Below are 57,671 nucleotides of genomic sequence, written 5' to 3'. Positions count from 1 at the left end.
ACTTGTAGCTGAGGTGCTAGTTCAGGTTGACGAGCAGCTGATTCTAAGAATTTGCCACCTAGTAGACCGAAACCAATAGCAGTACCAAGAGCACCTAAGCCGATTAGTAGAGCAACAGCGATAAATAACATATGTATCTCCAGTTTTTAATGTTTAAAGTTTAAAGTTAAATGTAAAAATAAATTCTTTGCGGGCTTCCTGCCCTTAACCCTTCGGGTCCAGCTAATGCTGTTCTAATTTTATCCCGAAAAATTAGTGTTCTTCGTGCGCCAAGCTTAAATACACGATGGTTAACATCATGAAGATAAACGCCTGAAGAGGTATTACTAATAAATGGAACGCAGCCCAAATAAAGTGCGCAGGTAACTGCCACATGCCCATAAGGCCAGCAATTAGAATGAAGATTAATTCACCTGCGTATAAGTTACCGAACAAACGTAGCGCCAATGACATTGGCTTAGCTAGTAGTGAGATAACTTCAAGAATAAAGTTGAACCAATATAACCACGGCGTATTAAACGGGTGAGCATATAGTTCTTTCATGAATCCACCAAAACCTTTGATTTTGACAGAGTAATAAATCATTAGAACAAAAACACCAAGCGCTAACGCGGCTGTCATGTTTAAGTCAGTGGTAGGAACAACTTTCATGTAGATATGAGAGTTGCCTGAAGCGATAGTTTCCCAAGACTCGCCACCAATTAAGGCTGCTAGTGTAGGTAACCAGTCAACAGGAATAATATCCATAAAGTTCATTAAAAGAACCCATACGAATATAGTTAATGCTAGCGGTGCAATTAGTGGGTTTTTGCCGTGGAAAGTGTCTTTAACACTTTGACCAACAAATTCCACAATCATTTCAACAAAACATTGAAACTTACCAGGCACACCGACGGTTGCCTTTTTTGCTACGCTACGGAACGAAAGAATAAACACCAAGCCTAAGATGATCGACCATGCCAACGTATCAACGTGCCATGTCCAAAAACCTTCACCCACTGACGCATTGGTCAAGTGGTGCTTGATGTAACCCTGAGTAGTGAGTTCACCAGACATTGTTTATTTCCCAAAAGTTTAAAGTTTAAATAAAAACCGATTGTAAAAACTGACTTATTTTCATAGTTAAAAAGCCGATTAAAAGCGCCGGAAACACTACCGGTAGCAGCTTAATAACGCAGATGAATAACGCGCCAGTAATCATTATCTTTACGGTTTCGCCTCTGTACATGGATGCCGCTATATGTTGTAAGCGTTGTGCACCTGAAAATCGAAAGGCGTATATTGTAAAGACAAAAGAGGGAAGTACATCTAACATAGCGCCTATAAAAAAAGACTGCCCAGTTTGCACTTCCCAAAAAATTCCAATAAAAAAAGCAATGACGACAGCAAAACAAGCTTGAAACGCTAAAAACTTAAAGGCGTTATTTCTATGCTTGGTTGTAACATGTTGTACCAAAGCCTATTTCCTAATAATTCTGTCTATTTAAAAACCAGCTAATCGATTGTTAATCAATCATAGCGGCAGATTGCCAGTTAGCTAGGTTAAAATCAGGCGAAATTATACGTTTAAATAAAGGTTTTGCAAGTATGAGCGGCTTTTAAACACTTGATACCTAAATACGTTTTAGTGGGATAGTTTGGTAATAAATTTACAGTTACTTTTGTAAGTTACTAGGTAACTGAATTGAAAGGTTAAATTTAGAGGGGTGTTATGTATAAAAACTACTTATTACAGTTTGATAGTGACAAAAAAACGTTATTTTTTAATGATTTGTTTTTTTGCCACCGAATTTTATTTCAATTATTTATTCTTCAGTCGTTAAATGCGCAATAATTCCATCTAGCTCATCAAGTGATGAGTAAGAGATAACCATTTTACCTTTACCTTTGCGGTTGTAGGTAATATCCACTTTTGCACCTAAACGTTCTACTAGCTGTTGCTCAAGCAATTTCACGTCTGGGTCTTTTTCAGCCACCTTTTTTTCTGCTTGTTCTTGAGTCAGGCTATTTACTAGTTTTTCGGTATCACGGACAGTTAAATCTTTAGCAACTACTTTACGAGCAGCTAAAACTTGCTCATCTCCAGTAAGTGCTAATAAAACTTTTGCATGACCAAACTCTAGATCACCATGTTCCATTAACGTCTTAACATCACTTTCTAACTTATTCAGTCGTAAATAGTTTGTTACTGAAGTACGAGATTTACCAACGGCATCGGCAACTTCTTGATGAGTCAATTCAAACTCATCTTGTAAACGCTGTAATGCGATGGCTTCTTCCATGGCATTTAGATCTTCACGCTGAATATTCTCAATAAGTGCGATTGCAACAGCCGCTTCATCTGGCACATCTTTGATTATACAAGGAACGGTATCAAGCCCAGCTAACTGTGACGCTCTCCAGCGACGTTCACCCGCAATTATCTCAAACTGTTCGTCGTTAATAGGGCGAACCACTATTGGTTGAATAATGCCTTGATTGCGAATTGACGCAGCCAGTTCTTCTAAGGCTTCCGGAGACATGTCTTTACGTGGCTGATATTTACCAGGGACTAGTATCTCAATAGCCAAGTTAACTAAGTTTTTATTATCTGCAATTAATTCAGCTTCAGCTGACTCACCTTGATTCGGCTCTTGTTGCTGGCTTTGTGCTTGAGTTGCTAATAGGGCATCGAGGCCGCGACCTAATCCACGTTTACGGGGAGACATATCTTTCCTTTACACTACAAATTAATTTAATTTACGCCGCAGCGCTTTTATTTGAACGACGCAACATTTCACCAGCTAAAGCTAAATACGCTTTTGCGCCTGACGATGATTTATCGTAATACATAACTGGCGAGCCAAAGCTTGGCGCTTCAGCTAAACGAACGTTTCTTGGAATAACGGTACGATAAACTTTATCACCAAAGTGATGTTTTAACTGTTCGGAAACGTCATTGGCTAATCGATTACGAGGATCGTACATCGTTCGTAAAATCCCTTCTATTTTTAAATTAGGGTTTACGATACTGGCCAACTGGCTAATGGTATCCATTAATGCCGTTAAACCTTCAAGAGCATAATACTCACATTGCATTGGAACAATAACAGAGTCGGCTGCAGCCATAGCATTAACCGTTAGCATGTTTAGAGATGGTGGACAGTCGATAAAAATGAAATCATATTGGTCTTTGATCTTATCGAGGGCGTTCTTTAGACGGAGCTCTCGGCCATACATTTCCATCATTTTAACTTCGGCAGCTGTTACATCGCCATTCGCAGCAACAACATGATAACCACCGGAGGTTTCAGTTTCTACGACTTGATCAAAAGGTACGTCTTCAACAAGTAAGTCGTAAGCACTATATTCAACTTCATATTTGTCTATACCCGAGCCCATTGTCGCATTGCCCTGCGGATCGAGGTCAATAAGAAGTATTTTTCGTTTTGTCGCAGCCATTGATGCAGCAAGGTTTACTGCAGAAGTTGTTTTTCCAACTCCACCTTTTTGATTGGCTATTGCTATTATTTTTGCCACGTTCGTCTCAATCCCTTTTATCAATTGTTACGTTTACTCAACACAACTAAATGACGTTCACCTTCTAATTCAGGCACGGTTAATTGAATAATTTCTTCAACTTTAACAAATTCAGGTAAAGCTTCAATTTCTTCTTGATCAACTTGGCCTTTTAGAGCAAAAAATCGACCATCTTCAGCCACCAAATGATGACTCCAGTTAACCATATCAGATATTGATGCAAAAGCTCGACTCAAAACGCCAGCATATTGACCATGATGATCTTCAACACGACTTAACGTTGGGTTTACATTTTTTACACCAAGTTCATGATTAACTTGAGTAATAAACCTTATTCTTTTGCCTAATGAATCTAATAACGTAAATTCATTATCCGGGTTCGCGATAGCTAATGGCATGCCTGGTAGTCCCGGGCCAGTACCAACATCAATAAATTTACCATTTTTGTTTGGTGTAAGTTGTAAGTGAGGACTTACAACCAAGCTATCAACAATATGTTTAATTAACATTTGTTGAGGATCACGAACCGACGTTAAATTATAGGCCTTATTCCACTTATGCAGCATTTCCACATAACCAACAAGTTGATCAATTTGTTGTTCCGAATAAGACAACTCGGTCTTATCTAATAGTTTAATAAGCTTTGTTTTTAACATGGTATGACATTTTTCTAGAAAATATTAAAGAAAGTATAGCGAGCAATGCCCGCCATACCTAGGATTATTTGGATATTGTTACAGAGGAGATTTATGCAGATTTTTTAAGTGCGCTATGCTTTTTCAAGTAAACCAGAATCATAGAAATTGCTGCCGGTGTAATTCCTGAAATTCTTGCTGCCTGTCCTACCGTGTCTGGTCTAGCATCTTCAAGCTTAGCAATAACTTCATTTGACAGGCCACTGATTGACGCATAATCAAAATCTGACGGAATAGCTGTATCTTCATTTTTTTGCTGCTTGGCGATCTCTAGTAATTGGCGATCTATGTAACCTTGATATTTGATCTGGATCTCAACTTGTTCCGCAGCTTGTTTGTTGGTGTTTGCAGGGCCAACGCCTTCAATCTTCATCAAGTCTTCATAACGAACTTCAGGGCGGCGCACCAAATCTTCTAAACTTGCTTCTCTAGAAATTGGCGTTTTTAGTAAATCATTGATTTGATCTAACGCGGCATGATCTTTGTGGATCCAGTTCGATTTTAATCGTTCTTGTTCAATCGCAATCTGTTCAATTTTTTCGTTGAAGGTTTTCCAACGTTCGTCACAAACTAAACCAAGCTCGCGACCTTTTTCCGTTAGGCGTAAATCAGCGTTGTCTTCACGAAGTAATAATCGATATTCAGCACGGCTTGTGAACATACGATAAGGTTCTTTTGTGCCCAATGTCGCAAGATCGTCAATTAACACACCAATGTAAGCTTGATCTCTACCAGGTGACCATGCTTCTTTTTCTTGTGAGCTTAATGCTGCGTTCATACCAGCAATTAAACCTTGCGCACCAGCTTCTTCATAACCCGTTGTGCCGTTGATTTGGCCAGCAAAAAAGAGCCCATCAATAAATTTGGTTTCTAAAGACTGTTTTAAATCACGTGGATCAAAGTAATCATACTCAATAGCGTAACCAGGGCGAGTAATGTGAGCGTTTTCAAAGCCTGCAATTGAGTGAACAAGATCTACTTGAACGTCAAAAGGTAAACTTGTAGAGATACCGTTTGGATAAAGTTCATGAGTCGTTAGCCCTTCTGGCTCTACGAATATTTGGTGTTTGTCTTTATCGGCAAAACGAACAATTTTATCTTCGATTGAAGGGCAGTATCTTGGTCCGATACCTTCAATAACACCAGAGTACATTGGCGATCTATCTAATCCACCACGAATTACATCATGTGTTTTTTCGTTGGTATAAGTTATAAAACAAGGGATCTGTTCAGGGTGACAACCGTCTTTACTGATGTAAGAAAAGTTTGGTGTTGGTGTATCACCTGGTTGCGCTTGCATGACAGAGAAGTCTACTGTTCGGGCATCGATACGAGGTGGAGTACCTGTTTTTAGGCGATCAACTCGGAATGGCAATTCTCTTAAACGATCTGCTAATGCGATTGAAGGAGGATCGCCTGCGCGGCCTCCTGAGTGGTTTTCTAAGCCAATGTGTATCTTTCCACCCAAAAACGTTCCAACAGTCAGTACAACGCTTTTGGCTTTGAATTTGAGGCCCATTTGAGTCACAACACCAACGACACGATCTTGTTCAACAATAAGATCGTCACAAGATTGTTGAAATATTTTTAAATTAGGTTGGTTTTCTAAAATTGATCGAATGGCCGATTTATATAACTGACGATCCGCTTGTGCTCGAGTTGCTCTAACGGCAGGGCCTTTAGATGAATTTAGTGTTCTAAATTGAATACCACCAGCGTCTGCAGCTAATGCCATTGCACCACCTAAAGCATCGATCTCTTTTACAAGATGACCTTTACCAATCCCGCCAATGGCTGGATTACATGACATCTGACCTAATGTGTCTATGTTGTGAGTTAGCAACAGAGTGCTTTGGCCCATTCTAGCTGAAGCTAAAGCAGCCTCAGTACCAGCGTGACCACCACCAATTACGATGACATCAAAAGTTTCAGAAAAGATCATTATTACCTCAAAACAACAAAAAATTACGGATCCTCAAAAAGAGGGCGCATATTCTAGCTCGGTTTAATAGGCTTTGGAAAGCTTATTTTTTATTCATAACTTGCTTTGATTTATAAGTTTCTGATCGCTTTATTAATATAAGATCTATTTAAAGATCTTTTATTTTTATTACTATTAAGCAGGGCCTTTTCTGTGTGTAATCCATTTTTCTTTAATTAAAATAGGATCTTATAGCGATTAATAACTGTGATCTAACTTGGATCAAGTGTGTTTAAACCCTTGGATAACTAGCCCTTTTATCCACAGGCAAAATACCAGCAAAAGTTATAATCTGGATATCTCCAGTTAGATCAAACGATCTTAACGATCTTATGCACAGGGCAAGCAACGGAATAACATCTCTGTGTGCATATTGTTAGTAACTAGGTTTAACCCTGTGATCAGGTTAATGATCGGCTAATTAGAGCATGTTGATGTGCATAAGTAGATCTAATTAACCTATGTTAAAAAAGATCGTTATATTTTTTAGATCCAGCCAAATATATGAGATTAAGTTTAAAATTACATAAAAACTGAGGCGTAATCGTTTATGATCTCCGTCTCATTTGTTATTTGGACCATCGTTTTTATGCAATTAAACCTTTTTATCAAGTTACTTTGTCTTGTCTTTATTCTACTTATAGGCGCTTGTTCGGTATCAGAACCAGCGAATGAAAACGCGTCTCCAACCTTAACATTACGCATTATGGAGACCACAGACATCCATATGTACTTCGCCAATTATGACTATTTTAGAAAAACTAAGACTGAATCGATAGGCTTTGTTAATACGGCAACTTTGATCAAGGAAGCACGATCAGAGGTACAGAATTCTGTCTTAATTGATAATGGCGATTTACTACAGAATAGTCCACTTGGTGATTATGAAGCTCAAATTCGCAGAGATAAGATACTGGCCGGTGACATTCATGTTGCTTTTAAAGCGATGAATTTATTAGATTACGATGTAGCAAACATTGGTAATCATGAGTTTAACTTTGGTCTTGAGTTCTTAAAAGCCTCTATCAAAGGCGCCAACTTCCCATATATAAGCGCGAACGTTTATAAGAAGAATAAAAATGCTGAGGTAGTAAATGCTTTCTCGCCATACATTATAAAACCAAAAACATTGATAGATGTTAATGGTAATAGCTACGAGATTAACATTGGCTACATAGGCTTTGTTCCACCTCAAATAATGCAATGGGACAAAAGTCACCTAGAAGGAAAAGTGTTTGCTGAGGACATCATAGAGACAGCACATAAATTTGTTCCAGAAATGAAAGCGAAAGGTGCAGATATCATAATTGCGGTTCCTCACTCTGGTTTATCTATGCAAGATCATAAAGATGGGGCAGAGAATGTTGCCTTGATGTTATCTAAAGTGCCAAATATTGACGCTATTTTGTTTGGCCATCATCACCGATTGTTTCCGGGTGATCCTACTTTCGATGGTTTCGAGCATTTAGGTGTGAACAATAAAACCGGCAAACTTAATGGTGTTCCGGCAGTGATGCCAGGCTTTTTTGGAAACCATTTGGGGTTAATTGATTTAGAACTAAAGCAAAGCCAAAACGGTCATTGGTCAATTGAAAAGTCTACTGTTTCTGTCAGAGCAATCGCTAGTGGCTCAAAGCGGAACAATACATTTGTTGATCTTGCTAAAGCGGATAAAGCGGTTTCTGAAGCTATAAAGCCGCAGCACGAGGCAACCATAAAGTGGATATCGGAATCCTTTGCTGAATTATCACATCCAATTAATAGTTTTTTCTCGTTGGTACAAGATGATCCTTCAATACAAATTGTTGCTAACGCCCAAATTGATTGGGGAAAACGTTTTATATTAGGAACTGAACTTGATGGTCTGCCTGTTTTATCTGCGGCTGCACCGTTTAGAGCCGGTAGGAATGGCTTTGAAGACTTTACTTATATTAAAGCGGGTAAGGTGTCGTTATTAGATGTTGTTAGCTTATATGTGTTTCCAAATACAATTAGAGTGGTCAAACTCACAGGACATGATGTAAAGGAATGGCTCGAGCGCTCAGCCGGTCAGTTTAATCAAATAGATCCTACTTCGCCAAAAACTCAGTATTTGTTAAATGAAGCGTTTCCAAGTTTTGATTTTGATGTCATTGATGGCGTTACCTATGAAATTGATGTGACACAGGCTTCTCGTTATAACACAGAAGGGCATCTTCAAAATGATTCCGCTCATCGTATTGTGAATCTCAAATACAAAGGATTGCCTATTAATTTAGAAGGTGATTTTCTTGTGGTGACTAATAATTACAGAGCATCTGGTGGAGGCAAGTTTCCAAATATAGATGGAGTTTCAAGAGAAACATTTGAAGGACCAGACGAAAACAGAACTGTATTAAGAAGTTATATTCAGGCCCAATCAAACAAGAGTAAGGGAATGGGTATTAAGGCAAAACCAGATAATAATTGGCAATTTAAGGGGATTAAAACTTCGGTCAAACTTGACGTTATATTTAAGTCTTCACCTTCATTAAATGCTCAAAACGTTTCTGAAAAAATTAATGCTATTTCTATTACTAATCCAGTGCGTGTTGATAATGATGGACTTGCGCTATACCAAATAGATTTAACAACAAACTAGCAAAATAGATGAAAACAATGAGCAGTGTTTTACTTTATGTATCACTGCTCATATGTTTAAACAAACTTATCTAACTGGGCTTTTAATAAAAGAAGAACTATATCTTCTGGAAGTTCATCGGACATGGCGTCCGCAAAAATTGGTGTAAACATACGGTTTGCGTTTGCGTTTGATAATAATTCATCAAGTGATTTTGCGGCTTGGCAGAATGTATCGTAACTCGAATCACCTAAGCCAATAACAGCAAACTTTTTGTTTTCTAAGTTTGGCGACGTTTGTAACCATTGTTCAAACTTCTTTAGGTTATTTGGAACTTCACCCGCGCCATGTGTTGATGTGCAAATAACGAGTGTTTCGGTATCGTCTAATGACAACTCAGATATTTGATCAATCACTTCTGCATTTAAATCATGCTCACCTAGCAGATCTAAGACTTCATCTGCCACATATTCTGCGGTACCGGTTTCCGTTCCAACAATTATCTTAATCATGGTTATTCTTCTTTTTTTATTTGTCTTAACTTATTTACCAATACAGAACGAACTAAATATTCTGCCTAATAAATCGTCTGAACTGAATTCACCGGTAATTTCATTGAGGTGTTGTTGAGCGATTCTTAATTCTTCTGCCAAAATTTCACCGGCAATAAATGAATGAAGTTGTTCCTTACCTTGAAGTAAGTGCGAATATGCTTTGTTTAATGCATCAAGGTGACGTCTACGAGCCATAAAGGTGCCTTCTGTACTTCCTTGAAAACCCATGGCTGACTTTAAGTGCTGTTTTAGCTCTTCGATACCAAGCTGCTGCTGAGCTGAAATTGAAATAACCGGAATATTGTTAACCTCTGTCACTAGAGATTTACTTTCACCAATTAGGTCAATTTTATTTCTGATAATACTAAGAGGCATATTTTCTGGAAGTTTATTCATAAACTCAGGCCAAATATCATTTGGGTCTATATTTTCACCACTTGTTGCATCAACCATCAGTAATACTTTGTCAGCATCATTAATTTCTTGCCATGCTCGCTCAATACCAATTTGTTCAACGGTATCTGGGCTTTCTCTAAGGCCTGCAGTATCGATAATATGTAACGGCATACCATCGATGTGGATATGTTCTTTTAATACGTCTCTGGTGGTTCCTGCTATGTCTGTGACAATCGCACTGTCTTTACCTGATAGCGCATTAAGTAATGAAGATTTACCGGCATTTGGCCTGCCCGCAATAACGACTTTCATCCCTTCACGAATAATTGCCCCTTGTTGTGCTTGGTGTTTTACCGAGTCCAAATAATCGATAATGCCATCAAGATCATTTGCTACCTTTCCATCAGATAAAAAATCAATTTCTTCATCAGGGAAATCAATGGCCGCTTCTACATAAATACGCAGGCTTATCATTTTTTCAACAAGGCTGTTAATTTTGTTAGAGAACTCGCCTTGCAGAGACTGAAGTGCTGACTTGGCTGCTTGTACAGAGTTACTTTCAATTAAGTCGGCAATGGCTTCCGCTTGTGTTAAGTCTATTTTGTCATTTAAGAAAGCACGCTCACTAAATTCACCCGCTCTGGCTAACCTTAATCCGTCTATCTTTGTGATTTCTTGTAAAATAAGATCAATTACAATTGGACCGCCGTGACCTTGAAACTCAACAACGTCTTCGCCTGTAAACGAGTTTGGTCCTTTAAAAAATAACACGATACCTTGATCAAGCGTTGTGCCGTCTGAAGACTTAAAAGACATATATTCAGCTTGACGAGGTTCAGGACAACGACCAACGATATGAGCTGCAATGTCTTTTGCTTTTGGTCCAGATACGCGAATGATACCTACACCTCCTTTTCCAGGAGCGGTTGCTTGGGCTGCAATTGTGTCATTGTTTTCAAATGGACTGGTCATATCTGGTCTCTGTTGCGTTTAAATTGAAAAAGGCGACCCGAAGGCCGCCTTTAATTGTACTTTATTTTTCAGGTTAAAGGGTTAGCCTTTTTTAGCTGCCGCTTTTTTATCAATATTTTTGTAAATAACTAACATCTGAATAATTGAGATTAAGTTAGAAACAAACCAGTATAAAACCAGACCTGATGGGAACCATAAGAAGAATACTGAGAATAGTACCGGCATCCACATCATCATTTTTTGCTGCATTGGATCAGCTGATGGTGTTGGAGACAGTTTTTGCATCAAGAACATTGATGCACCAAATAAAATTGGTAATACAAAGTATGGGTCTTTTGCTGATAAATCAGTAATCCAAAGTCCAAACGGTGCATGACGCAGCTCAACACTTTCTAGGAATACCCAGTACAAGGCCAACAGAATAGGCATTTGTAGTATAAGCGGTAAACAACCACCCATTGGGTTTACTTTTTCTTTCTTGTAAAGCTCCATGGTTGCTTGACCAAACTTCTGACGGTCATCGCCATAGCGTTGTTTTAACTGTTCCATTTTTGGCTGTAGAGCACGCATTTTAGCCATCGACTCATACTGTTTTTTAGTCAATGGATATAAGAACATCTTAACAACAATAGTTATTAAGATAATCGCGATACCCCAGTTTCCAACTACACCATAGATAAATGCTAATCCTGAGAATAAGATTTGACTGATAAACCAAAGGAAACCGTAATCAACCGTTAAATCTAACGTATTGTGGATTTGCGATAATTCTTCTTGGTTTTTAGGGCCAGCAAATAATGTAGAGCCAACTTCAACCGTTTGACCTGGCTGAACGGCTACAGAAGGCGATTTAACACCTATAATTGCTGCGCCACCGTTGTTGATAACACGAGAGTAAATGCTGTTTTGCTCTGTTTGACTCGGTACCCAAGCACTTACAAAGTAGTGTTGAATCATACCAACCCAGCCGCCAAGGGTGTTTTTATTTAAACGCTCGTCAGCCATGTCGTCAAAGTCATACTTGTCGTAAGCTTCGTCGGCAGTAGAGTAAACACCACCACGGTAAGTTGGCATCATCATGCTGCTTTCATGTTCAACTAAGTCTTGCTTTAATTGATAAAAAGGCTGGATAGTAGCAGCAGTCGCATTGTTGTTAGTTACTTTAAAAGCAACGTCTATTGAATGTTTTTCACGTTTAAAGGTAAACGTTTTAACAACGGTTAAGCCCTGTTCAGATTGAAACGTCAATGGAACCACTAAACTGTTGTCTTCAAGTGTCCAATCTTGCTGTGTCACTGAATAAACAGGTCGACCGTTAGAATTACCATCTGGACCTTGTGCGCCTACTAAACCAGACATAGCAACATAAGCTGGTGACTGTTGAAGTAAAACAAACTTTTCTTCAGATAAGTGAGTTCGGTCATGCTCTAATAAAATAGCTGAAACAACATCACCACCGCGTGGGTCAATAAGAATTTCAAGAGCGTCAGTTGTTACTTTAATTAATTGTGATGAAGCTACTTTTTTAACTTCTGCAATTGGCGCTGAGTCTGATTCTGGTAAATCAGCAGAACGGTTTTTTACAATTGCATTAGACTGACCATTGTCAGTAACGACTTGTGTATTCTCAGCCGATACTTGCTGAGGTGCTGGCGTGTTGTAATCGACTTGCCACTGTTGGAATAGCAAAAAGCTAACCAAGGCTAAACCAATAACTAAGAACGAACGTTGCGATTCCATAGCGCTTACTTCTCTTTATTTTCTGTGTTAATTGATGTTGGTTTTGGTACTGGATCAAATCCGCCATCACTAAAAGGATGGCATTTTAGAATACGTTTCACACTTAACCAAGAACCTTTTGCAGATCCATGGGTATCTAGTGCTTCAATTGTATATTCTGAACAACTTGGATAAAAACGACATTTAGCTGGAAACCAAGGACTAATAAGTATTTGGTAACCCCGAACTATTTTTTTAAGGATTGTTCGCAACGGAGCGCGATTTTTTTCCATAATTTATTCAGCTGCTTGTTAAGTTTTTCATTATCTACTTTGCCAATACCATCTCGAGCGATGACTACTATATCAATATTTGGCAATTGGTGTTGATTTAAACGAAAACTTTCTCGCGAAACACGTTTTATTCTGTTTCTGCCTACTGCAGTTTTTTCTTTCTTTTTCGCGACAACAAGTCCAACACGTGGATGTGGTAAATCATTGTATTTAGCAAGAAGAGTAAAATGGTCTGAAACAGCTTTAACCGGGCGGTCAAAAATGCGGGAAAAATGCGAGGGAGTTACTAAACGTAACTCCCTTGGAAAAGTGAAGTTATCCACTTTATTACTTAGAAAGAACTTTACGTCCCTTCGCACGACGACGAGCTAGAACAGCACGGCCGTTTTTAGTTGCCATACGAGCACGGAAGCCGTGAGTACGTTTACGTTTTAGTACGCTAGGTTGAAATGTACGTTTCATATTTAATCCATCCGATCGGTTATTACTACAAAATTACCCGCAGGTCGCGACCCCTGCAGGGCCCCAAAAAAGGACGCCGAATAATATAGATTGATCCACTTTTAGTCAATCAAAATGATCCAATAAATTTAAAGTTTATATTTTATACACAAGCTGGGCCCCAAAAACACCACAAATTGTGGATAAAAACTCAGTTATTCTTTTGTGTTTTACCGCTAAAAGTATCGGTTTGATTGGTTTGTAGAGGATAATAAAAGTCTTTAGTTGGCGCTACGTTTAGCACACACAAATTAAGTAAATTTAATCGTGTTTTTATGCGTATTCTTAGTTGAGTTTGTGGATAAAATTAAGGCATAATAACCGATGCGATTTTTCATAAACGCAATAATTATAACCGGACATCATAATAGGATATTCAGTGTATCAGTCTTTATGGCAACATTGCCTTCAGGTTTTAGAACAAGAGTTGTCTCAACAACAATTCAATATGTGGATTAGGCCGTTGCAAATTCACAGTTCTGACCAATTAATTACCCTGTATGCGCCAAATCGTTTTGTTTTGGACTGGGTAAGAGATAAATACATGAATCGAATTAACGAGTTGTTAGTGCAATTTAGTGATTCAAATCCAGCACCGCGATTAAACTTTGATGTTGGTTCAAAAGTAAATATTCAGCCTGCACCTATTTCTCATGCTGCTGCTACAAGCAATTCCAGTCCTTCAGTTTCTCAAGGCAATATAAATAGTGGCCAATCAACATCTAGTCCAGCAAGAGAGCCTGCAAGACCAAAGGCTGTTTTCAGATCAAATATAAATGACTCATATACTTTCGATAGCTTCGTTGAAGGTAATAGTAACCAATTGGCAAGAGCAGCAGCGATGCAAGTAGCTGACAATCCTGGTGGAGCATATAACCCTCTGTTTTTATATGGCGGCACGGGTCTAGGTAAAACTCACTTACTTCACGCGGTTGGAAACGGAATCATCCAGAATAAGAAAGACGCTAAAGTAGTGTATATGCACTCAGAGCGTTTTGTGCAAGACATGGTTAAAGCATTACAAAATAATGCGATTGAAGAATTTAAACGTTATTACCGTGGTTTAGATGCGTTATTAATAGATGATATTCAATTCTTCGCTAAAAAAGATCGTTCACAAGAAGAGTTCTTTCATACCTTTAACGCCTTGTTAGAAGGTAATAAACAAATTATTTTAACTTCAGACCGTTATCCAAAAGAGATTGACGGTGTTGAAGATCGATTAAAGAGTCGATTTGGTTGGGGACTTAATGTTCCTATTGAACCACCAGAATTAGAAACTCGAGTCGCTATTTTGATGAAAAAAGCGCATCAAAGTAAAGTGAAGTTACCAGAAGAGGTGGCTTTCTTTATAGCAAAACGTTTACGTTCAAATGTTCGTGAATTAGAAGGCGCTTTAAATCGAGTTATCGCAAACGCCAATTTTACAGGTCGTCCAATTACCATAGACTTTGTTAAAGAAGCATTAAGAGACCTACTTGCGTTACAAGACAAGTTGGTTACGATAGACAATATTCAAAAAACAGTGGCTGAGTATTTTAAAATACGAGTCGCTGATATTCTTTCTAAGCGCCGCAGTCGCTCTGTAGCAAGACCAAGACAAATTGCGATGTCCTTGGCTAAAGAATTAACAAACCATAGCTTACCTGAAATTGGTGATGCCTTTGGTGGGCGTGACCATACAACCGTGTTGCACGCTTGTAGAAAAATAAAAGAATTAAAAGAAGAAAGTCACGAGATAAAAGAAGACGTGCAAAACTTAATGCGAATTTTGTCGTCATAGTGGGGAATGGATAAATGCATTTTATTATAAGTAAAGATTCATTATTAAAGCCTTTAACTATGGTTTCAGGTGCAATTGAACGGAAGCATACGCTACCAATCCTTTCTAATGTATTAATAGAAGTATCGTTAGACTCTGTGAAGTTTACTGGTACCGATATGGAAGTTGAGCTCGTAGCCTCAACAACACCAGACAATGTTATTCAAGCGGGTGCAATTACTATCCCAGCTAAAAAGCTGTTTGATATTTGCCGCTCTTTACCTGGTGATGCTGAAATAGAATTAAAAGTTGATGGCCACTCAGCGGTGGTTAAATCAGGTAAGAGTCGATTTAGTCTTTCTACATTACCTGCTAGTGACTATCCAAACCTTGAAGAGTGGCAGTCTGACGATCAAATTGAAATAGCCAGACATACACTGCGTGCTTTAATTGAAAGAATAAACTTTTCAATGGCGAACCAAGATGTGCGTTATTACTTAAACGGAATGTCGTTTGAGTTAGAGACGGACATTATTAGAACGGTCGCGACAGACGGTCACCGTTTAGCATTAGCACAGCAACCGGTAGTTAATGGTGTAAAGCAACAAAAGCAAGTCATTGTCCCTCGTAAAGCGGTCTTAGAAATTTTACGTTTAGTAGAAGATGATAATGAACCTTTGCAAATACACTTGGGCAATAATCACATTCGTATTATTGATAAGCAGTTTGTGTTTACAAGTAAGTTAGTAGACGGTCGTTTTCCAGATTACAGACGTGTTTTACCGCAAGGTGGTGACAAAACCATTGTTGCAGATAAAAATATGCTTAAAGACGTTTTCCAACGTGTATCTATATTGTCCAACGAAAAATTCAAAGGTGTTCGACTTAACCTTAGTCAAGGTGAGCTATTAGTAAGTGCTAATAACCCTGAGCAAGAACAAGCTGAAGAAACGGCGATGGTTGATTACAACGGTGGTGACTTGGAGATCGGTTTTAACGTCTCTTATATCATTGATGTTTTAAACAACATAAACACAGATACAGTAAAAATAATGCTGGCAGACGCAAATAGCAGTGCATTGATTGAAGGTTATGATGACCCTTCAAGTTTGTACGTTGTTATGCCTATGAAGCTTTAGGTCATAAATTAATTAATGCTTGTTGAAAAAGTAAATATTGTTGGGTTTCGTAACTTGAAACTCGTAGCTATTGAAACTAAAGCAAGCGTTAATTGTTTTTATGGAAAAAATGGAAGCGGAAAAACGAGCCTTTTAGAAGCTTTATATTTTTTGAGTAGAGCTCGCTCTTTTCGAAGTAACAAGCGTAACCATTTAATAAATTCAGATGAAAGCTACTTAGCGGTAGCTGCATCATTAGAACAGTCAGGCTCTCATAAGTTAGGTTTAGACCTGGACGAAAAGGGAAATAGTAGATTAAAGCTCGACGGTGAAATACTTAACCGTTTGTCAGAGGGCACCGCTATTTTTCCTGTTCAGCTAATTACACCAGAAAGTTTTGATGTGTTTTTTAGTAGTCCAAAAGCCAGAAGAGGCTTTTTAGATTTTGGCTTGTTCCACGTGGAACATGATTATCAAAAGTGTTGGTCTGACTACCATAAGCAACAAAAACAAATAAACGCGTTATTAAAATTAGGTAACGCGGACACAAAAGAATTAACTTTTTGGTATCGCGGTTTAGTTGAAAGTGCAAATTTAGTTGAAGAGTTTAGAAATGGTTTTATCGAAAACCTACTTCAACCAATATTAGATGAACTAACCGAAAACTTAAAAAATAAAGAAACAGTTGAACTGCTGAAAGCCATTAAGGTGAAATATAAGTCGAAGTTGTTTGATGCGACAGAAGATTTAGATAAAGCAATTCAGCACCAGATATTTAAAGACCAGAGATACAAGCAAGTAGGCTTTGGTCCGAGTAAAGCAGACATATTGTTTACTCAAAACGGAGAAGATATAACAAACAAGCTATCCAGAGGCCAAAGTAAAATGTTGTTTTATTTACTAGAGGTTGGGATGGTGCGTTTAGTTAAAAAAGTCAGTAACAAGAATATGTTGTTATTGATAGACGATTTACCATCAGAAGTTGATGAGTTTACTCGCGAAACAATGCTTGAAATGTTGCTTAATTCCGAAGCCCAAGTATTTGTAACAGGGATAGAAAGTAAAATAGCAATGGAATTTAAAAAATATACTAATTCTGTGAATGTGTTCCACGTGGAACATGGAACAATTAAACCAGAGAATATGGAGCAGTTATGTCCGTAGAAAATGAATATGGTTCGTCTAGTATTAAAGTCTTAAAAGGCCTTGATGCAGTTCGAAAACGTCCTGGAATGTACATTGGTGATACTGATGATGGTTCTGGCCTACACCACATGGTGTTTGAAATACTAGATAACTCTATTGATGAAGCCTTAGCTGGCCACTGTAGTGATATAGTTGTAAAAATCCACTTAGATGGCTCAGTCTCTGTAAGAGACAATGGTCGTGGTATACCAACGGAAATCCATCCTGAAGAGGGTGTTTCTGCTGCAGAAGTTATCATGACTGTACTGCATGCCGGTGGTAAATTTGGTGGTGAGGACTCAGGTTATAAAGTATCTGGTGGTCTTCACGGTGTTGGTGTTTCAGTAGTAAACGCATTGAGTGATAAGCTTGTTCTTACAGTTCGACGTGATGGCAAAGTCCATGAGCAAGAGTATCATTTAGGCGTTCCTGTTGCGCCTTTAGCTGTTGTAGGTGAAGCTTCTGAAAATGGTACAGAAGTAAGATTCTGGCCAAGTGCAACTATCTTCTCTGACGTGACATACCACTTCGACATATTAGTTAAACGTATCCGTGAACTGTCTTTCCTTAACTCTGGCGTATCTATTCGCATTATGGATGAGCGTGAAGAAGATAAAAGTGAACACTTTTTCTTTGAAGGTGGTATCCGAGCGTTTGTTGATTATCTAAACCAAAACAAAAGTGCAGTAAACGAAGAGATCTTCTATTTCTCACTAGAGAAAGACGACGGCATTATTGTTGAAGTTGCGATGCAATGGAATGACTCATATAAAGAGCATATTCTTTGTTTCACCAACAATATTCCTCAGCGTGATGGTGGTACTCACTTAAGTGGATTCCGTGGCGCCTTAACTCGAACGCTAAATAACTACATGACGTCTGAAGGCTTGAATAAAGGCAAAGGAAAGAGTGCAGTTGATGTTTCAGCAAGTGGTGATGATGCTCGTGAAGGACTTACAGCTGTAATATCTGTAAAAGTACCAGATCCTAAATTCTCTTCTCAAACTAAAGACAAACTTGTTTCTTCGGAAGTTAAATCTGCAGTAGAACAAGCAATGGGTGAAAAGTTAGGTGAATACCTAATCGAAAATCCTTCGGTTGCTAAGAACATCATAATGAAGATTGTTGATGCGGCTAGAGCTCGTGAAGCAGCTCGTAAAGCAAGAGAGATGACCCGACGTAAAGGCGCTCTAGATATTGCCGGTCTTCCAGGAAAATTGGCCGATTGCCAAGAGAAAGATCCTGCAAAATCTGAACTATACATAGTGGAGGGTGACTCAGCTGGCGGATCTGCTAAGCAGGGTCGTAACCGTAAAAACCAAGCTATATTGCCTCTAAAAGGTAAGATATTAAACGTTGAGAAAGCACGTTTCGACAAAATGATATCTTCTCAAGAAGTAGGCACTTTGATTACAGCACTAGGCTGTGGTATTGGTCGAGACGAATATAATCCAGAAAAACTTCGTTATCATAATATCATCATCATGACCGATGCCGATGTCGATGGTTCTCACATTCGTACGCTTCTACTTACGTTTTTCTATCGCCAAATGCCTGAGTTAGTTGAGCGTGGTTACATCTATATTGCGCAGCCACCACTTTATAAAGTGAAAAAAGGCAAGCAAGAGCGTTATATTAAAGATGACGAAGTACTGACTGAGTACTTAACAAGTCTTGCTCTTGAAAGCGCTACTCTACATGTTAATCAGGATGCTCCTGCAATTAACGGTTTAGAATTAGAGAAACTAATCAATCAATATCATAAAGCTGAACATGGAATATTAAGACTTAAGAAAAAATCAATATTGAAATATTGAGAAACCTTATGTTCTTCCGTCCATTAACTGATGACCAGTTAAATGAAGAAGCTACTATTACAGATTGGTTAGAGTCTTTTGTTAAACATCTTAATGATAAAGAAACTGAGTCTGTTGTTTATAATGCAATTATAAAACGTGATGAAGAGCGAAATATTTGGGTTCCAACTATTCGTGTGCGTCAGCATGGTGTAGACAGAGACTATACGTTGACTAAAGATTTCATCAATTCTAGAGAGTTTAAAGAGATCAGTTCAGTTGGTGAAATCAACATTGATTTACTTGAGGAAGGCGCTTACGTAAGTCGTGGTGAAAAACGTTTCCCAATAGACGATTTCGGAATGGCTGTTGAATGGCTAATGAAAGAGTCTAAGCGTGGCTTATACATTCAGCGATACAAAGGTTTGGGCGAAATGAACCCAGAGCAACTTTGGGAAACAACAATGGATCCAGAATCAAGACGTATGCTTCAAGTAACTATTGAAGATGCTATTGGTTGTGACCAACTATTCACTACATTGATGGGTGATCATGTTGAGCCAAGAAGGGCATTTATCGATCAGAATGCACTTAAGGTTGCAAACCTAGACGTATAATTTAGGTTCCAACTAAAAAAGCCTAGTCGTTTTTAACTGCTAGGCTTTATTTATTTAAGAGTTAAAATTTTTACGAAAGCAAATTGGTAAACACAAATCATGAGCAAATATAATATTAATACCTTTCAAGGTTTAATCCTTGCACTACAAGAGTATTGGGCAAAACAAGGTTGTGTCATTATCCAGCCTTTAGATATGGCTGTTGGCGCAGGTACTTTCCATCCAATGACTTTTTTAAGATCATTAGGGCCAGAGCCAATTAGTTCTGCATACGTTCAACCTTGTCGCAGACCTACAGATGGCCGTTATGGTGAAAATCCAAACCGTCTTCAACACTATTACCAGTTTCAAGTAATGCTAAAGCCATCTCCAGATAACATTCAGGAGCTTTACCTTGGCTCTTTAGAAGAGCTTGGCATAGATACGCTAGTTCATGATATTAGATTTGTAGAAGACAACTGGGAGTCGCCTACGTTAGGTGCCTGGGGTCTTGGTTGGGAAGTTTGGCTAAATGGTATGGAAGTAACTCAGTTTACCTACTTCCAGCAAGTTGGTGGCCTTGAGTGTAAGCCTGTGACAGGTGAAATCACTTATGGTCTAGAGCGTTTAGCTATGTACCTTCAAGGCGTTGATAGCATTTACGACTTAGTTTGGACAGACGGTCCAATGGGTAAAGTGACTTACGGTGACGTATTCCACCAAAACGAAGTAGAGCAATCAACTTATAACTTTGAGTATGCCGACGTAGACACTTTGTTCCGAGAGTTTGATGACGCGGAAAAGGCTAGCCAATTGTTGATTGAAAAAAGCTTACCGTTACCAGCATACGAGCAAGTTATGAAAGCGTCTCATGCATTTAATATGCTAGATGCAAGACATGCTATTTCCGTTACTGAACGCCAACGCTATATTTTAAGAGTTAGAGCGTTATCTAAAGCAGTTGCTCAAGCTTATTATGATGCTAGGGAAGCTTTAGGCTTTCCAATGTGCAATGTACAAGACTCGAAATAGTAGGGCATGACGATGAAAGAAAATTTTATATTTGAACTAGGTACTGAAGAGTTACCACCAAAAGCCCTGAAAAAACTAGCACAAAGTTTAATGTCTGGCTTTGAAACTCAGCTTAAGAACGCTGAACTAGAATTTGATGCAATTAATTGGTTAGCAGCACCTAGAAGGCTAGCTGTGAAAGTTACTAACCTTCAATTTAACCAAGCTGACAAAGCCGTTGAAAAAAGAGGCCCGGCAGTTTCTTCTGCATTCGATGCAGATGGTAACGCTACAAAAGCAGCGTTAGGTTGGGCTAGAGGTTGCGGCATTGATATCTCTGAAGCGACAAGACTAAAAAATGACAAAGGCGAGTGGTTACTCCATAAAGCGACGGTGCCTGGTAAAACACTAAATGAGTTATTAGAAGGTTTTGTAAAAGCCTCTCTAAAACAGTTACCTATTCCAAAGCCTATGCGTTGGGGCGCGAATGACGCTGAATTTATTCGTCCTGTGCATACGTTAATCACTATGTTTGGTGACAAGGTGATTCCAGTAGAAGTATTAGGTTTAAGTTCAGGTAATTTATCTCAAGGACACCGTTTTCATCATAGAGGAAAAGTAGCTATCTCACACGCAGATAGCTACGAAGCTGAATTAAAAGAAGCTCACGTACTTGTAAACTTCGATGAAAGACAATCTTCAATCAAGTCACAAATGACATCAATTTGCACAGCTAATAACGCCGTTGTTAAAGACGACCAAGACTTATTAGACGAAGTAACTTCTTTAGTAGAATGGCCTGTTGCACTAGTAGGAACTTTTGAAGAGAAGTTCTTAGAGGTGCCTCAAGAAGCGCTTATCTATACGATGAAGGATGATCAAAAATACTTCCCAATGCTAGACGAAAACGGAAATCTTCTTCCTAAGTTTCTATTCATAAGTAACATAGAAAGCAAACAGCCTAGTGCCGTAATTGAAGGTAACGAAAAGGTTATTCGCCCTCGTTTAGCGGATGCTGAGTTTTTCTATAATACAGATAAGAAAACGTCTTTGGAGTCGAGACTGTCTAGCCTAGAAAGCGTTTTGTTCCAAAAACAACTAGGTACGTTAAAAGAAAAGTCAGAACGAATTTCTTCACTAGCGGGCTTTATTGCTGGCAAAGTAGACGCAAATGAAGAGCACGCTAAAAGAGCAGGCCTACTGTCAAAAACAGATTTGATGACAGAAGTTGTTATGGAGTTTACCGATATCCAAGGGATCATGGGTAAATACTATGCGTTAAATGACGGTGAAGATGCGGTTGTAGCTGATGCACTTTATCAACAGTATTTGCCGAAGTTTGCAGGTGATGAGTTACCAACTTCCAAAGAAGCATGTGCAGTTGCGTTAGCTGACAAGTTTGACACTTTGGTGGGGATTTTTGGTATTGGCCAATTCCCGAAAGGTGACAAAGACCCATTTGCACTGCGCCGTGCTGCAATTGGTATTATTAGAATAATGATTGAAAAAGAGCTTGAGCTAGACTTTAAAGAGTTAGCAGAGCAGGCTGCTTCATTATTCGGTGATAAGTTAACAAACGACAACGTTGTAAATGATGTTTTTGACTTTATGTTAGGGCGTTTTGAAGCGCACTATAGAGATCACGGTGTGTCTGTTGAAGTTATTCGTGCCGTTGAAATTAAAAAACCAACGTCAGCGTTAGACTTTAATAAGCGTTTAGCGGCAGTTGTTGAGTTTGCTAAATTGCCAGAGTCTTCAGCGTTAGCTGCAGCAAATAAACGTGTTAACAATATTCTAAGCAAAAACTCACAAAGCAGCTTTTCCGATATCGATAAGACACTTTTATCGGAAGCCGCTGAAATTAGCTTAGTTAATAAAATTGAAGACGTTGCGCCTGGCGTAGAAACAAGCTTTTCAAATGGTAAGTACAGCGAAGGGTTAACCTCTTTAGCTGCATTACAGACTGAAATAGACTTGTTTTTTGACGGCGTTATGGTTAATGATGAGAATGAAGCTATCAGAAGCAATCGCTATGCTATTCTGGGTCGTTTACAGTCATTATTCATGCATACAGCTGATATTTCAGTTTTATAGTCTTAAAATGATTTACAGAAGCCCAGTTTCTAAAATGACTGGGCTTTTTTTTGACTTAAATTTGGCACTACTTATGGTCTTAGAATTGCAGGTGCATTTGAAGCCTTTTTCATATGGCGCGACTTTAACAGAGCTTTAATCGTCCACTGGAACAGCTTTAGAATAACTTTGGAATAATAAGCCGGTAAACTGCCAGATTTTTTTATTACTAGTGCGTAATATGAATTCTGCTTTACAAAATTCGAGGAGTACGTGTAAATGAAAAAAATATTAGCTCTAATGACGGCTTCTCTGCTGATTTCAGCTTGTGTTTCGCATCAACAGAAAGACGCTACAGGCTTCTTTTTAAGATCTGAGTTTTCTTGGTGGGAAGCTAAACGAGAGTATGAATTTAAAACGAGTTCAGAGAATCAAGCCGTAATTTACGTGGACCTTCAAAATGACGGACAGCCGTATCATCTCAAAATTGCTGATAAGGCTTGGTCTAGTGGTAAAAACTGCGGCGTATATAACGGTAAAAGTAACACAATAAAATTGGGTGAAACAGTAAAACTAACGTGCCCTAAATTAACTAAGGAAGAGATGTTAATGCCTTTGGCTGGCGCGATAAAATTTACGCCAACCATAAACACTAAATATAAATTTGTTATCAATACGCAAAACAATAAACCCGTGTCGTTGAATATTGAATTGGCTAAACCAAACTAAGTTTATTCTAAAACTAGCGCCATAGTTAGCCAGTATCTTTATGGCTTATCTTACTATTTAAGCCGCCACTACTCTGTTTCGGCCTTTTTCTTTTGCCGCATATAATCGTTCATCTGCCAATTTTATTGCACTATTAAATTCGTCAGAGGACACTATTTCAGATACACCGAAGCTACTTCTAATGGTTAATAATTTACCATCTTCTAAAACCATCGGTGTATCTTGTAAAGAGACACGAATTTTTTCAGCAATTTTTTCAGCCTTTTTAATGCCCATTTGAGGTATGCACACTAAAAACTCTTCACCACCGACTCTACAAAGTACATCGGTATTACGTAGCGCTTTTTTTATAACATTTACACAGTGGACTATAGCTTTATCACCAACATCATGACCATAAGTATCATTGATAACTTTAAAGTGATCGATGTCTGTCATAATAAGAGAGGCTGGCAATAATAAGTTTGCGTTTGCCTTTAAATATGGGAAGTACGAGGCTTCTAAGAAGCGACGGTTTGGAATATCCGTTAGTGCATCTGTGTTTGCATCTCGTTTATGATCAATTGAAACCGACTCGATTTTAGTGCGGCTTTGCTCCCTGTAAAATTCGTTTATGAAAGAAAACAAAATGATCACAAGGCTAGATAAAAGAAAACGACTTCGCTCTGCCATTGCATAATTTGCTGTGATAGCGCCGTCGGTATAGAGAAGAAAAAACGCTATAACGATAAAACAAAGAGAAAAGAACGATCCCCACTTAGGGCCTGTTACGGAATAAGACATGAGAGGATAATAAAACAACCAATAGAGCGCTGTACTCTCAGTGCCTCCAGAATAGATGAGCATGCCATTAAATACGAGTAAACCTGAGCATAAAACGATACGCCCAACTTGCTGAAACGGTGTTAAGTAAAAAATACAAGCACTGATGATTACAAAACATAGCCCGCCAAAAATTGATGCATTGAGTATTGCACTGTACTCTTGGTGATTAACGATCAACAAACCTGCAAGTACTACAATTGCTAAGGTAATCATTGCTAAAAGTGATATGTTTTGACGTTTTACTTCAACGTTGTCAACGTTGTCAGTATTTATATAACGGTGCCACTTTTCATACTTTTCTTGCATATACATCCGTCCCAAATATGGTTACAAGATTATGTTCCCTTTTTTATTAGAAAAACAAAAGGTATTTCTTTACTATTTTGTTCTAGTAATTCATGCCCCATAAACCTACAAAATGAAGGGATGTCTCTAACTGTAGCAGGGTCATCGGCTTTTACTAACAGGGTTTCCCCTACATTCATTCCGCGAACTTCTTTTCTAATTATCATCACAGGCTCAGGGCATCTAAGCCCCATAGCATCTAATGTTCTGTTTGGTGAAGTCATATTAGGCTCTTAGCAATAGAAGTTTTATGTTACTGAAATTATGTAACAAAACATGAATAAGATTTTAAACAGATAAAAAAAAAGTGCAATGGCTTCAAACCACTGCACTTTTATTGATTGGTTTAACGGTTATGGACGTTCAAAAATAGTCGCAATACCTTGGCCAAAACCAATACACATAGTTGCTAAACCATATTTCGCGTCTGCACGCTCCATATTGTTGATTAGCGTTGTAGATATTCTCGAGCCTGAACAGCCTAGTGGGTGACCAAGCGCAATTGCACCACCGTTTGGATTAATGTCGTCCATACGATTTTCAATGCCTAAGCCTTTAACTACTGATAATGCTTGAGCTGCGAATGCTTCATTTAATTCAAATTGACCAATATCTTGAATACCAATGTTGGCACGTTTAAGTGCTTTTTCAGTTGCAGGTACTGGACCCCAACCCATTGTTGATGGCTCACAACCAGATACACCCATAGCTTTAACTCTAGCGCGGAATTTAAGGCCCAGCTCATTGGCTTTTTCTTCGCTCATCACTAACATGCCTGAGGCACCATTAGAAAGCGCAGAAGACGTCGCTGCTGTTACTGTACCATTTACCGGGTTAAACACTGGACGTAGTGGTGAAACTGTTTCCATTGTTGTCTGTGGACGAATTACTTCGTCGTAGTCACACATGGTTAATGCGCCATTCTCGTCATGGCCTTCAACAGCAATGATTTCATTTGCGAATCGACCTTCTACAGAAGCTTCATAAGCTAATCTGTGTGAACGAACACCAAACTCATCTTGCTGCTCACGGCTAATGCCATGTTTACGAGCTAGCGCTTCAGCAGTTAAACCCATTGAACCAGCAGCTTGAGCTGTGTTTAAGTTTAATCCTGGGTGGAAATCTAAGCCATGTGTCATTGGAACGTGAGTCATATGCTCAACACCACCAATAATAAACATGTCGCCTTGATCAGCCATTATCTTGTTGGCTGCATCATGAAGTGCTTGCATAGAAGAGCCACATAAGCGGTTTACCGTTACAGCAGGAACTGACGTTGGAATGCCTGCCAATAAAGCAGCTTGACGGCCTACGTTGAAACCTTGTTCTAGAGTTTGCATTACACAACCCCAGATAACATCATCAAGTTCAGCGGCATCAACCTTTGGATTACGCTCAAGTAAAGACTTCATTACTGCTGCTGATAAATCTTCAGCACGTACATTTTCGAACATGCCATTTCTGGCTTTGCCCATTGCAGTACGAACGCAATCTATAATCACTACATTTTTCATTTTATTCGCTCCTACTTACCTGTGTATGTGCCGTAAAAAGTCTGGCCAGCTTCAGCCATTTGACGTGTTTTATCGGTTACATGATAAATCTCACCTAAGTCTTTGTACTTATCAGCTTTTGCAACAAAGTTAGCAAGACCTACTGTATCAACGTAACGGAATACACCGCCGCGGAATGGAGGGAAACCAATACCATATAACAACGCCATATCAGCTTCTGAAGGAGAGGCAACAATACCTTCTTCTAGACAACGAATAGTTTCGTTAATCATAGGGATCATTAAGCGGTCAATGATGTCTGCTTTGTCGAACTCTTTGTCCATCGCAGCAACATCACCTAATAAAGATAGTGTTTCATCTTTAATTTGTTTTTGAGGGCGACCGCGTTTGTCTTTAGAATGCTCGTAGAAACCTTTGCCATTTTTCTGACCAAACATTTTGCTGCCGTAAAGAACAGAAATAGGGTCGTTTTCTAGCTTTTTCATTCTTGTTGGGAAAGCATCGGCCATTACGTCCGTACAATGATCAGCAGTATCGATACCAACAACGTCTAACAACATTGCAGGTCCCATTGGCCAGCCAAACTCACGTTCCATCACTTTATCAACTTGCGCAAAGTGTGCGCCGTCGTTAAGTAATAAGCTGAAACCAGCGAAGTAAGGGAACAATACGCGGTTTACGAAGAATCCAGCACAGTCGTTAACAACAATTGCCGTCTTACCCATTTTAGTTGCGTAGGCAACCGTCGCTGCGATAGTTGCATCAGATGTGTTTTCGCCGCGGATAACTTCCACTAACTGCATTAATGGCACTGGATTGAAGAAGTGCATACCACAGAAGTTTTCTGGACGTTTTAGGCTTTTAGCCAAACGGTTGATAGAGATGGTTGATGTGTTCGAAGTAATGATGGCATTGTCTTCAACTAAACCTTCTACTTCAGCAAGAACTGACGCTTTTACATTCGGGTTTTCAACCACAGCTTCAATAATAAAGTCTGCAGACTTCAACGATTCATTGCTTAAAGAAGGCTGAATGTTGTTTAACGTTGTTGCCAACTTAACACCGTCGATACGACCTTTTTTAAGTTTCTTATTAAGAATCTTAGAAGCTTCAGCCATGCCCTGATCAAGCGCACCCTGTGCAATGTCTTTCATTACGATAGGTGTACCTTTAGATGCAGATTGGTAGGCAATACCGCCACCCATGATACCTGCGCCTAATACAGCGGCTTGTTTAATTTCGTGAGTATTAACTTTACCCGCTTTTTTCGCTAAACCTTTAACGTACTGGTCATTCATGAAGTTACCAATCATGGCCGTTGCAGCATCTGTTTTAGCTAATTTCGCGAAGTAACGGTTTTCAACACGCACAGCGTCGTCGCGGCTCATGCCAGCTGACTCATATACGCTATCTACTGCAGCAACCGGCGCAGGGTAATGTTTACCTGCTTTCGCCATTACCATTGTTTTGGCAACAGTCACTGCGTTTTCTAATTCTGTTGGGCTAAATTGAATAGGTGCTAGTTTTTGAGCTCGACGAGCTTGCCAATCTAGTTTGCCTTCAATTGCCTGTTGTAACATAGACGTTGCAACATCAATTATCTTGTCGTTGCTAGTAAATGCATCTACCGCACCCATTTTAAGGGCATCTTTAGGCTTCTTAGGGCGAGCTGATGTAATCCACTCAAGTGCATTATCAGGACCAATAACTCGTGGTAAACGAACCGTACCACCAAAACCTGGAATTAAGCCTAAGTTGTTTTCTGGTAGGCCAACTTGCGCTGTTTCATCTACAACACGGAAGTCAGTTGCTAAACAAAGCTCAAAACCACCACCTAACGCAAATCCTGAGATAGCCGTTAGCGTTGGTACTTTAATGTCTTCGATGCCATCAAACATGTCAGAGCTAGACTTTACCCAATCAACAAGAATATCTTCGTCTTGCTTAAAGGTTTCTAAAAACTCAGTGATGTCAGCACCTACAATAAAGGCAGATTTAGCAGAACGGAATAATACGGCTTTAATCGAACTGTCTTCATTAATCGCTTTAGTAGCGTCTTTGCAGTCTTGAATAGTTTGTTGATCAAACTTGTTGACTGAACCAGGGGCATCGAATGTAAAGTGGGCAATTCCATGTTCACCCATGGTTACATTGACGGTTTGGCCTTTAAAAATCATTGTTATACTCCCAAAATTAAATGGTACGACCAGTTGATATTGTTCTACGAGTGTCGCCTTAAATACACTAAAAATCAATGTTTTTCCTTAGATACGACCACAAGTAGTACGTACTATTTAAAGATTTGGTTAAAGAATCTAAAAAATAAGGTCAAACACTCAGCGATTTTTGTTAAGTTAGTTTAGACTAAAATATCCGGTGTATAAGTGGTGAAGACTCATGGCAGTAAAAAAGGTTCAAATTAGTATGAGCAAATTCGTAAAGTTAAGCGCAATTTGTTTGGTTACCTTGCCGCTGCAGTTATTGTCTGCACCATTAAGTTCATCCTCCATAAATACCAGTAAAACCCAAATATCTTTTACGGAATTTGAAGAGATTGCCCAAGCAGGCGATACCAACGACTATTTAAGGTTAGTTAATACTTTTTCAAATTACCCATTATTTCCCTACGCAAAAGCTAACTATCTGTCAGCCACGTTAGATATAGATAAAAAAGCGGTCATTAATGAGTTTATTAATGAATTTGACGGTGCGCCATTTATCCCTTCCTTAAAGCTAAAATGGGTGCACTATTTAGCAAATAATAATTACCGAGACGCATTTTTTGATGTTTATCAGTTTGGTGCGGACAGGGTACTAGATTGCCGTTATTTAGATTGGCGGTTAGAACTCAGCTCGCTAGAGCAATTAAGTGACCAAATAGCCGATGTTTGGGTCACCAACAAGTCATTGCCAAAAGAATGTGATGGCTTGTTTTCTGCGTGGTACAACAGTGATCTACTCAAACCTGAAGACGCATTACAAAGAGTAAAGATTGCGGCACTTTCTCGTAATTTTAAACTCGCACAGTATTTAAAGCGATACTTACCTACCGATCATCAATACCTAGTGGATTTATGGGTCAAAGCGAGTAAGCGCCCTAAAACAATTTATCGTGATGGTTTTTTTCCGTTCCACAATAAAAACGAGTTAGATATATTGAAGGTATTTTCTGGTAAGTTAGCGTTTGCAAACCCAGAGGTTTTTTATCAATGGTGGGAAGGTAAAAAGTCGATACACAGCTTTGAAGACAAAACCAAAGTCTATATTGATAAAAAATCAGCAATTGCTCTTGCGGTAAATAAATCACCGATGGCGCTGGAATTACTTAATGCTTTGCCAAGTGATGTTGTTGACGAGAGCGTAAAACAGTGGAAGCTGGCAAGAGCGTTGGCGACCAATAATTGGCAAGTGGTTTTGGATACGCTTGATTCTTTACCTGAGTTATATCAAGTCGACCCATCGGTTGTATTTTGGCGAGCAAAGGCTGAACTAGAGGTTGGCGATAAAGATTATGCTCATCGATTGCTCTCAGAACTTGCAGAGCGTCGTGATTACTATGGTTTTATGGCCGCCTCATCGTTAGATATAAAATTAAATATTCGACATGAGCCAATAACCGCTGATTTAGTGATGCAAGCTAAGATAAAAAGCAATGATACGTTTAAAAGAGCGCTCGCTCTGTACCACTCAAACTCGTTGTTGCAAGCCAGAAAAGAATGGAATTACCTGGTCAGTAAAGTTTCTGAAGAAGAGTTGTTAGTTGCCTCTCAAATGGCGGCAGAACATGGCTGGGTTGATAGACCAATCTTCGCTTTATCTAAAGTGGATTACTTAAATGATGTTGAGTTACGTTTTCCACTTGCCTTCAATAAGATTATCCAACAGCAGGCAAAACGTACTGGCTTACCGGCAAGTTTGATTTTCGCTATTATTCGTAGAGAAAGTTCTTTTATTGAAGATGCCTTTTCTTCAGCAGGCGCCGCAGGCCTTATGCAGATTAAGCCTGCTACTGCATCATTGGTCGCTCGAAAAAGAGTGTCAAAACACGACTTGTTTGAACCCGAAACTAACTTAAAGTACGCCTCGTCATATTTAGAAAATTTATTGGATAAAACCGATCAGCACTTGGTGTTGGCTGCTGCGTCTTATAATGCGGGTTACCACAGAGTTAAAAAGTGGTTACCAGAAGAAGCCGTAAATGCCGATGCATGGATTGAGTCTATCCCGTATAAAGAAACAAGAAACTATGTAAAAGCCGTGCTTGCTTACAAACAAGTCTATCAAAACCTTCTACAAGAAGAGTCAAATTTGACGGCTGATATCACAACGCTACAGGTTAAGCCGGAAATTTAACGGCTTAGCTTAATGTTATAAAATATAGGTGTTACACTCCTTGAATATATAAATAGGAGTATAGAAAATGACACTAATGAATAACTTAGCGGATACTTATCCAGCTCATATTGAACGTTTACAAGCGTTAACCAAAGAAATTGTTCAAACTGAACGTTTAGACGGCATTGTTATCCATAGTGGTCAGCCTATGCGTCAATTCTTAGACGACATGTACTATCCTTTTAAACCTAATCCTCAGTTTAAAGCTTGGGTTCCTGTTATTGATAACCCTCATTGTTGGTTAGTGGTTAATGGTACAGATAAGCCTAAACTAATTTTTTATCGCCCTGTAGATTTCTGGCATAAAGTTCCTGACGAACCAACAGAATACTGGACTGAAAGCTTTGATATTGAATACCTTAAAAACCCTTCACAGGTTGAAAAGTTATTACCTTATGATAAAGCTAATTTCGCATATTTAGGTGAGCAAGTAGACGTCGCCAAAGCTCTTAACTTTGGTCATATCAATCCTGAGTCTGTGGTTAACTTTATTCACTATCACCGTGCGTATAAATCACAGTATGAAATGCATAGCCTTCGTGAAGCAAACAGACTCGCTGTTTTGTCGCACACCGCGGCAAAAAACACATTTTTTGCGGGTGGTTCAGAGTACGACATTCAGCAAGCTTATTTAGCCGCTAGCCATCAAATGGAAAATGACACGCCGTATGGCAACATTGTAGCGCTAAATGAAAATGCTGCGATTTTGCATTACACCCATTTTGATCGCACGCCTCCAGCTGAACATAGAAGCTTTCTTATCGATGCTGGTGCTCAGTGCAATGGTTATGCAGCGGATATTACTCGTACGTATGCCAAACAACAAAACCAATTTGCAGAGCTTATTAAAGCCGTAGACGACATTACTGTAAAAATGGGTAATGGTTTAAAGCCTGGCGCGAGTTATGTAGACCTTCATATTCAAACGCATCAATTGATTGGTGAAACGTTAAAAGAATTTGGGATTACTAATGTAAGTGGTGATGTTGCCGTAGAAAGTGGATTAACAAGCACCTTCTTCCCGCACGGATTAGGCCATCACTTAGGATTACAAGTTCATGATATCGGTGGCTTTATGGCTGATACTCGAGGAACACATATTCCTTCGCCTAAACAGCACCCGTTTTTAAGAACAACTCGCCCAATTGAAGCAGACATGGTCTTTACGGTAGAACCAGGACTGTACTTTATTGATTCTTTACTTGGCGATTTAGTCGGTACAGAGCGTCACGCAATGGTTAATTGGGATAAAGTAAAAGAGCTTAAACCATTTGGTGGAATTCGAATTGAAGATAATATTATTGTTCATCGTGAGAAAAATGAGAACATGACAAGAGATCTTGGTTTAGAATAGTTCTACTTTAACGAACAATAAGAAAAACAATGCAATATCGCGCCATTATTCGAATATTAGGCTTACTGGTTTGTATTTTCAGTTTAGCCATGTTGCCACCGTCAATCGTATCGGTGATATATCGTGATGGTGGTGCGTTACCATTTGTATTAGCGTTTTTCTTTGCTTTATTTGCTGGTGGTTTAATTTATTATCCAAACCGCCATCAAAAATCAGATTTGAGAGCCAGGGAAGGGTTCTTAATCGTCGTCTTCTTCTGGCTAGTACTGGGCTCATTTGGTGCACTGCCATTTATCTTTTCTGTCACACCTGAAATAAAAATAGCCGATGCCTTTTTTGAATCCTTTTCTGGGTTAACGACTACAGGAGCCACGGTTCTAACCGGTTTAGATGAACTCCCTAAGTCATTTCAATTTTACCGTCAGCAACTGCAATGGCTAGGTGGCATGGGTATTATTGTATTAGCTGTGGCTATCCTTCCTTTACTAGGTGTAGGTGGTATGCAGCTTTACAGAGCTGAAACACCAGGGCCAATGAAAGACAGTAAGATGACCCCGCGTATCGCCGATACGGCTAAGCACTTATGGTATATCTATGTGATTTTAACCTTAGCGTGTGGAGTGAGTTATTGGCTCGCAGGGATGTCTACATTTGATGCCATTTGCCATGCCTTTTCAACAATCGCAATTGGTGGTTTTTCTACCCATGATGCCAGTTTAGCGTACTTTAACAGCCCAGCCATTAATATGATTTGCGTGGTGTTTTTGTTAATTGCTGCGGCCAACTTTTCGTTGCACTTTGCTGCGTTTAGAAACAAATCTGTTATGCATTACATTCGAGATCCTGAGTATAAGGCGTTCTTGGTGATTCAATTAGTTTTGGCAGTGATCTGCTTCTACATTCTTATTGAATATGAAGTGTTTGGGGATAAATTTGAAGCATTAGACCAAGCGTTACTTCAGTCTGTTTCAATGTCTACTACCGCTGGGTTTGCGACAACTAACTTTGCTGCTTGGCCAGTGTTTTTACCTATATTACTAATCTTCAGTTCATTTATTGGAGGTTGCGCGAGTTCAACGGGTGGCGGTTTAAAAGTAGTAAGAGTGGTATTACTCTTCAAACAGGGAATGCGAGAGATGAACCGTTTAGTGCACCCTAAAGCAATATACTCAATTAAACTCGGTAAAAAAGCTTTACCAGATCGTGTTGTTGAGGCTGTTTGGGGATTCTTTTCTGCATATACGTTAGTGTTTGTATTAATTATGCTGGCATTAGTGGGTACAGGTTTAGATAACTTAACCGCATTTACGGCGACGGCAGCAAGCTTAAATAACCTTGGTCCTGGACTAGGTGAAGTTGCTCAAAACTATTCAAGCGTGACCGATACCGGCAAGTGGGTGTTAATGCTTGCAATGGTATTCGGTCGCTTAGAAGTCTTTACTTTACTCGTGTTATTTACACCTGCGTTCTGGCGAAGCTAAAGCCAGGACTTTTCGCTTCTTTCTATTTGGTAGGCGCATAAGTTTAAGAACGCACGAGCTTTGCGCTTTGGCACAAAAGGCAAACTCTCTTTACCATAAGGTAACTGCAAAACAATATTAGCTAAGTTGTTTCTGCGTAACATTGGGGTTTGTACTTGAGATATGTTTTGCACTTTATAAAGCGGTAAAACGGTAATTTTTTGTCCTACAAAGCCCGTTCTAATGGCTACAAAGTTATCGTTAAACCAAAGCCCATAACGTCGCCACTTCAAATAAACTAAGCCAGCACCAATGGGTGTAATAGCCAAAAGCCAAATCCAATTTGAATCAATCTGGATTAAAATCAACGTTAATACCGAAAGCGGAAATAACCAATAAACAGCAATGACGTGTGAAATATAACGAGCACTAATTCCCATAAAATTTAACTCGCTAATGTTTAAATCATTGAACGTTTTGTCAACGATATTAGGCCATAACTCTGGGTATAAAGTGGGAATGGATAGGTTGTTCTTATTTTTTGCATTCTGACCATGAGCAATAGCCAGCTGATGGAACTGCACTGTCACGCGCTTAAGTAACTTAAATACCCAGTTCTGTTTTATGCTGATAGCTTGCACTCTATGTTTCGCAATTGAAATTTGATGTTTCTCAAATAAGCCCGCAGTGCGCTTAAATTGCTTGCCTTGGTCATATAACTCATAGTTGTAGAACTGCACGATAGACGAGAGTACAGATAGCATTAGCGCCGTCAAAATAACTAGAACACTGAATAACACAACGGCAACAACATTTAACAATGGCGATTGTGGTAATACGGTAGCCAATACGGAAACGATGTTAGGAACAATAGAGTCCTTTGAGAAATCAATAATGGTTTCCATGAAAGGGGCTAACACCGCTAATAAAATGAATGTCATATTAGAAGACAATCCAAATCGTGCTATTTCAGCCAGCGACAAACGTATCATTGGTTTATCATTAACCATTGAGTTAGTGCTGTCTGCGTCACTACCTTCCTGTGCTGCGTCTGCTTCAATACCATTGGCTTTCAGTTGACTCTTATAGTCAAAAATATCGGTACGAACTTGTTCTGCGTATTCATTTGAAATGCCTGGTAAGCTGATTTCCTTTTGGGCTGAGCCGGCAGAATCGAAAATACAGTTAACAAGATTAAGAGGCGCGAAGTAAAAAGGGGTTGCAAGGTTCACATTTTGGACCTTTTCAAACTTTAACGTGGTTCGCTCTTTACTTAAAATCCCTCGTCGTAAAATGATTTGCCCGTCAGAAACTCGATAGCGGAAATTACGATAATAGAGAATTGAGAAGATGACTAAGCCAACCACAAAAGCAGCACCGGCGATGCCTAACCAAAATAGCTTATCATCAACCTGAGTAATGAAAATGGCTAACGCTGGCGCTAAGTTGATAATACCTTCGCGTATAAAGCGTATTGTGAAATTTATAATAAAAAAGACAATGGAAAAAGGAGACAGTTGATGCCACTCAGATTCACTTTGTTTGCTCGTGGTAATCTCAGTCATTTTTTAACTGTTCCGAATTTGTCTTGTCTAAAATTATCTGGCGTAACTGCGATGCTCTAAGTACGCTCAATCCGCTAATTACTAAATCCGATGACAGTCCGCCTGCACTAAATATTTTTACCGTAGCTAATCCAAGTTTTCTCTCAAATAAGCCTCTTTGCGTTTCTATGTGCTGTATTCGATTAAATGGAACTATGGTTGTGGTTCGCCAAATTAAGCCACGTTTATAAAGAATGTCTTGCTCTCTAAGTGCAATACCTCGTTGTTTGTGACTAGCAAAAATGTAGTAAACTATCCAAGCCATAACGGCTAACAATCCTAAACCAATATACAAAGCGACGTCATTTGGAATGTTAAGTACCAACCAAGCAATGATTAAAACCGTATATACAATGGCAAAAGTAATTCCCCATCCTATTAACTGCTCAAAAGGCGCGTTTTTATCCATTTTTTTATAATCAACTTGGGTGAAATCAGGTAGAACGTCAATATCGATTTGTTCGTTGCTAAACATCTTTAATCCTTTAAATAGGGTTATATTTCGCTGTCAAAACGCGCTTGGAAGGAAAGGGCGATCATTTGTTTTAATACGTCTACATCGATATCTGATAGTTTATTGATATAGAGGCAGGACTTGCCGGTTTTGTGTTTGCCAAGCCTTTCTAATAGATGCTGGTATTGGCTAAAGCCATTCATGATGTAGAGGGTGATGTTTTGTTTGCGAGGCGAAAAGCCTACTCTAAACCATTCACCTTTTCTGCCACTGGCGTATTGATATTTGTATTGCCCAAAACCAATGAGGCTGTCGCCCCACATGGTTGGTTTTTGTTGAGTAATGTCAGACATGATAGTGAGCAACGCGTCTGCGTCATTACGCTTCTTTTCATCGGACAAACCATCAATAAAGGTTTTGGGCTCCATTAATGTTGGCTTGGTTTTCAATTCTGACATTACTAAATTCCCTTTTAAGTATTGATTAGTCCCAGTTTAAGATTACTTTTCCTGATTGGCCTGAACCCATAGTATCAAAGCCTTTTTGGAAGTCATCAATATGGAATTGATGCGTAATCATAGGTGAAATGTCTAATCCGGATTGAATTAAGCTGGCCATTTTATACCAGGTTTCAAACATCTCACGACCATAAATACCTTTGATGACTAAGCCTTTAAAGATAACTTGGTTCCAATCTACTGCCATGCTTGATGGAGGAATACCTAACATGGCAATTTTGCCACCGTGATTCATGTTATTGAGCATAGAGCTGAATGCGCTTGGTACACCAGACATTTCTAGCCCTACATCAAATCCTTCCGTCATGCCTAAATCATTCATGACTTCTTTAAGATCAGTGTTTGCAACATTTACAGCGCGAGTGGCGCCCATTTTTTCTGCAAGCTCTAATCGATAAGGGTTCACATCGGTGATCACAACATGTCTTGCACCTACATGCTTGGCTACTGCTGCGGCCATAATTCCTATCGGTCCGGCACCAGTTATAAGTACATCTTCACCCACTAAATCAAAAGATAACGCCGTATGCACAGCATTGCCAAATGGGTCAAAAATAGAGGCTAAGTCATCTGAAATGTTATCTGGCATTTTAAAAGCGTTAAAAGCAGGGATAACTAAGTATTCTGCAAATGAGCCTTCACGATTAACACCAACGCCAGTGGTATTACGACATAGGTGTACACGACCAGCACGACAGTTACGGCAATGACCACAGGTAATATGACCTTCGCCTGAAACACGGTCGCCAACGCTGAAACCACGAACTTCTTGTCCCATATCTACAACTTCACCAACGTACTCATGACCAACAACCATAGGAACTGGTATCGTGTTTTGTGCCCATTCGTCCCAGTTGTAGATGTGCATGTCGGTGCCACAAATAGCCGTTTTACGGATCTTAATTAAAAGATCGTTGTGGCCCATTGTTGGTTTTTCAGCATCTGTCATCCAGATGCCTTTTTCTGATTTTAATTTAGCGAGTGCTTTCATGATTAAATAACCTTTAGCTCTTTGCCAACTTCAATAAATGCATTAATGGCTTTATCTAATTGCTCTTGCGTATGCGCTGCAGAAATTTGAGTTCTAATTCTTGCTTGGCCTTTTGGCACCACAGGGAAGCTAAAACCAACAACATAAATACCGCGTTCAAGCATTTTGTCGGCAAAACTAGAGGCTAATTTTGCATCGCCCAACATTACAGGAATAATAGCGTGGTCTTTACCGGCTAGTGTAAAACCAGCAGCTGACATTTTGTCACGGAAATAAGCAACGTTAGACCATAAAGTGTCACGAAGTGCCGAGCCTTGCTCTAACATGTCCAATACTTTTAACGACGCCGTTACAATAGATGGCGCAAGTGAGTTAGAGAACAAATATGGGCGTGAGCGTTGACGTAACCATTCAATCACCTCTTTTTTACCCGACGTATAACCACCTGAAGCGCCGCCTAAAGCTTTACCAAGCGTACCGGTAATAATATCAACACGGTCTAGCACGTCACAGTATTCATGTGTTCCACGGCCATTTTCGCCAACAAAACCCACAGCATGAGAGTCATCAACCATTACCAATGCGTCGTATTTGTCCGCTAAGTCGCAAACGGTTTTAAGGTCACAAATTACACCGTCCATTGAGAATACGCCATCAGTGGCAATTAACTTGAAACGAGCGCCATCAGCATCAGCTTGTTGAAGTTGCTTTTCTAGGTCGGCCATGTCGTTATTTGCATAGCGGTAGCGTTTACATTTAGACAAACGAAACGCCATCTATAATCGAAGCATGATTTAAAGAATCAGAAATGATGGCATCTTCAGCGCTTAAAATGGTTTCGAATAAACCGCCATTGGCGTCAAAACAAGAGCTGTAAAGAATCGTGTCTTCTGTTTTCAGGAAGTCACTCACTTTAGCTTCAAGTTGTTTATGGATGTCTTGTGTACCACAGATAAAACGAACAGAAGCAACACCAAAACCATGATTATTTAAACCGTCATGTGCAGCATCAATTAACTCTTTGCTATTTGCTAAGCCTAAGTAGTTGTTTGCACAAAAGTTTAAAACTTGTTGATTGCCAACATCAATACTCGACTTTTGTTGAGAAGTAATAATACGCTCAGACTTATATAGTCCGTCTTGTTTTACTTGTTCAATTTGCTCATTTAGGTTTTTAAAAAATCCAGCTGCACGCATGTAAAATTGCTCCAATATGAGTTTGGGTGGCACGATTTTAGTTGCCACTAAGTGTGGCTGATTGTACTGTTTTTATTTCTGCTCGTCAGCACTTAGCATAGACATCCGAGCAGGGAATGGTAAAAATAAGATTAAAAAACACAATAGGTTGTAAACGAGATGAAACATCTAGAAATGAACCAACAAGCATGGAACCGTCGAACTGAAATTCATAGGGAGTCGGAGTTTTACGATCTTGCGGGCTTTTTATCAGGAAAAAGCTCTCTGAACCCTTTAGAACTGGAGCTGTTAGGCGATGTTACTGATAAGTCGTTGTTGCATCTGCAATGTCACTTTGGGCTAGACTCACTGTCATTGGCACGTTTAGGTGCATCAGTAACTGGCGTAGATTTGTCTGATACTGCTATTAAACAGGCAACTCACATTGCGAAGGAAACGGGTTTAGATAGCAAGTTTATTTGCTCAGACGTGCTGCAACTACGACAGGTTGATGATTCAAAGTATGATGTGGTTTATACCTCTTATGGCGTTTTATGTTGGTTGCCGGACCTTACTCAATGGGCTAATGTTATCGCTGAGTCTCTAAAAGAAGGCGGAGAGTTTCATCTTATAGAGTTCCACCCGTTTCATGATGTGATGGCGGGTTATCCATATTTTAATACACATGAAGCGTATGTTGAAAGTGAGTCTACTTATACTGAAAACAGCGGCGATGAAGAGCAAGAAATTGCAACCTGGGCACATTCTCTAAGTGAAGTCATTTCTGCTTTAATAGCTGCAGGGCTTTCTATCAAAGCATTTAGAGAACACGACTATAGTCCATATAACTGCTTTGATGGATTAGAGGAAACGTCGCCTGGCCATTTTCAAAAACTCGTTGAAAACGAACCCGTGCCTATGATGTATTCAGTTACTGCGGTTAAACCAGTATTGAGTAAGCGCTGATAAGTCTGAAAAAACGGCATCAGCTGACTGTGCTTGCTGATCCGAAAATGTCTGTCCGCTTTCTACTAAATACTTAAACTGGACGTTTGCGGAACTGGCCGCTTTCATATCAGACTCTTTATCACCCACAAAGATAGATTGAGCTGGGTCGATATTTAACTCTGAAATAGCGTCCAATATCATTCCAGGTGCAGGCTTTCTGCAATCACAGTCCATTAAGTATTCAGGCTGTGCATTTTTAGGGTGATGCGGGCAAAATTTAACGGTAGAAATAGTAATGCCACGGCTTTTAAACTCGTTCATCATCCATTGTGTTAAGTGATCAAACTGAGATTCGCTATAGTAACCTCGGCCAATTCCAGATTGATTAGTAATAACGACAATTAAAAAACCATCATCAGAGAACGCTTTAACAGCGCTGAATACATCAGCTATAAACTCAAATTCTTCAGGTTTATATACGTAACCATGGTCAACATTGATAACACCGTCGCGATCTAAAAATAGCGCTTTGTTTTTATTGTTAAACGTTAGGCTCATAACGAAAAGTCCTTTACCAGGCGATCAAAGTTAGTAATAGCACTTTCAACCGTTATTGATTCCATAAGGTTTTTACCTTTTGCTCTAACGCCCCACTTTAATTGCTTAGCAGGTTTACCTAATTGCTTTTCAATGTGTTCATCATAAGCACTGCAAACATAATCTTGGTACAAGTAAGGACCAGTTCGTTTAGGGTTTGAGTGTGCATACAAACCTAAAACTGGCGTTTTTTGTGTAACGGCCATGTGAGCAGGACCAGTGTCGGGGGCAATAACTAAACTGGCATTGTTCAACAAAGCTAACATTTGCTTTAGTGACGTTTTGCCAATCAGGTCTTGAATAGGGCATTTAGCACTGGCAATGATTTTATCAGCTATGTCTCTATCTAACGGACCTGGTCCGCCACAAAGGCTTATTTTAAAACCTTGCTCATGGGCATAATCAGCAAGTTGTGCGTATCGTTCTGGTAACCAATTTCGCTCGGCCTTACTAGCTGCCGGCGCTATTACAATGTGTTTGCTGTTCGCCACTATTAAAGAGTCTGCAAATTCTTTGTCTTGCTGAGAAACAGGAATATCCCATGACAAACTATCTAGAGTATTAGCGTGTACGTCAACCTTTTCAGCAAAAGCAAAAAAGCCTTCTAATACATGAGGCTCTGTTTGAGGCTTGATTCTGCTATTGGTAAATAATGCGTGTAACTCTTTTGCTCGGCTCCAATCAAAGCCAATTTTCTTTTTAGCACGAATTAAACGAGCAGCCCAATTGGCTCTAAAAGCGACTTGCATATGAAGTAGTACGTCAAAAACTTCGTCGTTTAAGTCTTCCTTTAGCTTTCTGAAAGCTTGCTTGCCTAAGTTTTTTTCAAAAATAATGAAGTTTACGCCAGGCAATTCTTTTAAAAGTTGGTATTCCACTTTACCTACAATCCACGTGAGTTTTGCCTGTGGGTGCTGCTTTTGGATTGCTTGCACTGCAGCCACCGCGTGACATACATCACCAATAGCTGAAAGTCTTAAAATACAAATAGATTGCAGAGGTGTGTTCAAAAATAACTCCAAAAAACGAATTGGCATAAATAGGTTAAGCTAAGGTATGATCTTAGCTAAATTAAGGCTTAAAAGAAACGTGCAAAAAGTGCTAAATAAACGACCTACTCTAAAATCTACCGAAATAACAGATGGCTCTATTCAGTTTAAGTTTTTATCTGAATTTGAAGGGCTCTTAAACAATGATTGGTTTGATGCTGAGTATTGGCTATCCCTGAAAAAAGTAACAGGCACGTCAAAAGGTCGTTTTACTACGTACTTTATTGAAACCGACAATAATAATGATGAATCGGTAGAAATGGTTTTACGCCACTATTACCGTGGTGGCCTGGTTCGGCATTTTAACAAAGATAAGTTTATTTTTAAGAATGTAACTCATTCTCGCGCATACCTAGAGTTTGAGTTATTAGCAAAAATGTGGGAAATCGGTTTACCAGTGCCAAGGCCTTTAGCATGTAAGGTGAAACACCACTCATTGAGCTTTTATAGCAACGATATTTTAATAGAGCGTATTGCTGGCGCAAAAGATGCTTATAACTTATTGCTTAAAAAAGAATTAACGCCTAATGTATGGAATGAAATTGGTAAAACGATAAGGCTTTTCCATGATAACAATGTTTTTCATGCAGATTTGAATATCCATAATATACTTATTTCAAATCAAACAGATATTACATTGATAGACTTTGATAGGTGCGAGTTTAGGTTAAGCTCAGACGATTGGAAACAATCAAATCTGGAACGCTTAAAAAGGTCTTTATTGAAAGAGAAAGGTTTGAATTCGAACTTTCATTTTAACGAACAAAATTGGCACGAATTGCTAGCAGGATATAAAGAATGAAGCAATTGATGGCGTTATTTCCATATAACGTTTTACTTATAATCGTTGGTGCCGTTGAACTGGCAAAATGGTTATTGTATCTACTTCATAAGTCAACAATTCAGGTGTTTAATCACAGGGCTCGAGCTAACGTTAAAATGGACCTTGATTGGGGACAGAAATTCGGTTTAATGCCGAGGCGATTACCTAAAAAAATTAGACATAAATCTGTGTTGTTTCACTGTGCGTCAATGGGTGAAGTGACCGCCACTATCGGTCTTATCAGAGAAATCCTCAAGCAGCACCCAGAACACTATGTGGTAGTCACCACAAATACATTAACCGGCAAGCATCAACTGCAAAGGCGTTTATCCGACGAAATGGGTAAACGTGTGTTTCATACCTATTTACCAATCGATTTACCTTGGATGATGTCGGCTCTGTTAAGGCAAGTGAAGCCTGTTGTTACTTTGATAATGGAAGTGGAGCTTTGGCCTAATCTTATTAGGAAGTGTCGAGCTAAAAAAGTACCTGTGGTTGTGGTTAATGCCAGAATGACCGACAAAACTAAACGAGGCTATCAGCGCTTTAGTTGGCTTTCAGGGCAAATGATCAAGTCCTTATCTAAAGTACTGGCCCGTAACCAAGATGACTTTGATCGCTACGTAGAATTGGGCCTTCCAGAGTCACGCATAGAAATTGTTGGTAACTTGAAATTTGATATAGAAGTGCCTGCGTCTGAACTAAGTCAGATTACTCGTAAAGAATATAATGTTGAAAACCGTTTGGTATTTATTGCTGGCAGTACTCACCTTGATGAGGAAGAAGTGGTCATTTCAACTTATGTGAAACTTAAAAAGAGTTTTCCAGAGTTATTATTGGTGATCGCCCCTAGACACCCTGAGCGCTTTCAGCAAGTGTTAGAGTACTTATTGGTCCAAGACGTAAAAATTGCTCAGCTTAGCTTAGATGAGTCCGTAACCGATAAAATAGATGTATTGCTTGTTGATAAAATGGGTGAGCTAAATCGTTTATATGGAGCTGCAGATGTTGCTTTTGTTGGCGGTTTCTATTGCAGAAAAGGGCGGCCACAATCCGCTTGAGGCCTCAGCATATGCGAAACCTGTTGTAATGGGACCTCATGTTTATAATAACCCGGAAGTTTGCAGTGAGTTGGTTGAAGCTGGCGGGTTAGTTATCGCGAATTCAGAACCAGAGTTTACTCAAATAATGACTGGCTGGTTAAGTAATAAAGAAGCGCGGGAAGCTGTGGGGAAGGCAGGACTTAATGCCATATTGTCTCATGCGGAAATGACAGCAACAATTACCACTGTTGTTTATAATATTATTAACGATTAACGATTAACGATTAACGATTAACGATTAACGATGACCATTCGTGTCATCTTTATTTTGAGGCAGTTGAATGAAGTCCGTGTTTAATAAGCCTCAAATTGAAGTTACTGCGCAATTACTCCGCCAATACTTCGACTCACATCCGCATCCATTCGAGCCAGAAAAATTCATAGATATTGCCAGTGATAAACTGGAACAACGCGAATTAAAAGATCGCAGCGAACAAATTGTTATAGCGTTGTTTAAAACATTACCTGACTGTTATTCAGAGGCTATTGCGGCTTTAACGACCGTTTTATTACCAGTTAGTGACAACCAAGACTTAAAAGAAGTGACCACCACAGAAGAGGGCGTTGCTGGTTGGATGATAATGCCTTTTACCGAATATGTTGGAAGGCGAGGTGTTCAAGAGCAAAGCTTAAAAATCAATTCTGCTGTGAGTACGGCACCTGAAGCCGACTATCAACCTTTGGTGCTTGCACTTGAAGCACAAAAACAATTAACTAAAAGATTTACCAGCGAGTTTGGTATACGCCACCTATTGATTGAATACCCTTCAAAGTGTTTAAAAATAATGGAGGGCTGGTGTTTAGATTCTTGTCATCATGTTAGACGTTTAGTCAGCGAAGGCACAAGACCGCTATTACCTTGGGCAATGCAACTTCCAGAATTTAAAGATCACCCTGATTGGGTATCTACCCACCTCGGCACATTAAGGAATGATGAGTCGGAATATGTAAGACGCAGTGTTGCCAATCACCTTAACGATATTAGTAAGTCTTATCCGGAAAACGTTAATGAAATAGCTCAAAAATGGCTATCGGAAAGCAACAGTAATAACAGGCTAAGAATGGTTAAGCACGCTTGCCGGAGTTTAATAAAGGCAGGGAACGTTGATACGTTGAGGTTATTTGGTTATAGCGATCCCAAAGGATTGGTCAGCGAAGTTTACTTGAATAAAGCGATTGTAAGGGTTGGTGAAAGCATTGATTTATCGCTCAATATTAAAGAGTCTACGATGCCGTTACTGGTGGATTATAAAGTTTATCACTTGAGAGGCCGCGGCCAACATATAGGTAAAGTATTTAAGTGGAAAGAAATTAAAGCGCCCGAAAAAGAGATTAAACTTACTAAATCACACTCTTTCAAACCAATTAATACCCGACGTTATTACAGCGGAACTCACTATGTTGAAGTGTTAATAAATGGGGTTTCGCAAGGCAAGCAATCGTTCGAACTCATAGCCGATTAAAGTAAACCTAAACGTTTCACCTATAGCGCAACGTTTAGGTTAGTTGCGTTAGAGGTTAACGCTTAATTTTCTCGATTATTTTAGTTGTTGAACAACCGTCAACAAACTCAATAACCGCAACATCACCACCGTTTAATTGAACGATATCAGCACCAACTATAGTTTCTGGAGTGTAATCACCACCTTTAACTAAAACGTCAGGTGCAATCAATTTAATTAATTCGTACGGTGTGTCATCAAACTCGTTACCGTTAATTTCGCCAAACGGAATGACCCAATCAACGCTCGCTAAGCCGCTAATCACAGTAGCGCGTTGTTCAAGTGGATTTACTGGTCGTCCTTCACCTTTTAATCGAGTGATGGAAGCGTCATTGTTTAAACCAACAACAAGCCTATCACCAAGCGCTTTTGCTTGTTCCAAATAATGCACATGACCCGCATGAAGAATATCGAAACAGCCATTAGTGAAAACAATTTTTTCACCGCTTTGGCGAGCAAATCGAATATGCTGCAACACATCCTCAAAAGGCGTTTGATAATGACGTTGCTTTGATGCAAATAAATGTTTATTTACAACCCGGTAAAGTTCTTCCGGAGAAACAGTTGCTGCACCAAGTTTAGCCACCACAATACCCGCTGCTAAGTTAGCGACTTTTGCGGCATCAGCTAACTCTAACCCTGACGCCATCATCATTGCCAACGTCGCAATAACCGTATCACCAGCACCCGTTACATCAGATACTTCGAGTACTTGAGCTGGCATGTCTACTTTTTCAGACTTAGTGATGGCTGACATACCTTGTTCACTTCGCGTGAGCAAAATTGACTCTATATTGCAGTTTGTCATTATTTGCTGTGCCGATTCAACAATAGCTTCTTCACTATGTACTAAGCCGCCTGCAGCAACAAACTCGGTTTTATTGGGTGTAATAACAGACGCACCAGCGTAATCAGATAAATCTTTTGATTTAGGATCCACCAGTACGGTTTTACCTGCGTCGCGTGCAATTTTTATCATCTCACCAATAAAGCGTAATGAACCTTTGTTGTAATCCGAAAACACGACAAACTGATGATGTTGTAGCTCAGCTTTAAACTGTTCCACTAACGCTTGTGCATGCTCTTCAGCAAACGCTTCTTCAAAGTCTAAACGGACCACTTGTTGCTGACGACTAATAACTCTTAGCTTTGTGATTGTAGGCTGATGAGATTGACTCAGTAGCTTAGCGTTAACTTGTTCTTCTTCTAAAAGTTGAGTCAGTCTTTCGCCATTTTCATCTTGTCCAATAATACCCATTAACGTAACTTTGCCATCTAAGTGAGCAATATTACGTGCAACGTTTGCAGCGCCGCCCACTTTGTCATCCAGCTCTGATATTTTAACAACAGGCACTGGAGCTTCAGGTGAAATACGTTGTGAGTCGCCTGTCCAATAACGGTCGAGCATTACGTCGCCAACAACCAAAATATTGTTATTAGAAAACTGGCTAAAGATAGAAAGATCAAACATTAAGAATTCCGAATTTTAGTCGTTTTGAGTAACAAGTTCGTCAATGGCTTCACATAACCAATGACCAATAAACATGTGTGCTTCTTGAATACGAGCTGTGATGTCGTTTTTGATAATAATAGGCAATGTAGCAATATCTTTCACTGCTCCACCATCACGACCAGTTAACGCAACAGTATAAGCGCCAAGTTCATTAGCCGCTTCTAGTGCAAGGTTTATGTTTTTGCTTGTGCCGCTGGTGGTTAAACCAATCACCACATCTTGTTCTTTAACTAATGCTTCAACTTGACGTGAAAACACTGAGTCAAAAGAGTAGTCATTGGCGTTTGCGGTTAAAATTGAAGTATCAGTTGTTAAGGCAATAGAGGCCAATGCGCGGCGCTCTTTTTTAAAGCGAACAACAAACTCAGCAGCTAAATGTTGGCTATCTGCGGCGCTTCCACCATTGCCAAAAAATACGATTTTTCCGCCGTTGTTTAATGCTTTAAAGCAGGCGTTTGCCAACTCTTCTGCTTGTGGCAAATAAACTTCCATTTGTTGGAATAACTCTAGGTGTTGCTTAAGGTTTGCATGGTAGCAAGCTTTTAAATCAAACATTATGTGCCTCTAAATTAAGATTCTACGTTGGCCAAAGACTTATAACGAGCCGTTAAGTCTTTAACTACGTCAGTAAATTCTGATGTGACATACGGCTTAAATAATAGTAGTACTTTTAACAAGCCGTTATAAATTAACTCATCCGTGATAGACGTATCTTCTTGGCTAGTCTTACAGTAGCTAATCCAAAAGGTAACTTGTTGCTTAATTATATTAGAAAAGTCGTCCACATCGTCATGGTCTATATTAATGACTTCAGCATTTTGCAAACCAAGTACCAGTGCATTGATTTTATCCATCATTTTATTATGGATTTCCAAATACTGAGACTTTAACTCAGGATCACGAGCCATAATGACAGGTAAGTTGTCGTACAAAAAGCTGAAATGGAAAAGTGCTGAGAAAACGGCATCTAAATAGTTAGATAAAAATTCAACGGCATCTTCACTTGGCTTTACCGGTTCAAATGAGACTTCCATGTGCTGGACATATTTTTCAAAAATATTACGAATGATTTCTTCTTTATTTCTGAAATGATAGTAAAGGTTGCCTGGGCTAATATTTAAGTGAGATGCAATGTGGTTAGTTGTTACATTGCGTTCGCCGTGGGCATTAAACAATTCTAAACTAGCTTGAATGATACGATCTTTTGTTTTCATAATCTGTCTCTGTGATTAGCCATCTTGGCCAATGAACCATCCCTTAGTATCAATTAAAAAAGGAGACGGAGTAATTACTCGTATTTAACCACAAATTAGATCATTAGCTCTACTTGTTTTCTTCATATTGCTTTTTTAGGTAATCACAAAGCCAAGGTTTTAACCGAATCCAATATTGGTGATATAGTGCAAAAAGCACAGTCTTATTTAGGAATTTCATTTAATGGTTACAGCAATTTATCCAGGTACTTTTGATCCAATTACCAATGGTCACATCGACCTCATTAGGCGCTCCGCAAAGTTGTTCGACAAAGTAATCATCTCAATCGCCATGAGCTCAAGAAAACAACCGCTATTTACGCTAGAAGAGCGTGTCGAATTAGTGAAGTCTTCAGTATCGGATTTAACGAATATTGAAGTTGAGGGTTTTGAAGGTTTGTTAGCAGACTATGCGCAACAAAAAAATGCCACTGTACTCATTAGAGGGGTGCGAGCGGTAGCCGATTTTGAATATGAATATCAGCTTGCGACGGTGAATCGTAAGTTAAATGCAGAGTTAGAAAGTGTATTGTTAACGCCAAGCTCTGAAACTAGTCATATCTCGTCAACCATAGTTAGAGATGTTGCAGCGCATTACGGCGATGTTTCTGCTTTTGTTCCTGATGTGGTAAAACAAGCATTAATTAATAAGTTTAAGAAGTGATATTAATGAATAAAATAGCTTTAGTATTAGCGTTCGCATTATTTTCTGTTAACACAAGTGCTGAGCCAACTTGGCAAGGTACTGGCGAATATAAAGATGATTACTTGGTGGGCACCATTCATGTTGGTGACGAACGATTAAAAGAATTGTCAGAGCAATTAAAAAAGCGCATTGAAGCGGTAGATGTTGTTGCTGTTGAAGTGGATTTAGCGAACGTGTCGGCATTGCAACAACAGCAAATAGTGATGGAACTTGCTATGTTGCCAAGAGGAACCACGGTTACACAGTTAATATCACCGGTTGTCGCCACTAAAGTTAATCGTTACTTACAGCAGTTTGGTGGTGAGATTTTCCAGTACGAACAGTTTAAGCCTTGGATGCTAGCCGTCATGATGGTTCAAATGTCTTATCAAAAAATGGGTTTGGTTGCTGAGCATGGTATCGATCAGCAAATTATTGAACATGCAAAAAAGCACAATAAAACCATACTTGAACTAGAAACCTTTGAGCAGCAACTGAATATTTTTAATCGCTTATTTGATAATAATGATTCTATTGATTACAACGATATGTTGTTAGATACCCTTGAAGAGTTAAATACCATGTCAGATATGCCTCAAGTAATGTTAGAGGCATGGATTAACAGCGATATATCCGCGTTTGAAAAGATTTACGATACTACGTTAAAGCAAACTGGTTATGACAAAGCATTGGAAAACGTATTACTTATTGAGCGAAATGTCGCGTGGCAGAAAAAGCTCAACCCTCTTTTAAAAGAAAAGTCAGTGATGGTCGCTACTGGCACGTTACATTATATTGGGCCGACAGGCTTGCCAGCATTGCTAGATGGGGACTTCCAACTCCTTAAAAAATAAAAGATATAACCAAAGTGGTAAAAAATGCTGACAACAGAGCCGTTATTTTTTGCCACCATTTTCCTTCAAACAGTGCTATTCCCAATTTGATAAGGCAGAATTGCGCCAAATAAAAATTGGAGGAAAAATCCATGGCATTACCATCATCAGCAGAAACTATTTGGTTTAACGGTAAACTCATCCCTTTTGCAGATGCAAAAGTTCACGTATTAAGTCACGCAATTCACTATGGCTCGTCAGTATTTGAAGGTGTTCGCGCCTATAATACGCCGGACAAGGGCACTTGTATTTTCCGTCTTGACGATCACACTCGTCGTTTATTCGATTCAGCAAAAATCTATCGCATGACGATTCCTTTTACACATGAAGAAATGAATCAAGCGCAAAAAGATGTTGTTGTTAAAAATGGCTTTAAATCAGCATATCTAAGACCTGCAGCCTTTTATGGCGAAATAGGTTTAGGCTTAGCTGTACCATTTAATACTGAAGCAGATGTTTTAGTAGCAGCAATGGAATGGGGCGCATATTTAGGTGAAGAAGCCTTAGAAAAAGGCGTAGATGCTGGTGTTTCAAGCTGGAATCGCTTAGCTGCTAACACTATGCCTACAGGCGCTAAAGCCGGTGGTAACTATTTATCATCGCAGCTAATTTCAATGGAAGCGCGTCGTCACGGTTACGGTGAAGGTATCGCCCTTGATGTAAATGGCATGGTATCTGAAGGTGCTGGTGAAAACTTATTTGTTATTCGCAACAATATTGTAACCACAACACCGGTAACAGCGGCAATTTTACCAGGTATTACTCGCGATACTATTATGACGTTATTGCGCGACATGGGTTATGAAGTTCGTGAACAAAATATTCCTCGTGAAGCACTGTATTTAGCTGACGAAATATTAATGTGTGGTACTGCTGCTGAAGTTACTCCAGTTTCGCAGTGTTGACGGCATTAATGTTGGCGAAGGCAAACGTGGCCCAATCACTAAACAAGTTCAAGATGCATTTTTTGGCTTGTTTAACGGCACAACAGAAGATAAATGGGGTTGGTTAACGCCAGTCAAATAAAACCATCTACTTTTTGATAAGAAAACCGCATATTTTTGCGGTTTTTTTTTGCTTTGAAATTCAGGTTTTTGAATCTTGTCTATACTCATGTTGATTAACAACTTTATGGGTGATCAAATGAAAATAAATAATATTTTACTGCTTATGACTTGTGGTCTACTTTCCGCCGGGGCTACTGCAAATGACAAAATAAGGCTATCTGGGTTCGGTAGTCTAGTTGGTGGTGTAGTAGTAGATGGAGATGGTTACTGGGCGAGGCTTCCTGGTGGAGCAGGTCAATACTCTGATGGTATAGAGTTACAGAGTGAGTCGAGATTAGGTATTCAAGCTCGATACTCTGCCACTGATGATCTTAGTGTAACCGGCCAGTTAATGTTTAGAGGAGTGAATGACTTTAAACCTGAGATGGAATGGTTATACGCAACGTATAACGTTACACCTGATTCAAGCCTAAAAGTCGGTCAAATGCGACTGCCCGTTTATCATTTCTCGGACTATATGGATGTTGGTGTGGCTTACCCTTGGGTTCGAGTACCATCAGATGCTTATTCATTGGCAGTTACTAATTATCAAGGTATTAGCTTCGACATGAATTTTGACTTTGATGTTGCTACATCAAACGTCCGTCTTTATGCGGGTCAACAAAATACAGATCCAAATGATTTGATCACAACGATTGAGCAATATAAGACGGAACAGTTATATGATAGCAATGGTAATTTTAGAGGTGTTAGGGGTGTAAGAACGACCAAAGAGTATGAAGAACTAATGGGTATAGTTGTTGATACTAATTATGAAGCATTCACACTACGGCTATCATACCTTGGCGGCAAAGAAAACTTCACGTTTTATAATGAAGGTGGCTATCCATCTACACCGTTGTTTGGTGGAGAATGGGTAGACACTCAGTTTTTTGATGTTTCTTTGCAGTACGACATGGATAATGTTTTAGCAATTGTCGAGTGGAATGAATATGACACCATTTATGAGTCTTGGTTTGCATCTTTTGCTTACAGAATGGACAAGTGGACGCCTTATATTTTCTATTCACAATTTGAAGGTACGCTTCGTTTTATAGCGCCAGGTGGTGTGTCTAGTGGCTTTGAAGATGGAGTATCCGGCTCACCTGACGATGATTATAACTCCATAGGGATTGGTGCTAAATACAGCCTAACCCCGTATTCGGCATTAAAATTTGAGATTTTACAGTTTAATGATGATGGCGATGCGGCTGTTTATATTGATGAAAATCAAGACGGTAAAACTGATAGCACTGCCTTTTTCGTATCTTTAGATTTCGCATTTTAAGGAGGGTGTACGGATGAATATATTAAAATTTGTTTTGATTGGTTTTGGTTTTATCTCCTTTTCATTATTTGCAGGTAATGTAGTAGTTGTGAATAGCCAAAATAACAGTGAAGTAACCACAGCTGATATAAAAAAGCTGTATTTAGGTAAAAAAGGTGCATTTAGTAACGGAAATAAAGCTGAATTAGCTACATTAAATTCGGGAAATGGAGTCAGGGAAACCTTTAATTCCTCAGTGTTAAATAAGTCAGAGTCTCAATATACTGCTTATTGGGCGAAAATGGCATTTACAGGCCGAGGTGTTCCACCCAAGGAATTTACGAGTCCAGCAGAGGTTAAGGCTTTTGTTGGCTCTAAACCAAACGCCATTGGGATCATTGATGACTCGTTAGTCGATAGTACGGTGAAAGTCGTTCTAAATTTTTAACGTGAATTTAATAACGTTTTTTTAAAGCCAGCCTCGAGCTGGTTTTTTTATGCAGTCATATTGTCATCGACCTAGTAGCCGACAATCTTTCTAGACTACGCATCAGTTTATATTTTTAGTTACTTTCATTCCTCGCTCCAACTCAAATAGCTTGTTTTGTAAAAATAAAAATAAAAATAAAAATAAAAATAAAAATAAAAATAAAAATAAAAATAAAAATCAAAATCAAAATCAAAAAGAAAAGAAAAGAAAAGAAAAGAAAAGAAAAGAAAAGAAAAGATAAAAAAAGTTAAACTTTTTTGCATCGTGCCGCGACTATAGATACAAAGATAACGGTTATACCTAAAAATAATAAATAAGGACTGCTTTGTTTTTAAATCAAGATGACAAAACATTAATTGCAAAGGCGCTGAATGGCAGTCAGTCGGCCTGGTGCAAGTTAGTTAAACGTCATGAAAAGGTGCTTTATGGTTATACGTTAAGAATGACGAATAACCAGGCAGATGCTTTAGATTTAATGCAAGAGACATTTGTTTCTGTTTGCCGAAATCTTGCTGACTTTAAACAGCAAAGCAGCTTTAAGACATGGCTACTTTCCATGGCCTATTACAAGTGTATGGACTTTTACAGGCGTAAAAAAATAGTAATCCATGACGGTGAAGAGCCTGATGATATTGAAAGTGATGGCTCTACTGATTGCCCAGCTATAAGTTTGGAGCAGTTGCAGGATAGCGAAGGATTAAGGGTGTTATTAAGTGCTTTGAGTTTTGAACAAAAACTAATTGTGGAATTAAAAATATTTCAGCAACTGACATTTGAACAAATCGCCGACCAAATGGGGCTGTCGAGCAACACAGTAAAATCTAAATTTTACGCAAGTTTGGCAAAGTTAAAACAACTACTAAAAGGCAGCGACTATGCAGCATGATAAAAAAAGCCAAGCATTAGAAGCATTATTCGTAGCTTGGTCAAATGGCAAAACCTTATCTCCTTTGGAGTTTGAGCGTTTGAATAGCTCTGCGGAATACAAAGAAAAAATAGAGTTAATAAATGCGCTATCAGCGAGTGGAAGAGCGTTTGATGAATCCATAGAAGTGCCTTCATGGGACCGAGCTTCTACTTTTTCAGGTCACAATTCTGAAGACTCACGTAAAGGTGTTTTTAGCTGGTGGCCACAAGGTATGTCTGCTTTTGCCATGTCCGTATCTCTGGTTATTTGTACCATGTTTGTATTTGACCTAAAGCTACAGTGGCAAGAAGGGAGCGTTAAGCTTTTAACCGCTACGGAGCAAAAGCAACAGTGGCAACAAGAGCAAACACAAAAGCTTCAACAACAAATGAATACTTTAATAAACGAGAACAGAGCACAGCTAACATTGGCCATTAAGCAACTAGAGGCAAATCAAACGGAAAGTACCGTTTCGCTGGCAAATTATCTTATTGAAAGTGGTCGTACGGAAAGACAAGAAGACCTTGAACACGTTGTTTCTATAATCCAAAAACAAAGAGCGGAAGACCTTATGTTTTTCCAATCAGAGATAGATGAATTGCAATATAAACTAAAAGTAGCGTCACTTAGACGAGGCAACGCAATGACTCGTGATGACCAAGTGGCTGGCGCAGAAGAATAACTGGAGAGTAATATGAAAAAAGTAATTAAACAAAAGTTGTTACCTATTGTTGCAGCGTTATCCACACTGATGATAGCCGCGAGTGCCAATGCTAAAGGTGAGCTGTCTGACCAGCACTTGGACAATGTTAAACGTGATATCAAGATGATGTCGACGATATTGAAAACGTCATTGTCAGACAAACTAGGTAAAAATGCTGGGAGTGTTTCGGCTAGCTACTTAGCTCATCAAGGCATGTTGTTTGAAATTAATGCGAGCCGTAGGTTTTCGGCTCCAAACGTTTTTGTTAGTCACGACGGTACCGTGTTTTCGTCAGATAGTGATTCGTCATTTATCCCACCGCCACCACCTAAGCCGGGTGCGCCAGCTAAACCAGGCGTTGAAAGAGAGCTAGAGGAGTTGGTTGAAATTCGAATGGAGACGGAAAATACTGAACACTATTTTGAATTAAGTCATCATGACATTGAAGACTTAGAGTTTGAAATCCATAAAGCAACGACAATTGCAGAATCGTTTGGCGGTAAAAATATTGAGGCGCAACGAGAAATGCGAGCGGCAAAAAATGAGCTACGAAAAAAACAGCGAGAGTTGTCTAAACAAGCGAGCAAGTTGGAGCGAAAAGCTCGACAGGTTGAGCGAGAAATTAGAGACGCTGAACTGGTTAGTGACATTAATAATGGTGGATCTGACAAACAAGTCATGAAACTAGAAGCAGAGATGCAAGAGTTACAAAAGCAACTAAAAATCGTAAATAGTGAAATGGTTAAACATCAAAAAACGGTAAGAAAGGCGGCGGAAAAAGTCAAAGCGGAAGTCATAAAAAAGCAGCAGGAGTTAGCTAAAAAGTATGCATTTGCTATTAGTGAAGTGGTTTGTGACTTTGGCTCGGGACTTAGAAGTCTTAAAGACGATAAGTACATGACGTTTTATGTAAATGATGCCTCAAAGCTTTACTATGTATTTAAACAAAAGGACATTGAAAGCTGCAACAAAGGCAAAATCAATTACCGAAGCCTATTAGATAAAGCGGTTAAGTACTCAATTTAATAAAAACGGACTTGAATTGAGCTATATCAAGTCCCAGATCATAAACAACCTATAAACTTCTCTTATTGTGTTGGCCACCTTATTTTAAGGTGGCACTTTTTTTGAGAGAAAGTTATGAATAATCAATTGCACTGGCTACAAAAATACAACGTAAACGGCCCTCGATACACGTCTTACCCAACTGCACTTGAGTTCAATCAGAAAATTGCCGATAACTTTCAAAGAGCCGCAGCAATGGCCTCTGAAAATCAGACGCTGTCACTCTACTTTCATGTCCCATTTTGTCATCAACTTTGCTTTTATTGTGGGTGCAATAAAATAGTCTCCAGGCATCAAGAAAAGTCCGTTAAATATGTTGAAACTATGTTGCAGGAGCTAAAACGCCGCGGTGAAGCCTTAAAACATAAGCCTATTAACCAGATTCATTTTGGTGGTGGTACACCAAACTTTTTGCGTCCTGAGCAATTTGTTGAAATTTTCACGGCAATTCAGCAAGACTTCGATATAGCAGAAAATGCGGAAATTAGTGTTGAATTAGATGTTCGCCATGTTGATGAAAAGTTACTCACAACACTCAAAGCCTGCGGCGTTAATCGACTTAGCTTTGGCATACAAGATACCAATCCTGAGGTTCAGATAGCTATTAACCGAGTCCAATCAAATGAGCTTGTTGGTAGTGTATTGCGTTGGGTGAGAGAGATTGGGTTTGATTCTGTTAATTTTGATTTGATTTATGGACTACCTCACCAAAATAAAGACGTGTTTGAGCAAACATTAAAAGATGTGCTGATGTTTGATCCAGACCGCATTTCATTATTCAGTTACGCACATTTACCTGCGCGATTTTCATCACAAAGAAAAATAAAAGATGAATGGCTGCCTTCTGCCCAAACGAAACTAGAGTTGATGTTATTTGCCAATGATATGTTGTGCGGTAAAGGGCAAGGCGAGGGTGGATATGAAGCAATTGGTTTTGACCATTTTGCAAAGCCTACAGATAATTTAGTAACGGCACAGAATAACAATCAATTGCATCGTAACTTTCAAGGTTACACGATCCTAGAAGACTCAGACTTGTTAGCTATTGGCGCGTCGTCAATCAGCCATATTGGCAATGTTTATATGCAAAACCCGAAAAAAATATCAGATTATTATGACGCTTATTCTATAGGAGAGCATTTGCCTGAACTTGCCGGGCGAATTTTAACTCATGACGACTTAATTAGAGCTAATGTTATTCAGTCTCTTATGTGCAATTTCAAAATTCAATTTAAAGAAATTGAGAACCAGTGGGGAATTGAGGCTAGTCGTTATTTTAAATCAGAGCTACAAAGTCTTAAAACATTTGAGCAAGACGGCATGCTCGAAACGTCAAAAGAATCATTGTCTATTCGTCGTGAAGCACGTTTATTTGTTCGCAATATTTGCATGACGTTTGATACCTATTTAGCGAGTCAGTTGAATAAGCGACGGTACTCTCAAGTTGTTTAACTTTTAGGCTGCATCTTTGCTCTAAAATATTAGATCGGAAATATAAAAACTAATTGGCACAAAGTCCGGTTTGGTCATTCCAATTTATGGCTTGTATAGGCACAATGTCACTCTTGTTAGTTTGGAATAGAAGTCTTTGATTCGTGGAAAATTTTCATCTCCAGTTTGGCCAATCCGATTTTATAATTGCCTTATTATTAATTGCTTTAATAGTGATTATAAGGTTGTATTTTCGTGCCAAAAATAGCCTTCAAAGTGCAGCGTTGCAGCTGCAAGAAACAAATCAAACCTTACATCAACATACTCTTAAAGTTGAAGAACTGACCCAAGCACTTGAAGCTAGTGAACAGCGAACCTTAAACTTTCAAACCCAAGCACAACTTTCACATCAAAAAGTAGCAGCGTTAACGGCTGAAATTGAAGGCTTAGAAACTCGAATTGACGAGCGTAACTTATCTATTGATGAACTTAAAGATCACAACATTGCGATGCAACATCAGCTGCAAGGCAAACAGCAAGAGCTGATGTCATTAACGTCGGAGTTAACGGAAATCAAAACTAGTTTTGTTGAAAAACAAAAGAATTTTGAGCAACAACAGGCGCAAGTTGAGCAACAACGTGAACAGTTAAAACTAGAGTTTTCTCATTTAGCGAACAAAATTTTAGATGAAAAAAGTCAGTCTTTTAGTCAATCGAATAAAACCGAACTCGATGCAATCTTAAGACCCTTTAAAGAGCAAGTTGAAGGCTTTCAAAAGCGAGTGAACGAAGTGCATAGTGAGTCAGTCAAAGGGCAGGCAACGGTAAGCTCTGAGTTGAAAAAAGTGCTGGATATTGGTTTGCAAATGACTAATGAAGCCAACAACTTAGCAACGGCGCTTAAAGGTGACAAAAAGACCACCGGTAATTGGGGTGAAATTCAACTAGAACGAACACTGCAGTTAGCTGGGCTAATGAAAGGCGATCATTACGATACGCAAGAGAACAGAGTTGATGAGGAAGGTAACCGAAGGCTTCCTGACTTTGTTATTAAACTGCCAGACAATAAACACATTATTATTGATAGCAAAGTATCTTTAGTGGCTTATGATAAAGCCATAGCTGCTGAATCAGATGCAGAGGTTAATTCCGCCTTAGATGAGCACTGCAATGCCATTAAAAATCATATTAATGATTTGTTTAAAAAGGACTATTCAAACTTGATTGGCTTGCGAAGTCCTAGTTTTGTATTAATGTTTATGCCTATTGAGCCAGCTTATATTGAAGCGATGAAACACAAAAAAGACTTGTTCAATTACGGTTACGAAAAAAATGTTATCTTGGTGTCACACACAACTCTAATGCCAATATTAAAAACAGTATCTAACTTATGGCGTATTGAGCAAGGTAATACTGAAGCCAAAGAAATTAGCTTAAGAGCAGGCGAAATATACAATCAAGTTTGTGTTGTAGCTGAGCGTTTACAAAAGCTGGGCAAGTCACTAAATACAGTAAGCAACCAATATAATGAAACCGTAAAGGGACTCGCGGGTAAACAAGGTTTGGCTGGTAAAGTTGAGCGGTTTAATCAGTTATCTAACAAGGTAACCAAAACGATGCCACAAATTGAGCCTAATCATTCAGACTTTGAGCATGAGCGACTAGAATTAGTAGCGGAGCCAATGGCGGACAATACGCCGTTAAATACCAGCGAAGAAAAAGGCGAGTAAGATGCAAGACCAGCAAGAGGCATTTAAGCAGAAACGAAAATTTATCGTTCGCTTGGGAAAAATGCTCCATAAATATGGCACACCCGCTTATCGATTAGAAGCGCACTTAATGACGCTTGCTGATGCGATAGGTCTTCGCTCATCTTTCATAATATCACCAACGTCTATGACATTCGTACTTTGGACGGAAGGGCATGAAGATGAATATACACATGCGGCAAGGGTTGATCCTGGCGACTTAGACATGGGCTCGTTATCTCGCACAGATGATGTTGTTGATTTAGTGTTAGGTGGTGAACTTAGCGTAGAAGAAGCACAAGAGCGCCTTGATGAAATTGAATTTATGCCAAATCCTTATGGCCGTTTAGCCACAGGTTTTTCATTTGGCATGTCTGGTAGCGCATTTGCGATGCTGATGAATACAAGCTTGAACACGTCATTGTGGGCTGGTTTATTAGGTATCGTTGTTTACCTGTTTATTTTATGGTCAGAGCGTTCTAAAGGCATAGCCAATATGTTGGAGCCATTAGT

At 39.2% G+C, this 57,671-nt stretch carries 54 protein-coding genes and 2 pseudogenes (2 of these 56 cut by a window edge); 29 read left to right on the top strand and 27 right to left on the bottom strand.

All coding sequences use genetic code 11. The features are described from left to right. The 7 genes from atpE to mnmG all read right to left on the bottom strand — a co-directional run. On the bottom strand, positions 1 to 131 hold the 5' portion of the coding sequence (atpE, locus tag GNP35_RS14195; RefSeq protein WP_105051295.1) for a F0F1 ATP synthase subunit C. It extends 88 nt beyond the left edge of the window; 131 of the gene's 219 nt are visible here — the first part of the coding sequence; the start codon lies at positions 129 to 131; its stop codon lies beyond the left edge, outside the window. A gap of 121 nt (positions 132 to 252) precedes the next feature. Further along, entirely contained in the window at positions 253 to 1,056 is an 804-nt protein-coding gene (atpB, locus tag GNP35_RS14190; RefSeq protein ID WP_155696867.1) for a F0F1 ATP synthase subunit A, read from the bottom strand. 25 nt (positions 1,057 to 1,081) lie between these two features. Further along, positions 1,082 to 1,456, bottom strand: a complete 375-nt coding sequence (locus tag GNP35_RS16605) for an ATP synthase subunit I (RefSeq protein WP_155696865.1) — start codon at positions 1,454 to 1,456, stop codon at positions 1,082 to 1,084. A gap of 349 nt (positions 1,457 to 1,805) precedes the next feature. Continuing rightward, positions 1,806 to 2,708, bottom strand: a complete 903-nt coding sequence (locus GNP35_RS14180) for a ParB/RepB/Spo0J family partition protein (RefSeq protein WP_155696863.1) — start codon at positions 2,706 to 2,708, stop codon at positions 1,806 to 1,808. Positions 2,709 to 2,739: 31 nt separating this feature from the next. Beyond that, positions 2,740 to 3,519: a ParA family protein gene (locus GNP35_RS14175; protein ID WP_330997829.1), complete on the bottom strand. Its 780-nt coding sequence runs from the start codon at positions 3,517 to 3,519 to the stop codon at positions 2,740 to 2,742. Positions 3,520 to 3,539: 20 nt separating this feature from the next. Continuing rightward, positions 3,540 to 4,175 (bottom strand): 16S rRNA (guanine(527)-N(7))-methyltransferase RsmG, encoded by a 636-nt coding sequence (gene rsmG / locus GNP35_RS14170; protein ID WP_155696860.1) that lies wholly within the window; start codon positions 4,173 to 4,175, stop codon positions 3,540 to 3,542. Positions 4,176 to 4,266: 91 nt separating this feature from the next. Continuing rightward, positions 4,267 to 6,156, bottom strand: a complete 1,890-nt coding sequence (gene mnmG / locus GNP35_RS14165) for a tRNA uridine-5-carboxymethylaminomethyl(34) synthesis enzyme MnmG (RefSeq protein WP_155696859.1) — start codon at positions 6,154 to 6,156, stop codon at positions 4,267 to 4,269. Positions 6,157 to 6,745: 589 nt separating this feature from the next. On the opposite strand from mnmG, the gene GNP35_RS14160 reads away from it, so the two are divergent. Further along, positions 6,746 to 8,815 carry a bifunctional 2',3'-cyclic-nucleotide 2'-phosphodiesterase/3'-nucleotidase gene (locus tag GNP35_RS14160; RefSeq protein WP_230961440.1) on the top strand — a complete coding sequence of 690 codons (2,070 nt, stop codon included), beginning with the start codon at positions 6,746 to 6,748 and terminating at the stop codon, positions 8,813 to 8,815. Positions 8,816 to 8,871: 56 nt separating this feature from the next. Here the strand turns inward: GNP35_RS14160 and GNP35_RS14155 are convergent, their stop codons facing one another. The 6 genes from GNP35_RS14155 to rpmH all read right to left on the bottom strand — a co-directional run bounded on the left by GNP35_RS14155 (position 8,872) and on the right by rpmH (position 13,190). Then, complete coding sequence (locus GNP35_RS14155; RefSeq protein WP_155696857.1) at positions 8,872 to 9,306, bottom strand: flavodoxin domain-containing protein; 435 nt, start codon at positions 9,304 to 9,306, stop codon at positions 8,872 to 8,874. Between the two features lie 30 nt (positions 9,307 to 9,336). Further along, a complete protein-coding gene (mnmE, locus tag GNP35_RS14150) occupies positions 9,337 to 10,716 on the bottom strand; it encodes a tRNA uridine-5-carboxymethylaminomethyl(34) synthesis GTPase MnmE (RefSeq protein WP_155696856.1) in 1,380 nt (459 codons plus the stop codon). Positions 10,717 to 10,797: 81 nt separating this feature from the next. Beyond that, positions 10,798 to 12,456 (bottom strand): membrane protein insertase YidC, encoded by a 1,659-nt coding sequence (gene yidC, locus GNP35_RS14145; protein ID WP_155696854.1) that lies wholly within the window; start codon positions 12,454 to 12,456, stop codon positions 10,798 to 10,800. 5 nt (positions 12,457 to 12,461) lie between these two features. Beyond that, complete coding sequence (gene yidD, locus GNP35_RS14140; RefSeq protein ID WP_155696852.1) at positions 12,462 to 12,728, bottom strand: membrane protein insertion efficiency factor YidD; 267 nt, start codon at positions 12,726 to 12,728, stop codon at positions 12,462 to 12,464. Then, positions 12,683 to 13,051, bottom strand: a complete 369-nt coding sequence (gene rnpA / locus GNP35_RS14135; RefSeq protein WP_330997828.1) for a ribonuclease P protein component — start codon at positions 13,049 to 13,051, stop codon at positions 12,683 to 12,685. Before rnpA ends, yidD begins: the two co-directional genes overlap by 46 nt. Positions 13,052 to 13,055: 4 nt before the next feature. Beyond that, positions 13,056 to 13,190 (bottom strand): 50S ribosomal protein L34, encoded by a 135-nt coding sequence (gene rpmH / locus GNP35_RS14130; protein ID WP_155696850.1) that lies wholly within the window; start codon positions 13,188 to 13,190, stop codon positions 13,056 to 13,058. A 418-nt stretch (positions 13,191 to 13,608) separates the two neighbouring features. Here rpmH and dnaA point away from each other — a divergent pair, with 418 nt between their 5' ends. The 8 genes from dnaA (at position 13,609) to GNP35_RS14090 (ending at position 23,499) form a co-directional block, all read left to right on the top strand. Beyond that, the gene (gene dnaA / locus GNP35_RS14125) at positions 13,609 to 15,012 is read left to right on the top strand and encodes a chromosomal replication initiator protein DnaA (protein WP_330997827.1); all 1,404 of its coding nucleotides are present in this window, start codon (positions 13,609 to 13,611) and stop codon (positions 15,010 to 15,012) included. Between the two features lie 14 nt (positions 15,013 to 15,026). After that, entirely contained in the window at positions 15,027 to 16,130 is a 1,104-nt protein-coding gene (dnaN, locus tag GNP35_RS14120; protein ID WP_155696848.1) for a DNA polymerase III subunit beta, read from the top strand. Positions 16,131 to 16,145: 15 nt separating this feature from the next. Beyond that, entirely contained in the window at positions 16,146 to 17,273 is a 1,128-nt protein-coding gene (gene recF / locus GNP35_RS14115) for a DNA replication/repair protein RecF (RefSeq protein WP_155696846.1), read from the top strand. Continuing rightward, the gene (gene gyrB, locus GNP35_RS14110; protein WP_155696844.1) at positions 17,264 to 19,111 is read left to right on the top strand and encodes a DNA topoisomerase (ATP-hydrolyzing) subunit B; all 1,848 of its coding nucleotides are present in this window, start codon (positions 17,264 to 17,266) and stop codon (positions 19,109 to 19,111) included. Before recF ends, gyrB begins: the two co-directional genes overlap by 10 nt. A gap of 8 nt (positions 19,112 to 19,119) precedes the next feature. After that, on the top strand, positions 19,120 to 19,707 hold the full coding sequence (locus tag GNP35_RS16600) for a DNA gyrase subunit B family protein (RefSeq protein WP_155696842.1): 588 nt from the start codon (positions 19,120 to 19,122) through the stop codon (positions 19,705 to 19,707). A 99-nt stretch (positions 19,708 to 19,806) separates the two neighbouring features. Continuing rightward, positions 19,807 to 20,718, top strand: coding sequence for a glycine--tRNA ligase subunit alpha (glyQ, locus tag GNP35_RS14100; protein WP_155696840.1), 912 nt, complete (start codon positions 19,807 to 19,809; stop codon positions 20,716 to 20,718). Between the two features lie 12 nt (positions 20,719 to 20,730). Further along, on the top strand, positions 20,731 to 22,791 hold the full coding sequence (glyS, locus tag GNP35_RS14095; RefSeq protein ID WP_414153701.1) for a glycine--tRNA ligase subunit beta: 2,061 nt from the start codon (positions 20,731 to 20,733) through the stop codon (positions 22,789 to 22,791). Positions 22,792 to 23,049: 258 nt separating this feature from the next. Further along, positions 23,050 to 23,499 (top strand): hypothetical protein, encoded by a 450-nt coding sequence (locus tag GNP35_RS14090; RefSeq protein WP_155696836.1) that lies wholly within the window; start codon positions 23,050 to 23,052, stop codon positions 23,497 to 23,499. 57 nt (positions 23,500 to 23,556) lie between these two features. Here GNP35_RS14090 and GNP35_RS14085 read toward each other — a convergent pair whose 3' ends face one another. The 4 genes from GNP35_RS14085 to fadB all read right to left on the bottom strand — a co-directional run bounded on the left by GNP35_RS14085 (position 23,557) and on the right by fadB (position 28,360). Continuing rightward, positions 23,557 to 24,630: a GGDEF domain-containing protein gene (locus GNP35_RS14085; RefSeq protein ID WP_196492536.1), complete on the bottom strand. Its 1,074-nt coding sequence runs from the start codon at positions 24,628 to 24,630 to the stop codon at positions 23,557 to 23,559. Positions 24,631 to 24,659: 29 nt separating this feature from the next. After that, entirely contained in the window at positions 24,660 to 24,893 is a 234-nt protein-coding gene (gene tusA / locus GNP35_RS14080) for a sulfurtransferase TusA (protein ID WP_155696832.1), read from the bottom strand. A gap of 129 nt (positions 24,894 to 25,022) precedes the next feature. Next, a complete protein-coding gene (gene fadA / locus GNP35_RS14075; protein WP_155696830.1) occupies positions 25,023 to 26,183 on the bottom strand; it encodes an acetyl-CoA C-acyltransferase FadA in 1,161 nt (386 codons plus the stop codon). A gap of 11 nt (positions 26,184 to 26,194) precedes the next feature. After that, the gene (gene fadB / locus GNP35_RS14070; protein ID WP_155696828.1) at positions 26,195 to 28,360 is read right to left on the bottom strand and encodes a fatty acid oxidation complex subunit alpha FadB; all 2,166 of its coding nucleotides are present in this window, start codon (positions 28,358 to 28,360) and stop codon (positions 26,195 to 26,197) included. A 247-nt stretch (positions 28,361 to 28,607) separates the two neighbouring features. Here fadB and GNP35_RS14065 point away from each other — a divergent pair, with 247 nt between their 5' ends. The 3 genes from GNP35_RS14065 (at position 28,608) to GNP35_RS14055 (ending at position 33,413) form a co-directional block, all read left to right on the top strand. Continuing rightward, positions 28,608 to 30,536 carry a lytic transglycosylase domain-containing protein gene (locus tag GNP35_RS14065; protein ID WP_196492535.1) on the top strand — a complete coding sequence of 643 codons (1,929 nt, stop codon included), beginning with the start codon at positions 28,608 to 28,610 and terminating at the stop codon, positions 30,534 to 30,536. Positions 30,537 to 30,612: 76 nt separating this feature from the next. Beyond that, complete coding sequence (gene pepQ / locus GNP35_RS14060; RefSeq protein ID WP_155697149.1) at positions 30,613 to 31,932, top strand: Xaa-Pro dipeptidase; 1,320 nt, start codon at positions 30,613 to 30,615, stop codon at positions 31,930 to 31,932. Between the two features lie 29 nt (positions 31,933 to 31,961). Beyond that, the gene (locus tag GNP35_RS14055; protein ID WP_155696824.1) at positions 31,962 to 33,413 is read left to right on the top strand and encodes a TrkH family potassium uptake protein; all 1,452 of its coding nucleotides are present in this window, start codon (positions 31,962 to 31,964) and stop codon (positions 33,411 to 33,413) included. Here the strand turns inward: GNP35_RS14055 and GNP35_RS14050 are convergent. The 5 genes and pseudogenes from GNP35_RS14050 to GNP35_RS14030 form a co-directional block, all read right to left on the bottom strand. Then, positions 33,410 to 34,957 (bottom strand): PH domain-containing protein, encoded by a 1,548-nt coding sequence (locus GNP35_RS14050; protein ID WP_155696822.1) that lies wholly within the window; start codon positions 34,955 to 34,957, stop codon positions 33,410 to 33,412. The genes GNP35_RS14055 and GNP35_RS14050 overlap by 4 nt on opposite strands. Beyond that, on the bottom strand, positions 34,950 to 35,471 hold the full coding sequence (locus GNP35_RS14045) for a PH domain-containing protein (protein WP_155696821.1): 522 nt from the start codon (positions 35,469 to 35,471) through the stop codon (positions 34,950 to 34,952). The genes GNP35_RS14050 and GNP35_RS14045 overlap by 8 nt, the downstream gene beginning before the upstream one ends. A gap of 20 nt (positions 35,472 to 35,491) precedes the next feature. After that, on the bottom strand, positions 35,492 to 35,908 hold the full coding sequence (locus tag GNP35_RS14040) for a DUF1801 domain-containing protein (protein WP_155696820.1): 417 nt from the start codon (positions 35,906 to 35,908) through the stop codon (positions 35,492 to 35,494). 25 nt (positions 35,909 to 35,933) lie between these two features. Further along, positions 35,934 to 36,959 (bottom strand): L-threonine 3-dehydrogenase, encoded by a 1,026-nt coding sequence (gene tdh, locus GNP35_RS14035; protein WP_155696819.1) that lies wholly within the window; start codon positions 36,957 to 36,959, stop codon positions 35,934 to 35,936. Positions 36,960 to 36,961: 2 nt separating this feature from the next. Continuing rightward, positions 36,962 to 38,156, bottom strand: a pseudogene (locus GNP35_RS14030) (glycine C-acetyltransferase). Between the two features lie 159 nt (positions 38,157 to 38,315). Here GNP35_RS14030 and GNP35_RS14025 point away from each other — a divergent pair. Continuing rightward, positions 38,316 to 39,101 (top strand): class I SAM-dependent methyltransferase, encoded by a 786-nt coding sequence (locus GNP35_RS14025; protein ID WP_155696818.1) that lies wholly within the window; start codon positions 38,316 to 38,318, stop codon positions 39,099 to 39,101. On the opposite strand, the gene gmhB is transcribed toward GNP35_RS14025, so the two are convergent. Beyond that, positions 39,063 to 39,641 (bottom strand): D-glycero-beta-D-manno-heptose 1,7-bisphosphate 7-phosphatase, encoded by a 579-nt coding sequence (gene gmhB, locus GNP35_RS14020; protein WP_155696817.1) that lies wholly within the window; start codon positions 39,639 to 39,641, stop codon positions 39,063 to 39,065. The two genes, GNP35_RS14025 and gmhB, sit on opposite strands and share 39 nt — an antisense overlap. Continuing rightward, positions 39,638 to 40,717 (bottom strand): glycosyltransferase family 9 protein, encoded by a 1,080-nt coding sequence (locus GNP35_RS14015; protein WP_155696816.1) that lies wholly within the window; start codon positions 40,715 to 40,717, stop codon positions 39,638 to 39,640. The genes gmhB and GNP35_RS14015 overlap by 4 nt, the downstream gene beginning before the upstream one ends. A gap of 19 nt (positions 40,718 to 40,736) precedes the next feature. On the opposite strand from GNP35_RS14015, the gene GNP35_RS14010 reads away from it, so the two are divergent. The 4 genes from GNP35_RS14010 to GNP35_RS13995 all read left to right on the top strand — a co-directional run bounded on the left by GNP35_RS14010 (position 40,737) and on the right by GNP35_RS13995 (position 44,118). After that, positions 40,737 to 41,531: a 3-deoxy-D-manno-octulosonic acid kinase gene (locus GNP35_RS14010; protein WP_155696815.1), complete on the top strand. Its 795-nt coding sequence runs from the start codon at positions 40,737 to 40,739 to the stop codon at positions 41,529 to 41,531. Next, positions 41,528 to 42,613 carry a 3-deoxy-D-manno-octulosonic acid transferase gene (locus GNP35_RS14005; RefSeq protein WP_155696814.1) on the top strand — a complete coding sequence of 362 codons (1,086 nt, stop codon included), beginning with the start codon at positions 41,528 to 41,530 and terminating at the stop codon, positions 42,611 to 42,613. The genes GNP35_RS14010 and GNP35_RS14005 overlap by 4 nt, the downstream gene beginning before the upstream one ends. Further along, positions 42,558 to 42,869: a glycosyltransferase gene (locus GNP35_RS14000; RefSeq protein ID WP_196492534.1), complete on the top strand. Its 312-nt coding sequence runs from the start codon at positions 42,558 to 42,560 to the stop codon at positions 42,867 to 42,869. The genes GNP35_RS14005 and GNP35_RS14000 overlap by 56 nt, the downstream gene beginning before the upstream one ends. 67 nt (positions 42,870 to 42,936) lie before the next feature. Beyond that, positions 42,937 to 44,118, top strand: coding sequence for a hypothetical protein (locus GNP35_RS13995; protein ID WP_155696812.1), 1,182 nt, complete (start codon positions 42,937 to 42,939; stop codon positions 44,116 to 44,118). Between the two features lie 55 nt (positions 44,119 to 44,173). Here the strand turns inward: GNP35_RS13995 and hldE are convergent, their stop codons facing one another. From hldE to GNP35_RS13980, 3 genes are read right to left on the bottom strand one after another with little or no spacing between them, the layout of a single operon-like run. Further along, positions 44,174 to 45,628 carry a bifunctional D-glycero-beta-D-manno-heptose-7-phosphate kinase/D-glycero-beta-D-manno-heptose 1-phosphate adenylyltransferase HldE gene (hldE, locus tag GNP35_RS13990; protein WP_155696811.1) on the bottom strand — a complete coding sequence of 485 codons (1,455 nt, stop codon included), beginning with the start codon at positions 45,626 to 45,628 and terminating at the stop codon, positions 44,174 to 44,176. 15 nt (positions 45,629 to 45,643) lie between these two features. Then, positions 45,644 to 46,225 carry a D-sedoheptulose 7-phosphate isomerase gene (locus GNP35_RS13985; RefSeq protein WP_155696810.1) on the bottom strand — a complete coding sequence of 194 codons (582 nt, stop codon included), beginning with the start codon at positions 46,223 to 46,225 and terminating at the stop codon, positions 45,644 to 45,646. Positions 46,226 to 46,239: 14 nt separating this feature from the next. Then, positions 46,240 to 46,884 (bottom strand): TetR/AcrR family transcriptional regulator, encoded by a 645-nt coding sequence (locus GNP35_RS13980; protein ID WP_155696809.1) that lies wholly within the window; start codon positions 46,882 to 46,884, stop codon positions 46,240 to 46,242. A 223-nt stretch (positions 46,885 to 47,107) separates the two neighbouring features. On the opposite strand from GNP35_RS13980, the gene coaD reads away from it, so the two are divergent. The 12 genes and pseudogenes from coaD to GNP35_RS13925 all read left to right on the top strand — a co-directional run. Next, the gene (gene coaD, locus GNP35_RS13975) at positions 47,108 to 47,587 is read left to right on the top strand and encodes a pantetheine-phosphate adenylyltransferase (protein WP_155696808.1); all 480 of its coding nucleotides are present in this window, start codon (positions 47,108 to 47,110) and stop codon (positions 47,585 to 47,587) included. Positions 47,588 to 47,592: 5 nt separating this feature from the next. Continuing rightward, a complete protein-coding gene (locus GNP35_RS13970) occupies positions 47,593 to 48,462 on the top strand; it encodes a TraB/GumN family protein (protein ID WP_155696806.1) in 870 nt (289 codons plus the stop codon). A gap of 131 nt (positions 48,463 to 48,593) precedes the next feature. After that, positions 48,594 to 49,527, top strand: a pseudogene (locus GNP35_RS13965) (branched-chain amino acid transaminase). A 117-nt stretch (positions 49,528 to 49,644) separates the two neighbouring features. Continuing rightward, complete coding sequence (locus tag GNP35_RS13960) at positions 49,645 to 50,835, top strand: hypothetical protein (protein WP_155696804.1); 1,191 nt, start codon at positions 49,645 to 49,647, stop codon at positions 50,833 to 50,835. A gap of 13 nt (positions 50,836 to 50,848) precedes the next feature. After that, positions 50,849 to 51,262: a phosphate ABC transporter substrate-binding protein gene (locus tag GNP35_RS13955; RefSeq protein ID WP_155696802.1), complete on the top strand. Its 414-nt coding sequence runs from the start codon at positions 50,849 to 50,851 to the stop codon at positions 51,260 to 51,262. A gap of 151 nt (positions 51,263 to 51,413) precedes the next feature. Next, on the top strand, positions 51,414 to 51,545 hold the full coding sequence (locus tag GNP35_RS16135) for a hypothetical protein (protein WP_269139951.1): 132 nt from the start codon (positions 51,414 to 51,416) through the stop codon (positions 51,543 to 51,545). Positions 51,546 to 51,629: 84 nt separating this feature from the next. Next, on the top strand, positions 51,630 to 52,190 hold the full coding sequence (locus GNP35_RS13950) for an RNA polymerase sigma factor (RefSeq protein WP_155696800.1): 561 nt from the start codon (positions 51,630 to 51,632) through the stop codon (positions 52,188 to 52,190). Further along, the gene (locus GNP35_RS13945) at positions 52,180 to 52,893 is read left to right on the top strand and encodes a hypothetical protein (RefSeq protein ID WP_155696798.1); all 714 of its coding nucleotides are present in this window, start codon (positions 52,180 to 52,182) and stop codon (positions 52,891 to 52,893) included. Before GNP35_RS13950 ends, GNP35_RS13945 begins: the two co-directional genes overlap by 11 nt. 12 nt (positions 52,894 to 52,905) lie before the next feature. Beyond that, complete coding sequence (locus tag GNP35_RS13940; protein WP_155696796.1) at positions 52,906 to 53,940, top strand: hypothetical protein; 1,035 nt, start codon at positions 52,906 to 52,908, stop codon at positions 53,938 to 53,940. A gap of 114 nt (positions 53,941 to 54,054) precedes the next feature. Then, complete coding sequence (gene hemN / locus GNP35_RS13935; protein ID WP_155696794.1) at positions 54,055 to 55,431, top strand: oxygen-independent coproporphyrinogen III oxidase; 1,377 nt, start codon at positions 54,055 to 54,057, stop codon at positions 55,429 to 55,431. 263 nt (positions 55,432 to 55,694) lie between these two features. Beyond that, positions 55,695 to 57,140 (top strand): DNA recombination protein RmuC, encoded by a 1,446-nt coding sequence (locus tag GNP35_RS13930; RefSeq protein WP_196492533.1) that lies wholly within the window; start codon positions 55,695 to 55,697, stop codon positions 57,138 to 57,140. A 1-nt stretch (position 57,141) separates the two neighbouring features. Beyond that, a protein-coding gene (locus GNP35_RS13925; RefSeq protein WP_155696792.1) for a threonine/serine exporter family protein crosses the window boundary here: on the top strand, positions 57,142 to 57,671 show its start. Its footprint extends 703 nt past the window's final position; only the first 530 of its 1,233 coding nucleotides appear in the window; its start codon is at positions 57,142 to 57,144; its stop codon lies beyond the right edge, outside the window.

The sequence above is a fragment of the Psychrosphaera haliotis genome, from assembly GCF_009728465.1.
Classification (GTDB): Bacteria; Pseudomonadota; Gammaproteobacteria; order Enterobacterales; family Alteromonadaceae; genus Psychrosphaera; species Psychrosphaera haliotis.
The sequence above is the reverse complement of the archived record's forward strand: the minus strand, read 5'-3'. Positions and strand labels throughout refer to the sequence as shown.

Excerpts from the sequence above, each read along its gene's own strand:
- atpB (WP_155696867.1), bottom strand. The coding sequence starts at position 1,056 with ATGTCTGGTGAACTCACTACTCAGGGTTACATCAAGCACCACTTGACC.
- GNP35_RS14180 (WP_155696863.1), bottom strand. The coding sequence starts at position 2,708 with ATGTCTCCCCGTAAACGTGGATTAGGTCGCGGCCTCGATGCCCTATTA.
- rsmG (WP_155696860.1), bottom strand. The coding sequence starts at position 4,175 with ATGTTAAAAACAAAGCTTATTAAACTATTAGATAAGACCGAGTTGTCT.
- mnmG (WP_155696859.1), bottom strand. The coding sequence starts at position 6,156 with ATGATCTTTTCTGAAACTTTTGATGTCATCGTAATTGGTGGTGGTCAC.
- GNP35_RS14160 (WP_230961440.1), top strand. The coding sequence starts at position 6,746 with ATGATCTCCGTCTCATTTGTTATTTGGACCATCGTTTTTATGCAATTA.
- GNP35_RS14155 (WP_155696857.1), bottom strand. The coding sequence starts at position 9,306 with ATGATTAAGATAATTGTTGGAACGGAAACCGGTACCGCAGAATATGTG.
- mnmE (WP_155696856.1), bottom strand. The coding sequence starts at position 10,716 with ATGACCAGTCCATTTGAAAACAATGACACAATTGCAGCCCAAGCAACC.
- yidC (WP_155696854.1), bottom strand. The coding sequence starts at position 12,456 with ATGGAATCGCAACGTTCGTTCTTAGTTATTGGTTTAGCCTTGGTTAGC.
- yidD (WP_155696852.1), bottom strand. The coding sequence starts at position 12,728 with ATGGAAAAAAATCGCGCTCCGTTGCGAACAATCCTTAAAAAAATAGTT.
- rpmH (WP_155696850.1), bottom strand. The coding sequence starts at position 13,190 with ATGAAACGTACATTTCAACCTAGCGTACTAAAACGTAAACGTACTCAC.
- dnaN (WP_155696848.1), top strand. The coding sequence starts at position 15,027 with ATGCATTTTATTATAAGTAAAGATTCATTATTAAAGCCTTTAACTATG.
- recF (WP_155696846.1), top strand. The coding sequence starts at position 16,146 with ATGCTTGTTGAAAAAGTAAATATTGTTGGGTTTCGTAACTTGAAACTC.
- gyrB (WP_155696844.1), top strand. The coding sequence starts at position 17,264 with ATGTCCGTAGAAAATGAATATGGTTCGTCTAGTATTAAAGTCTTAAAA.
- GNP35_RS16600 (WP_155696842.1), top strand. The coding sequence starts at position 19,120 with ATGTTCTTCCGTCCATTAACTGATGACCAGTTAAATGAAGAAGCTACT.
- glyQ (WP_155696840.1), top strand. The coding sequence starts at position 19,807 with ATGAGCAAATATAATATTAATACCTTTCAAGGTTTAATCCTTGCACTA.
- glyS (WP_414153701.1), top strand. The coding sequence starts at position 20,731 with ATGAAAGAAAATTTTATATTTGAACTAGGTACTGAAGAGTTACCACCA.
- GNP35_RS14090 (WP_155696836.1), top strand. The coding sequence starts at position 23,050 with ATGAAAAAAATATTAGCTCTAATGACGGCTTCTCTGCTGATTTCAGCT.
- GNP35_RS14085 (WP_196492536.1), bottom strand. The coding sequence starts at position 24,630 with ATGCAAGAAAAGTATGAAAAGTGGCACCGTTATATAAATACTGACAAC.
- tusA (WP_155696832.1), bottom strand. The coding sequence starts at position 24,893 with ATGACTTCACCAAACAGAACATTAGATGCTATGGGGCTTAGATGCCCT.
- fadA (WP_155696830.1), bottom strand. The coding sequence starts at position 26,183 with ATGAAAAATGTAGTGATTATAGATTGCGTTCGTACTGCAATGGGCAAA.
- fadB (WP_155696828.1), bottom strand. The coding sequence starts at position 28,360 with ATGATTTTTAAAGGCCAAACCGTCAATGTAACCATGGGTGAACATGGA.
- GNP35_RS14065 (WP_196492535.1), top strand. The coding sequence starts at position 28,608 with ATGAGCAAATTCGTAAAGTTAAGCGCAATTTGTTTGGTTACCTTGCCG.
- pepQ (WP_155697149.1), top strand. The coding sequence starts at position 30,613 with ATGAATAACTTAGCGGATACTTATCCAGCTCATATTGAACGTTTACAA.
- GNP35_RS14055 (WP_155696824.1), top strand. The coding sequence starts at position 31,962 with ATGCAATATCGCGCCATTATTCGAATATTAGGCTTACTGGTTTGTATT.
- GNP35_RS14050 (WP_155696822.1), bottom strand. The coding sequence starts at position 34,957 with ATGACTGAGATTACCACGAGCAAACAAAGTGAATCTGAGTGGCATCAA.
- GNP35_RS14045 (WP_155696821.1), bottom strand. The coding sequence starts at position 35,471 with ATGTTTAGCAACGAACAAATCGATATTGACGTTCTACCTGATTTCACC.
- GNP35_RS14040 (WP_155696820.1), bottom strand. The coding sequence starts at position 35,908 with ATGTCAGAATTGAAAACCAAGCCAACATTAATGGAGCCCAAAACCTTT.
- tdh (WP_155696819.1), bottom strand. The coding sequence starts at position 36,959 with ATGAAAGCACTCGCTAAATTAAAATCAGAAAAAGGCATCTGGATGACA.
- GNP35_RS14025 (WP_155696818.1), top strand. The coding sequence starts at position 38,316 with ATGAAACATCTAGAAATGAACCAACAAGCATGGAACCGTCGAACTGAA.
- gmhB (WP_155696817.1), bottom strand. The coding sequence starts at position 39,641 with ATGAGCCTAACGTTTAACAATAAAAACAAAGCGCTATTTTTAGATCGC.
- GNP35_RS14015 (WP_155696816.1), bottom strand. The coding sequence starts at position 40,717 with ATGCCAATTCGTTTTTTGGAGTTATTTTTGAACACACCTCTGCAATCT.
- GNP35_RS14010 (WP_155696815.1), top strand. The coding sequence starts at position 40,737 with ATGATCTTAGCTAAATTAAGGCTTAAAAGAAACGTGCAAAAAGTGCTA.
- GNP35_RS14005 (WP_155696814.1), top strand. The coding sequence starts at position 41,528 with ATGAAGCAATTGATGGCGTTATTTCCATATAACGTTTTACTTATAATC.
- GNP35_RS14000 (WP_196492534.1), top strand. The coding sequence starts at position 42,558 with ATGTTGCTTTTGTTGGCGGTTTCTATTGCAGAAAAGGGCGGCCACAAT.
- GNP35_RS13995 (WP_155696812.1), top strand. The coding sequence starts at position 42,937 with ATGAAGTCCGTGTTTAATAAGCCTCAAATTGAAGTTACTGCGCAATTA.
- hldE (WP_155696811.1), bottom strand. The coding sequence starts at position 45,628 with ATGTTTGATCTTTCTATCTTTAGCCAGTTTTCTAATAACAATATTTTG.
- GNP35_RS13985 (WP_155696810.1), bottom strand. The coding sequence starts at position 46,225 with ATGTTTGATTTAAAAGCTTGCTACCATGCAAACCTTAAGCAACACCTA.
- GNP35_RS13980 (WP_155696809.1), bottom strand. The coding sequence starts at position 46,884 with ATGAAAACAAAAGATCGTATCATTCAAGCTAGTTTAGAATTGTTTAAT.
- coaD (WP_155696808.1), top strand. The coding sequence starts at position 47,108 with ATGGTTACAGCAATTTATCCAGGTACTTTTGATCCAATTACCAATGGT.
- GNP35_RS13970 (WP_155696806.1), top strand. The coding sequence starts at position 47,593 with ATGAATAAAATAGCTTTAGTATTAGCGTTCGCATTATTTTCTGTTAAC.
- GNP35_RS13960 (WP_155696804.1), top strand. The coding sequence starts at position 49,645 with ATGAAAATAAATAATATTTTACTGCTTATGACTTGTGGTCTACTTTCC.
- GNP35_RS13955 (WP_155696802.1), top strand. The coding sequence starts at position 50,849 with ATGAATATATTAAAATTTGTTTTGATTGGTTTTGGTTTTATCTCCTTT.
- GNP35_RS13945 (WP_155696798.1), top strand. The coding sequence starts at position 52,180 with ATGCAGCATGATAAAAAAAGCCAAGCATTAGAAGCATTATTCGTAGCT.
- GNP35_RS13940 (WP_155696796.1), top strand. The coding sequence starts at position 52,906 with ATGAAAAAAGTAATTAAACAAAAGTTGTTACCTATTGTTGCAGCGTTA.
- hemN (WP_155696794.1), top strand. The coding sequence starts at position 54,055 with ATGAATAATCAATTGCACTGGCTACAAAAATACAACGTAAACGGCCCT.